At 70.7% G+C, this 56037-nt stretch carries 49 protein-coding genes, 2 tRNA genes and 3 pseudogenes (1 of these 54 cut by a window edge); 29 read left to right on the top strand and 25 right to left on the bottom strand.

What is annotated here, in order from left to right:
* Together ABFX46_RS37655 and ABFX46_RS37650 are read right to left on the bottom strand one after the other, a co-directional pair.
* A protein-coding gene (locus ABFX46_RS37655) for a cation-translocating P-type ATPase (protein ID WP_346048775.1) crosses the window boundary here: on the bottom strand, positions 1-1523 show its 5' portion. 1090 nt of this gene lie to the left of the window's left edge; only the first 1523 of its 2613 coding nucleotides appear in the window; its start codon is at positions 1521-1523; the stop codon falls past the left edge of the window.
* Positions 1523-2209 carry a response regulator transcription factor gene (locus tag ABFX46_RS37650; RefSeq protein ID WP_346048774.1) on the bottom strand — a complete coding sequence of 229 codons (687 nt, stop codon included), beginning with the start codon at positions 2207-2209 and terminating at the stop codon, positions 1523-1525. The genes ABFX46_RS37655 and ABFX46_RS37650 overlap by 1 nt, the downstream gene beginning before the upstream one ends.
* Positions 2210-2472: 263 nt before the next feature.
* On the opposite strand from ABFX46_RS37650, the gene ABFX46_RS37645 reads away from it, so the two are divergent.
* Positions 2473-2940 carry a cyclic nucleotide-binding domain-containing protein gene (locus tag ABFX46_RS37645; protein ID WP_346048783.1) on the top strand — a complete coding sequence of 156 codons (468 nt, stop codon included), beginning with the start codon at positions 2473-2475 and terminating at the stop codon, positions 2938-2940.
* Between the two features lie 5 nt (positions 2941-2945).
* On the opposite strand, the gene ABFX46_RS37640 is transcribed toward ABFX46_RS37645, so the two are convergent.
* Positions 2946-3995 (bottom strand): NAD(P)-dependent alcohol dehydrogenase, encoded by a 1050-nt coding sequence (locus tag ABFX46_RS37640; protein WP_346048773.1) that lies wholly within the window; start codon positions 3993-3995, stop codon positions 2946-2948.
* 131 nt (positions 3996-4126) lie between these two features.
* Between ABFX46_RS37640 and ABFX46_RS37635 the strand changes: the two genes are divergently transcribed.
* The 5 genes and pseudogenes from ABFX46_RS37635 to ABFX46_RS37620 all read left to right on the top strand — a co-directional run bounded on the left by ABFX46_RS37635 (position 4127) and on the right by ABFX46_RS37620 (position 11760).
* Complete coding sequence (locus tag ABFX46_RS37635) at positions 4127-4249, top strand: biliverdin-producing heme oxygenase (protein ID WP_346048772.1); 123 nt, start codon at positions 4127-4129, stop codon at positions 4247-4249.
* Positions 4250-4276: 27 nt separating this feature from the next.
* A pseudogene (locus tag ABFX46_RS43650) lies at positions 4277-4345 on the top strand (putative leader peptide); the annotation flags it as partial.
* Between the two features lie 55 nt (positions 4346-4400).
* Positions 4401-5153: a cysteine dioxygenase gene (locus ABFX46_RS37630; RefSeq protein WP_346048771.1), complete on the top strand. Its 753-nt coding sequence runs from the start codon at positions 4401-4403 to the stop codon at positions 5151-5153.
* Positions 5077-9645 carry an HAD-IC family P-type ATPase gene (locus ABFX46_RS37625; protein ID WP_346048782.1) on the top strand — a complete coding sequence of 1523 codons (4569 nt, stop codon included), beginning with the start codon at positions 5077-5079 and terminating at the stop codon, positions 9643-9645. The genes ABFX46_RS37630 and ABFX46_RS37625 overlap by 77 nt, the downstream gene beginning before the upstream one ends.
* Positions 9646-9693: 48 nt before the next feature.
* Entirely contained in the window at positions 9694-11760 is a 2067-nt protein-coding gene (locus ABFX46_RS37620; protein ID WP_346048770.1) for an N-acetylmuramoyl-L-alanine amidase, read from the top strand.
* 80 nt (positions 11761-11840) lie between these two features.
* Here the strand turns inward: ABFX46_RS37620 and menC are convergent, their stop codons facing one another.
* Positions 11841-12953, bottom strand: coding sequence for an o-succinylbenzoate synthase (gene menC, locus ABFX46_RS37615; RefSeq protein WP_346048769.1), 1113 nt, complete (start codon positions 12951-12953; stop codon positions 11841-11843).
* A gap of 704 nt (positions 12954-13657) precedes the next feature.
* Between menC and ABFX46_RS37610 the strand changes: the two genes are divergently transcribed.
* Positions 13658-14848 carry an NAD(P)/FAD-dependent oxidoreductase gene (locus tag ABFX46_RS37610; RefSeq protein ID WP_346048768.1) on the top strand — a complete coding sequence of 397 codons (1191 nt, stop codon included), beginning with the start codon at positions 13658-13660 and terminating at the stop codon, positions 14846-14848.
* Position 14849: 1 nt separating this feature from the next.
* On the opposite strand, the gene ABFX46_RS37605 is transcribed toward ABFX46_RS37610, so the two are convergent.
* From ABFX46_RS37605 to ABFX46_RS37585, 5 genes are read right to left on the bottom strand one after another with little or no spacing between them, the layout of a single operon-like run.
* Complete coding sequence (locus tag ABFX46_RS37605) at positions 14850-15827, bottom strand: SCO2521 family protein (RefSeq protein ID WP_346048767.1); 978 nt, start codon at positions 15825-15827, stop codon at positions 14850-14852.
* Positions 15805-16755: an SCO2522 family protein gene (locus tag ABFX46_RS37600; protein ID WP_346048766.1), complete on the bottom strand. Its 951-nt coding sequence runs from the start codon at positions 16753-16755 to the stop codon at positions 15805-15807. Before ABFX46_RS37600 ends, ABFX46_RS37605 begins: the two co-directional genes overlap by 23 nt.
* On the bottom strand, positions 16752-17672 hold the full coding sequence (locus tag ABFX46_RS37595) for an SCO2523 family variant P-loop protein (RefSeq protein ID WP_346048765.1): 921 nt from the start codon (positions 17670-17672) through the stop codon (positions 16752-16754). Before ABFX46_RS37595 ends, ABFX46_RS37600 begins: the two co-directional genes overlap by 4 nt.
* 1 nt (position 17673) lies before the next feature.
* Positions 17674-19521, bottom strand: coding sequence for an SCO2524 family protein (locus tag ABFX46_RS37590; protein ID WP_346048764.1), 1848 nt, complete (start codon positions 19519-19521; stop codon positions 17674-17676).
* A gap of 5 nt (positions 19522-19526) precedes the next feature.
* A complete protein-coding gene (locus tag ABFX46_RS37585; protein ID WP_346048763.1) occupies positions 19527-20321 on the bottom strand; it encodes an SCO2525 family SAM-dependent methyltransferase in 795 nt (264 codons plus the stop codon).
* A gap of 92 nt (positions 20322-20413) precedes the next feature.
* Here ABFX46_RS37585 and ABFX46_RS37580 point away from each other — a divergent pair, with 92 nt between their 5' ends.
* The 8 genes from ABFX46_RS37580 (at position 20414) to ABFX46_RS37545 (ending at position 30497) form a co-directional block, all read left to right on the top strand.
* Positions 20414-21193 (top strand): GNAT family N-acetyltransferase, encoded by a 780-nt coding sequence (locus tag ABFX46_RS37580; protein ID WP_346048762.1) that lies wholly within the window; start codon positions 20414-20416, stop codon positions 21191-21193.
* 40 nt (positions 21194-21233) lie between these two features.
* Positions 21234-22172, top strand: a complete 939-nt coding sequence (locus tag ABFX46_RS37575) for a DUF6879 family protein (protein WP_346048761.1) — start codon at positions 21234-21236, stop codon at positions 22170-22172.
* A 186-nt stretch (positions 22173-22358) separates the two neighbouring features.
* Entirely contained in the window at positions 22359-23867 is a 1509-nt protein-coding gene (locus tag ABFX46_RS37570) for an ABC transporter substrate-binding protein (RefSeq protein ID WP_346048760.1), read from the top strand.
* Positions 23864-24787, top strand: coding sequence for an ABC transporter permease (locus ABFX46_RS37565; RefSeq protein ID WP_346048759.1), 924 nt, complete (start codon positions 23864-23866; stop codon positions 24785-24787). Before ABFX46_RS37570 ends, ABFX46_RS37565 begins: the two co-directional genes overlap by 4 nt.
* On the top strand, positions 24784-25590 hold the full coding sequence (locus ABFX46_RS37560) for an ABC transporter permease subunit (RefSeq protein ID WP_346048758.1): 807 nt from the start codon (positions 24784-24786) through the stop codon (positions 25588-25590). Before ABFX46_RS37565 ends, ABFX46_RS37560 begins: the two co-directional genes overlap by 4 nt.
* Positions 25590-27083 (top strand): ABC transporter ATP-binding protein, encoded by a 1494-nt coding sequence (locus ABFX46_RS37555; RefSeq protein WP_346048757.1) that lies wholly within the window; start codon positions 25590-25592, stop codon positions 27081-27083. The genes ABFX46_RS37560 and ABFX46_RS37555 overlap by 1 nt, the downstream gene beginning before the upstream one ends.
* A gap of 96 nt (positions 27084-27179) precedes the next feature.
* Positions 27180-28991 carry an alkyl/aryl-sulfatase gene (locus tag ABFX46_RS37550; RefSeq protein ID WP_346048756.1) on the top strand — a complete coding sequence of 604 codons (1812 nt, stop codon included), beginning with the start codon at positions 27180-27182 and terminating at the stop codon, positions 28989-28991.
* 312 nt (positions 28992-29303) lie between these two features.
* Positions 29304-30497, top strand: coding sequence for an SGNH/GDSL hydrolase family protein (locus tag ABFX46_RS37545; RefSeq protein ID WP_346048755.1), 1194 nt, complete (start codon positions 29304-29306; stop codon positions 30495-30497).
* 728 nt (positions 30498-31225) lie between these two features.
* Here ABFX46_RS37545 and ABFX46_RS37540 read toward each other — a convergent pair.
* Positions 31226-32560, bottom strand: coding sequence for a glycoside hydrolase family 6 protein (locus ABFX46_RS37540; RefSeq protein ID WP_346048754.1), 1335 nt, complete (start codon positions 32558-32560; stop codon positions 31226-31228).
* 316 nt (positions 32561-32876) lie between these two features.
* Here ABFX46_RS37540 and ABFX46_RS37535 point away from each other — a divergent pair.
* Positions 32877-33356 (top strand): annotated as a pseudogene (locus ABFX46_RS37535) (transposase); the annotation flags it as partial.
* A gap of 358 nt (positions 33357-33714) precedes the next feature.
* On the opposite strand, the gene ABFX46_RS37530 reads toward ABFX46_RS37535, so the two are convergent.
* Both ABFX46_RS37530 and ABFX46_RS37525 read right to left on the bottom strand, forming a co-directional pair.
* The gene (locus ABFX46_RS37530; RefSeq protein ID WP_346048753.1) at positions 33715-34368 is read right to left on the bottom strand and encodes a response regulator; all 654 of its coding nucleotides are present in this window, start codon (positions 34366-34368) and stop codon (positions 33715-33717) included.
* Between the two features lie 4 nt (positions 34369-34372).
* Positions 34373-35737, bottom strand: a complete 1365-nt coding sequence (locus tag ABFX46_RS37525; RefSeq protein WP_346048752.1) for a sensor histidine kinase — start codon at positions 35735-35737, stop codon at positions 34373-34375.
* Positions 35738-35911: 174 nt separating this feature from the next.
* Between ABFX46_RS37525 and ABFX46_RS37520 the strand changes: the two genes are divergently transcribed.
* Entirely contained in the window at positions 35912-36997 is a 1086-nt protein-coding gene (locus tag ABFX46_RS37520) for a Clp protease N-terminal domain-containing protein (protein ID WP_346048751.1), read from the top strand.
* Positions 36998-37015: 18 nt separating this feature from the next.
* Here the strand turns inward: ABFX46_RS37520 and ABFX46_RS37515 are convergent, their stop codons facing one another.
* The 3 genes and pseudogenes from ABFX46_RS37515 to ABFX46_RS37505 all read right to left on the bottom strand — a co-directional run.
* Positions 37016-37255, bottom strand: a complete 240-nt coding sequence (locus ABFX46_RS37515) for an EF-hand domain-containing protein (protein ID WP_346048750.1) — start codon at positions 37253-37255, stop codon at positions 37016-37018.
* Positions 37256-37349: 94 nt separating this feature from the next.
* The gene (locus ABFX46_RS37510) at positions 37350-37526 is read right to left on the bottom strand and encodes a hypothetical protein (RefSeq protein WP_346048749.1); all 177 of its coding nucleotides are present in this window, start codon (positions 37524-37526) and stop codon (positions 37350-37352) included.
* A gap of 203 nt (positions 37527-37729) precedes the next feature.
* A pseudogene (locus tag ABFX46_RS37505) lies at positions 37730-37933 on the bottom strand (IS5/IS1182 family transposase); the annotation flags it as partial.
* Between the two features lie 275 nt (positions 37934-38208).
* On the opposite strand from ABFX46_RS37505, the gene ABFX46_RS37500 reads away from it, so the two are divergent.
* Together ABFX46_RS37500 and ABFX46_RS37495 are read left to right on the top strand one after the other, a co-directional pair.
* Positions 38209-39657, top strand: a complete 1449-nt coding sequence (locus tag ABFX46_RS37500) for a tyrosine-type recombinase/integrase (RefSeq protein WP_346048748.1) — start codon at positions 38209-38211, stop codon at positions 39655-39657.
* Between the two features lie 169 nt (positions 39658-39826).
* Complete coding sequence (locus tag ABFX46_RS37495; RefSeq protein ID WP_346048747.1) at positions 39827-40699, top strand: hypothetical protein; 873 nt, start codon at positions 39827-39829, stop codon at positions 40697-40699.
* Positions 40700-40876: 177 nt separating this feature from the next.
* Here the strand turns inward: ABFX46_RS37495 and ABFX46_RS37490 are convergent, their stop codons facing one another.
* From ABFX46_RS37490 to ABFX46_RS37470, 5 genes are all read right to left on the bottom strand, one after another.
* Entirely contained in the window at positions 40877-41695 is an 819-nt protein-coding gene (locus ABFX46_RS37490) for a phosphotransferase family protein (protein WP_346048746.1), read from the bottom strand.
* A gap of 21 nt (positions 41696-41716) precedes the next feature.
* Positions 41717-42016 carry a glycine-rich domain-containing protein gene (locus tag ABFX46_RS37485; RefSeq protein WP_346048745.1) on the bottom strand — a complete coding sequence of 100 codons (300 nt, stop codon included), beginning with the start codon at positions 42014-42016 and terminating at the stop codon, positions 41717-41719.
* Positions 42017-42025: 9 nt separating this feature from the next.
* Positions 42026-42190, bottom strand: a complete 165-nt coding sequence (locus ABFX46_RS37480) for a hypothetical protein (protein ID WP_346048744.1) — start codon at positions 42188-42190, stop codon at positions 42026-42028.
* Between the two features lie 506 nt (positions 42191-42696).
* Positions 42697-42948 (bottom strand): hypothetical protein, encoded by a 252-nt coding sequence (locus tag ABFX46_RS37475; protein ID WP_346048743.1) that lies wholly within the window; start codon positions 42946-42948, stop codon positions 42697-42699.
* A complete protein-coding gene (locus ABFX46_RS37470) occupies positions 42945-43271 on the bottom strand; it encodes a hypothetical protein (protein WP_346048742.1) in 327 nt (108 codons plus the stop codon). Before ABFX46_RS37470 ends, ABFX46_RS37475 begins: the two co-directional genes overlap by 4 nt.
* A 350-nt stretch (positions 43272-43621) precedes the next feature.
* Here ABFX46_RS37470 and ABFX46_RS37465 point away from each other — a divergent pair, with 350 nt between their 5' ends.
* From ABFX46_RS37465 to ABFX46_RS37440, 6 genes are all read left to right on the top strand, one after another.
* Positions 43622-44830 (top strand): helix-turn-helix domain-containing protein, encoded by a 1209-nt coding sequence (locus tag ABFX46_RS37465; protein ID WP_346048741.1) that lies wholly within the window; start codon positions 43622-43624, stop codon positions 44828-44830.
* A 13-nt stretch (positions 44831-44843) separates the two neighbouring features.
* The gene (locus ABFX46_RS37460) at positions 44844-45428 is read left to right on the top strand and encodes an HD domain-containing protein (protein ID WP_346048740.1); all 585 of its coding nucleotides are present in this window, start codon (positions 44844-44846) and stop codon (positions 45426-45428) included.
* A gap of 603 nt (positions 45429-46031) precedes the next feature.
* On the top strand, positions 46032-46280 hold the full coding sequence (locus ABFX46_RS37455) for a plasmid mobilization relaxosome protein MobC (protein ID WP_346048739.1): 249 nt from the start codon (positions 46032-46034) through the stop codon (positions 46278-46280).
* Positions 46277-47824 (top strand): relaxase/mobilization nuclease domain-containing protein, encoded by a 1548-nt coding sequence (locus ABFX46_RS37450; protein WP_346048738.1) that lies wholly within the window; start codon positions 46277-46279, stop codon positions 47822-47824. The genes ABFX46_RS37455 and ABFX46_RS37450 overlap by 4 nt, the downstream gene beginning before the upstream one ends.
* A gap of 194 nt (positions 47825-48018) precedes the next feature.
* Complete coding sequence (locus tag ABFX46_RS37445) at positions 48019-48558, top strand: hypothetical protein (protein ID WP_163055819.1); 540 nt, start codon at positions 48019-48021, stop codon at positions 48556-48558.
* A 12-nt stretch (positions 48559-48570) separates the two neighbouring features.
* Entirely contained in the window at positions 48571-48768 is a 198-nt protein-coding gene (locus ABFX46_RS37440) for a helix-turn-helix domain-containing protein (protein ID WP_346048737.1), read from the top strand.
* Between the two features lie 242 nt (positions 48769-49010).
* On the opposite strand, the gene ABFX46_RS37435 is transcribed toward ABFX46_RS37440, so the two are convergent.
* Positions 49011-49081: transfer RNA gene (locus ABFX46_RS37435), tRNA-Gly, on the bottom strand.
* Positions 49082-49225: 144 nt separating this feature from the next.
* On the opposite strand from ABFX46_RS37435, the gene ABFX46_RS37430 reads away from it, so the two are divergent.
* A tRNA-Pro gene (locus ABFX46_RS37430) sits at positions 49226-49299 on the top strand.
* Between the two features lie 38 nt (positions 49300-49337).
* Here ABFX46_RS37430 and alaS read toward each other — a convergent pair.
* Positions 49338-51926, bottom strand: coding sequence for an alanine--tRNA ligase (gene alaS / locus ABFX46_RS37425; protein WP_346048736.1), 2589 nt, complete (start codon positions 51924-51926; stop codon positions 49338-49340).
* 204 nt (positions 51927-52130) lie between these two features.
* Between alaS and ABFX46_RS37420 the strand changes: the two genes are divergently transcribed.
* Positions 52131-52574 carry a hypothetical protein gene (locus ABFX46_RS37420; protein WP_346048735.1) on the top strand — a complete coding sequence of 148 codons (444 nt, stop codon included), beginning with the start codon at positions 52131-52133 and terminating at the stop codon, positions 52572-52574.
* Here ABFX46_RS37420 and ABFX46_RS37415 read toward each other — a convergent pair.
* On the bottom strand, positions 52561-52938 hold the full coding sequence (locus ABFX46_RS37415) for a winged helix-turn-helix transcriptional regulator (RefSeq protein ID WP_346048734.1): 378 nt from the start codon (positions 52936-52938) through the stop codon (positions 52561-52563). The two genes, ABFX46_RS37420 and ABFX46_RS37415, sit on opposite strands and share 14 nt — an antisense overlap.
* Positions 52939-53060: 122 nt before the next feature.
* Between ABFX46_RS37415 and ABFX46_RS37410 the strand changes: the two genes are divergently transcribed.
* Complete coding sequence (locus ABFX46_RS37410; RefSeq protein WP_346048733.1) at positions 53061-53642, top strand: YceI family protein; 582 nt, start codon at positions 53061-53063, stop codon at positions 53640-53642.
* A 52-nt stretch (positions 53643-53694) separates the two neighbouring features.
* Here the strand turns inward: ABFX46_RS37410 and ABFX46_RS37405 are convergent, their stop codons facing one another.
* Together ABFX46_RS37405 and ABFX46_RS37400 are read right to left on the bottom strand one after the other, a co-directional pair.
* Positions 53695-54381 carry an HAD family hydrolase gene (locus ABFX46_RS37405; RefSeq protein ID WP_346048732.1) on the bottom strand — a complete coding sequence of 229 codons (687 nt, stop codon included), beginning with the start codon at positions 54379-54381 and terminating at the stop codon, positions 53695-53697.
* Entirely contained in the window at positions 54378-54992 is a 615-nt protein-coding gene (locus ABFX46_RS37400) for a TetR/AcrR family transcriptional regulator (RefSeq protein WP_346048731.1), read from the bottom strand. The genes ABFX46_RS37405 and ABFX46_RS37400 overlap by 4 nt, the downstream gene beginning before the upstream one ends.
* Positions 54993-55074: 82 nt before the next feature.
* On the opposite strand from ABFX46_RS37400, the gene ABFX46_RS37395 reads away from it, so the two are divergent.
* Positions 55075-55974 carry an SDR family NAD(P)-dependent oxidoreductase gene (locus ABFX46_RS37395; RefSeq protein WP_346048730.1) on the top strand — a complete coding sequence of 300 codons (900 nt, stop codon included), beginning with the start codon at positions 55075-55077 and terminating at the stop codon, positions 55972-55974.
* Positions 55975-56037: the final 63 nt, after the last annotated feature.

Genomic DNA, 56037 nt, shown 5'->3' with positions numbered 1-56037 from the left:
GGCAGCTCGTCCAGCGCCGTGGCGCGCCCGCGGGCGAAGGCCAGCACGCGCAGCGCCTCGCCGCCGTAGGACTCGGCGCGGGCGACGACGGCGGCGCGGTCCAGCGGGACCGGCTCCCCGCCGGGTCCGGCGGCGCCGCCGCACAGCTCCAGGATCCGCTCGACCGGCCCCTTGACGTAGACGGTGCCGTCCTCGTGCAGCGTCGCCATGTAGCGGCGCTCGGAGCTGAACGGCTGCGTTGCGGTGCGGGCCGGGACGCGGTCGAGCCCCGCCTTGGCGGCGCTGGTGACCAGGGCGCCCTCGGTCGGGTCGCCGGTGATCCGCCAGCCGCCGTCCTTCTCGACGAGCTGCGCGTCGTTGCAGCCCAGCCCGGTCAGCAGCGTCTCCTTCAGGACGGGGTGCTCGGCGAGGTCGACCGCGCGTCCGCCGCACTCGATGCCGCCGTCGGGGGCGTAGCCGGTGCCGGTGACGGTGTAGTCGCGTCCGCCCGCGGTGATCGCGGTGACGGTCATCTGGTTCTGGGTGAGCGTGCCGGTCTTGTCGGTGCAGATGACGGTGGTGCCGCCGAGCGTCTCCACGGCGGGCAGGTGCCGGACGATCGCGCCGCGCCGCACCATCCGCGCGACGCCCAGCGCGAGGGTGATCGTCACGACGGCGGGCAGGCCCTCCGGGATCGCGCCGACCGCGAGCGCCACCGCCGCGGTCAGCATCTCGGTGGCGTCCCGGCCGCGCAGGATCCCGATCAGGAAGGTGACGGCGGCGAGCACCAGGATCGCCACCGTCACGACCTTGCTGAACTGGGCGATCTTGCGGGTGAGCGGGGTCTGCACGGTCGCCGTGGTGTGCACCAGCCGGTCGATGCCGCCGAGCTCGGTGTCCGCGCCGGTCGCCACCACCAGCCCGGCGGCCCGGCCGGCGGTGACCAGCGTCCCGGAGAACGCCATCGCGGTGCGGTCGGCGAGCGCGACCTCGGGCAGTTCCGCCGGGTCCTTCGCGACGGGCACCGACTCGCCGGTCAGCGCCGACTCGTCGACGGCCAGCTCGTCGGTGCGCAGCAGCCGCAGGTCGGCCGGGACCTTGTCGCCGGCCTCCAGCTCCACCAGGTCGCCGCGGACCAGGTCGGCCGCCGGGATCCGCCGCCGCACGCCGTCCCGGACGGCCACCGCCGTCGTCCGCGCCATCGCGGCGAGCGCGGTGAGGGCCTTCTCCGCGCGCGACTCCTGGACGAACCCGACGATCGCGTTCACGACCACCACGCCGAGGATCACGACCGCGTCGACGTGCTCGCCGAGCAGCGCCGTCACCGCGGCCGCCGCGAGCAGCACGTAGATCAGCGGGCTGTTGAACTGCAGCAGGAACCGCACGACCGGCCCGCGGCCGCGCGCCGCCGGCAGCGTGTTCGGCCCCTCGCGCTCCAGCCGGGCCGCGGCCTCGGCCGGCGTCAGCCCCCGGGACGCGTCCCCGCCGAGATCGCGCACGACGTCCTCGGCGGGCCTGCGGTAGGGGGCCGGTGCCGTCGCCATCAGTGGCGGGGCGCCTGGCGATCGGCCTTGAGCCGGGCGGCGAGGGCGGCGGCCTGGGTGCGGCGGCTCATGCCGAGCTTGGCGAAGATGTTGGAGATGTAGTTCTTGACCGTCTTCTCGGCCAGGAAGAGCCGCTCGCCGATCTGCCGGTTGGTCAGGCCCTCGCCGATGAGGTCGAAGATGTGGCGCTCCTGCTCGGTCAGGCTCTTGAGCGGGTCCTGCCTGTCCTGCCGGTCGCGCAGCCGCTGCAGCATGCGGGCGGTGGAGCGGGGGTCGAGCAGGGACTGGCCGGTGGCGACGGTGCGGACGGCGCCGACCAGGTCCGAGCCGTGGATCTGCTTGAGGACGTACCCGGCCGCCCCGGCCATCACGGCCTCGAACAGGGCGTCCTCGTCGTCGAAGGAGGTCAGCATCAGGCAGGCCAGGTCGGGCATCTGGGAGCGGAGCTCGCGGCAGACGCTCACCCCGTCGCCGTCGGGCAGCCGGACGTCCAGCACCGCCACGTCGGGGCGGGCGGCGGGGATGCGGGCCAGCGCGTGCTCGGCGGTGCCGGCCTCCCCGACGATCTCGATGTCGTCCTCGGCCGACAGCAGTGCGGCCACTCCGCGCCGGACGACCTCGTGGTCGTCCAGCAGGAACACCCGGATGGTCTCGGCGGCATCGGTCCTCGCGGCATCGCCGGTCATGGCATCGTCCTTCGCCCCTCGTCGCTGACGGAATGGACGTTACCCGCCGGTCGTGCGGCGTCACATCATCGGACGTCCCGCCATCGGCAGGACCAAGGTCCCGAACCGGGCACCGCCCGGCCCGGCAGGGCGCCGCGGGCCCGGAGGACGGCAGAGGTCCCGCCGCCAAAGGGTCCTTCGGCCCTGTGTCGGCGATCACTCCGGCGGTGAGATGGAGGGGCGCGAACACTCGAGACACGATCGGGGGCGAACCGGTGAGCACGATGACCGCGGCCGACCTGGCACGCGAGACCTTCCTGCGCGGGATGCGGACCGCGGACCTGGCGCGGCTGGCGGGCGCCGCCCGTCCCGCCGCCTTCCCGGCGGGCCGCCGGATCATCGCCGAGGCGGAGCCGGCCGAGAGGTTCTGGCTGATCCGGGAGGGCACGGTGGCCCTCGACCTCCGCTCGCCCGGCAGCGGCACGGCCGCCGTCGACACGCTCGGGCCCGGCGCCGCCCTCGGCTGGTCCTGGCTGTTCCGCCCGTACCGGTGGCGCTTCGGCGCGACGGCCCTGTCGGACGTGCGGGCCGTCGAGTTCGACGGGCGGCTGGTCCGCACGCTCTGCGCGGTCGACCCGGCGCTCGGCTACGAGCTGACCCGCCGCTTCACCGAACTCGTCGTCGACCGGCTCCAGATCGCCCAGACGCGGCTCCTGGAGGCGTCCCGCCCGGTGCCGGCGCCGCGGCCCTGACGGGGTCAGCCGGGCACGATCACCGCGCGTCCGGTGAGCCGGCCGGCCTCCATGTCCCGGTAGGCGTCCATCGCCCGGTCCAGCGGGTACTCGGTGACGTCGGGCCGCAGCAGGCCCCGCGACGCCAGGTCGAGCACCTCCGCCAGCTCCGGCCGCGTCCCCCAGTAGGTGGTCTGCAGCGACACCTCGTACGGGACGGAGAAGAACGACACCGGCAGCGTGCCGCCGCCGATCCCCACGATGGTGACGTCGCCGAGCATCCGCGCCGACGCCGCGGCCATGGCGAGGGTCGGGTCCGCGCCGACGAAGTCGAGGACGACGTCGGCGCCGCGCCCGCCGGTCGCGTCCCGGATCGCCTGGACCGTGCCGTCGTCGGACGGGAGCGCGAGGTCGGCGCCGTGCTCGACCGCGTTCCGGCGGGCCTCCTCGCGCATGTCGACGGCGATGACCCGCGCCGCCGTGGTGGCCTTGAGGATCTGCACCCCCACATGGCCGAGCCCGCCCGCCCCGATCACCACGGCGGTCGCGCCCGGCGGCAGCTTCGCCCACGACCGGCGGACGGCGTGGTACGGGGTGAGCCCGGCGTCCGTCAGCGGCGCCGCCGCCACCGGGTCGAGCCCGTCCGGCAGCGGCACGAGGAACCGGGCGCTCGGGACCAGCAGGAACCCGGCCATCCCGCCGTCCAGCCCGAGCCCGCCGCCGCCCCCGGGCACCGGCGCCTCCGCCGGGTTCTCGCAGTAGTTCTCCGTCCCGACCCGGCACCGCGCGCAGACCCCGCAGCCCCACGGCCCGTACACCGCGACCGGCTGCCCCGCCTCCAGGCCGCGCACGCCGTCGCCGAGGGCGTGTACCCAGCCCGCGTTCTCGTGCCCGAGCGTGAACGGCGGCCCCCAGGGCACCGCTCCGCTCTCGAAGTCCCGCATCAGATGCAGGTCCGAGTGGCAGGCCCCCGCGCCGCCCACCTTGACGACGACCTGCCCCGGCCCCGGCTCGGGCTCGGCGACCTCGACCAGTTCCGGGTCGGACTTCCACTCCAGCAAGCGCAGTGCCCGCATGACCCCTCCCTACAGAAGCGCCCGTCGCCCCCCGCCTACCCACTAACAGGTGGCTCCACCAGGGAATCCGCGCCGCCGTCCGCGGGACCGGCTTGGGAACAGCAGGGCGGGGAGGGGGATGTCGCGGCCGCATGCGCGAGGTCTGCTTCGACTGGCCCGCCCACCACTACACCCGCTACCTCGGCGACCTGTCCGGCGGACAGGTCATCGGCGCGCGGATCGTCCGAGGCTACCGGATAATTCCGATTGACTAAGTAGGGAATCCTCGCCATGCTGGTCGCATGCACTCCGACCCCTCTCTGTGGACGCGGCCGCACGTCGATCTGGGCCGGCTGGCGAGCGGCCTGTGTCGCCCCGGCGCGCACGGCGGCCGCATCCGACGAGTCACGAGAGGGAACCCGAGAAATGACGACCATCACCACCGGGCGGTCCGCCGCCGCGCTGGCCGCCGCGGCGGCGGAGCTGGCGGACAACTGCGACGAATGGCTGCCGCGCGTGCGGCTCAGCCCGGAGGGCCGCTGGTACGAGCGCCTGCACCGCGACGGTGACCGGGAGATCTGGCTGATCAGCTGGCTGCCCGGCCAGAGCACCGGGCTGCACGACCACGGCGGCTCGCACGGCGCGTTCGCGGTGGCGCTGGGCGCCCTGGAGGAGTACGACCTGGGCGGCGTGCGGACGGTCACGGCGGGCCCGCCCCGCGCGTTCGGCCCCGACTACCTGCACGAGGTCCGCAACGTCTCGGCGGCCCCGGCCGTCAGCGTGCACGTGTACTCCCCGCCGCTCGCCACCATGAACCGCTACGACCGTCGTGGACGGCCGTCCGGTGCGCCGCGCCACCGAGACCGCCGGCCAGTGGTGAGCGGGCCGGTGGTGAGCGGGCCGGCGGTGAGCGGGCCCGAGCGCGACCGCACCGTTTGCCGGGCCTCCGGCCGGGTACTCGGGATGCCTGGTCGGTCTCGGTTTCGGCAGGTCGGAGGAGCGGGCGGTGGGGATCCCGGGGGTGTCGCTCGCCAGGACGGCGCTCTCCGTCCCGGTCGCGGCGGCGGAGACGGCGTCGAGACTGGCCCTGCGGGGCGCGGCGATGGGCGCGCGCACGACCGCCGCAGGGGCGCGCACCGGCGCGCGAGCCGCCGCGGGCGTCGCCCATGGGATCGGTGACCTGGGCACGGGCGTCCGCCGGACGGCCGGTTCCGTCGCCGTCCTCGCCGCCGGGGGTCCCGCGCGGCGGGTGTGGGCGCACGGCGGACGGGCGCACATCGAGGCGAGCGGGCTGGCGGGCGGCGGGCTGCGGCAGAGGCGGTACGCGCGGGCGCTGACCGAGGCGCTGCGGCGCCTGGACGGTGTCCGCTGGGCGGAGGTCAACGCCGTCGCGGGCCACGTCCTCGTCTCCTACGCGCAGGGCTCCGTGGACCTGGACACCCTCGTCCAGGCCGTCCAGGACGTGGAGGAGGCCCACAAGGCCGGCGGCTTCGACGAGTCCGCGCACGCCCGGCGGCCGGACGACGACATGGCGCGGACCAGTGCGGTGACGGCGCTCGCCACCGACTGCGCGGGCGCCGCGGCGGCCCTCGCCGGCCGGCTGCTGCTCCTCCCGCCGGTGCCGAGCCCGGTGCGCGCGGCGGTGGCGCTGGCCGACTCGGTCCCGCAGTTCCGGTCGGCACTGGAGCGGCGGCTCGGCGCGCTCCGCGCGGACGCCCTGCTCGGCGCCGCCAACGCGATCGTCCAGGGGGCCGGGCAGGGCGTCGCGCCGGTGGCCACCGACGCCGTGCACCGCGTCTTCCAGCTCTACGAGATCCGGGCGCGCCGCGACGCGTGGCGGCGCCGCGAACCGCGACTGGCCGTGGCGGGCCGCCTGCCGCAGGACTGCGGAAGGCCGGCGGAGCGGCCGTGCCCGCTGCCGGACGGGCCGGTGGAGCGGGCCGCGAACCGCACCGCGCTGGCCGACCTGCTGGGCTCCGCCGGCGTCATGGCCGGCACCCACGACCCGTCCGCCGTCGCCGAGATGCTGCTCGCGACCGTGCCGAAGGCGGCGCGGTCGGGCCGCGAGGCGTTCGCCGCCGTGCTGGGCCACGACCTCGCGCGCCGCGGCGTCGTCGCCCTGGACCCGGGGGCGCTGCGCCGGCTCGACCGGGTCGACGCGGTCGTCATCGACTCGGCGGTGCTGTGCGACGGGGAGCTGCGGCTGCTGTCGGCGGTCTCCACCAGCGGCGCGCTCGATGACGCGGACGTGTGGCGGCTGGCCGGCGCGGTGCTCGCCGGGTACGGCCGCGACGACCTCGCCCGGCCGGGGCCGTGGCCGCAGAAGCCCGAGCCCGGCGGGCCGGAGCCGGGATGGCGGCTTGAGCGCGCCGCCGACGCGCCGTCCGCCGGCCCCGCCGACCCCGACGGCGTCACCCTCGACCTGCTCGACGACCGGGGCGAGCGGTGCGGCCGGGTCCGGGTCGGCTGCTCCCTGGACCGCCTCGCCGAGGCGCTGCTGTCGGCGGCGCACGAGGCGGCCGACGTGGTCGTCCTCACCGAGCACGCCAGCACCCGGGAACTGCTCGCCTGGGGCGACGACACCCCCACCGCCGTCGAGCACCTGGCGCAGTCGGTGCGGGAGTTGCAGGAGGAAGGACACGGGGTCCTCGCCATCGCCTGCGGCCGGGACGAGGCGCTCGACGCGGCCGACGTCGGCGTCAGCGTCCTGCGCGGGCACGGGCTCGCCGACTGGCGCGCCGACCTCGTCTGCGGGCCGGGGCTGGCCGAGGCGTGGCGGCTGCTGACGGCGGTCCCGTTCGCCCGCCGTGCCGCCCACCGGTCCGCGCAGCTCGCGCTGAGCGCGTCCGCACTCGGCGCGCTGCTCATCGTCGGACGGCGCCGCCGCCGCATCGGACGGGGCAGGCTGCGCCGCCTCACCGGCTCCTGGCAGGACGTCCCGCCCGTGCACGCCGCCTCGCTGTCGGCGATGCTCGCGAACGCGCTGAGCGCCCGGCGGCTCAACCACCGCCCGCTGCCGCCGCCCATCGTCCGGGACGCCTGGCACGTCTTCACCGCCGAAGAGGCGTACCGGCGGCTGGTCCCCGGCGCGGGCGGGCGGCCGGACCCGCCGCCGCGGCACCGGCCCGCGCCCGGACCCGCCGGGACGCTGCTGCGCCTCGCCGCGGCCGTCCGGCAGGAGCTCGACGACCCGCTGACGCCCATCCTCGCGCTCGGCGCGGCGGCCTCGGCGGTGGTCGGCTCCAGCGTGGACGCGGCGCTGGTCGCCGGGGTCATGACCGGCAACGCCCTCATCGGCGGCGCCCAGCGGATGCGGGCCGAGCGCGCCCTCGGCGAGCTGATGCTCGGCCAGCGGATCCAGGCCCGCCGGGTGACCGCGGTCCCGCCGCCGGGCGGCGGGCCGGACTTCGCGCGGCTCCGGAACGCCGCGAGCGACCGGGTGACCGCCGACCGCCTGCGCACCGGCGACGTGATCCTGCTCCACTCGGAGGACGTCGTCCCGGCGGACGCCCGGCTGCTGTGGGCCGAGTCCCTCGAAGTGGACGAGGCCACGCTGACCGGCGAGTCCGTCCCCGTCGACAAGAGCGTCGAGCCGTCCCCCGGCGCCGACCCCGCCGACCGGCACTGCATGGTCTACGAGGGGACGACGGTCGTTGCGGGCGGCGCCGTCGCCCTCGTCGTCGCCACCGCCGACGCCACCGAGACCGGACGTGCCGCCGCGCTAGCCGGAGCCGCCGACACCTCCGCCAGCATGCAGACGCGGCTCGCCGAACTCACCCACCAGGCCCTGCCGGCGACCGCGCTCGGCGGGGCGGCCGTCACCGTCCTCGGCATGCTGCGCGGCCTGCCGCTGCGCCGGGCCCTGGAATCGGGCGTCGCGGTCGCCGTCGCCGCCGTCCCCGAGGGACTGCCCCTCGTCGCCACCGCCTCGCAGCTCGCCGCCGCCCGGCGGCTGTCCGGCCTCGGCGTGCTCGTCCGCTCCACCCGCGCCCTGGAGGGCCTCGGCCGGGTCGACACCCTGTGCTTCGACAAGACCGGCACCCTCACCGAGGGCCGGCTCCGGCTCGTCCGCGCGGCAGGGCCCGCCCGCCCGCTGCCGCTCACCGGCGACGAGGGCCGCCGCATCCTGCGGACCGCCGCCCGCGCCTGCCCGCCGCCCGGCGGCCGGAAGGCCCCGCACGCCACCGACCGGGCCGTGCTGGACCGCGCCGCGAACCTGCCGCCCGACGGCCGGTGGCGGCTGGAGGAGGAACTGCCCTTCGAGACCACCCGCGGCTTCTCCGCGTCCCTCGGACACGACGGCGACCGGGCGGTCATCGCGGTGAAGGGCGCGCCCGAGGTCCTGCTGGCCAAGTGCTCCCGGATCCCCGGACGGGGCGGAGCGGACGCGCCGCTCACCGCCGCCGGGCGCCGGGCGGCCGCCGCGGCGGTCCGGCGGCTGGCCGGGCAGGGCCTGCGCGTCCTCGCCATCGCCGAGCGCGCCGTCCCCGACGCCGCCGCGGCGCGGGGCGAGCTCGCCGGCCACGTCGCCGACCTCACCCTGCTCGGCTTCGTCGGCATCGCCGATCCGCCGCGCCCCACCGCCGAGGAGGCGGTGCAGCGGCTGCACGGCGCGGGCGTGCGCGTCACCATGATCACCGGCGACCATCCCGACACCGCCGCGGCCGTCGCCGCCGAACTCGGCATCCCGGACGCCGACCGGGTCGTCACCGGCGCCGAGCTGGACGCGATGCCCGCCGCCGAGCGGGTCCGGGCCGTCGAGCGCGCCGCCGTCTTCGCCCGGGTCTCGCCCGCCCACAAGGTCCGCATCGTGCGGGACCTGCGCAAGGCCGGACGGGTCGTGGCGATGACCGGCGACGGCGCGAACGACGCCGCCGCCATCCGCCGCGCCGACGTCGGCATCGCGGTCGCCGGCCGCAGCTCCGGCGCGGCCCGGTCCGCCGCGGACCTCGTCCTCACCGCGCCCGACACCGCGCTCATCCTGGACGCGCTGCGCGAGGGCCGCGCCCTGTGGCACAGCGTGCGGGACGCCGCCGCGATCCTCGTCGGCGGCAACGCGGGGGAGGTGGCCTTCACCGTCCTCGGCACGGCCCTCGGCGGGCGGGCGCCGCTCAGCACCCGCCAGCTCCTGGTCGTGAACATGCTGACCGACATGCTGCCGTCCCTCGCCGTGGCGATCACCCCCGCCGACCCCGGCCCCGACGCGGACACCCCGCTCGGCGCGGCCCCCGTCCGCGGGTTCACCGGGCAGGACATGGGGCGGGTGCTGGCCGTCCGCGGCACCGCCACCGCGGCCGCCGCGCTGGCGTCCTGGCACGTCGGCCGGCTCACCACGATCGTCGCCGGCGGCCGCGCCTCCACGATGGGCCTGGCCGCCCTGGTCGGCGCCCAGCTCGGCCAGACCCTCATCGCCCGCTGGCACAGCCCCCTGCTGCTGGCCACCTGCGCGGTCTCGGCCGCCGCCCTGTTCGCCATCGTCGAGACGCCGGGCATCAGCCAGTTCTTCGGCTGCACTCCTCTCGGGCCGGGCGCCTGGACGGTGGTGACCCTCTCGGCCACGGCCGCGACGGTCGCCGCGGCCGTGGCACCGCGCCTCCTCCCGTCCGCCACCGACGGAGATCACGATCGGCGAGTCGGCATTACCGACCATCCGGACATGTGTGACACTTAGCGCGGTCGCAGCGCTCCCTGATCATGGCTCGACCGTGGACGGAGAGGCATGCTGAAGCGCACAGTGATCGGGACGACGGCCGCCGCCGTGGCGGTGGCGGGCGCGGTGACCTGGACGGTCTCCACAGAATCGACGGCACGGACCTCGGCCGCCGTCGGACCCGGCCACGGCCGGGTGCACGCCCGCGCACTCCAGGACATGCCGAGCGCCGCCTCCTCCAAGGGCCGGACCGCCGGGCTGCCCGCCGCCGCCACGGAGCCGTTCAGCCTCGTGGGCGTCACCTGGAACCGGCCCCGTGAGGAACTGCGCGGCACCGTCCGCCTCCGCACCCGCGACGCCCGCACCGGCCGCTGGTCGGGCTGGCACGCCCTGGAGCCGCAGCTCGCCGACGCCCCCGACGAGGGCGGGCGCGGCGGCACGAACGGCCTGTGGGTCGGCCCGTCCAACGGCGTCGAGGTGCGCGTGGCCGGGCAGGGCCGCCGCCTTCCCGACGGCCTGCGCGTCGACCTGATCGACCCCGACCGCGCGACCCCGGCGAAGCCCCGCGCCGCCGGCCCGGACGCGGGCACCGGCATGAAGCTGGTCGCCGCGACGACGCCCCTCACCGCGCCGAAACCGGCCATCGTCGCCCGCTCCGGATGGGGCGCCGACGAGTCCCTGGTCAGGAACCCGCCCACCTACGACTCCTCGGTGAAAGCGGCGTTCGTCCACCACACCGACACCGGCAACTCCTACACGTGCGCGGAGTCGGCGGCCGTGATCCGGTCGGTGTTCCTGTACCACGTGAAGAGCCAGGGCTGGGACGACATCGGCTACAACTTCCTGGTCGACAAGTGCGGCACCATCTTCGAGGGACGCGCCGGGGGCGCGGAACGGCCCGTCCACGGCGCCCACACCTACGGCTTCAACACCGACACCACCGGCATCGCCGTCCTCGGCACCTACACCGCCGCGAACGACGCCACCACGCCCGGCGTGGCCCCGACCAAGGCATCCCTCGACGGCGTCGCGAAGATCGCCGCCTGGAAGCTCGGCCTGACCGGCATCGACCCCACCGCGAAGACGACCCTGACCTCCGCCGCCCCCGACGGCACGGGCGGCAAGTACCCGTTCGGGCAGGAGGTCGTCTTCAACACGATCTCCGGCCACCGCGACGGCTTCGCGACCGCATGCCCCGGCGTGCAGCTCTACAACGCGCTGCCCTCCGTCCGGACGGCCGCGAAGCAGATCACCGTCCCGGCCCTCGCCGCCACCGTGACCGGCGCGACGGCGAGCGGCGGCCGGTACTACACCAAGAGCACGGCGACCCTGAACTGGACGCCGTCCGAAGGCGCGACCTACACCGTCGCCGTGGACGGCAAGATGGCCGCGACCGGCGCGTCGTCGGCGACGGTGACCCTCGCCCCCGGCACGCACACCGTCCAGGTGCACGCCACCTTCGCCGACGGCACCACGTCCTCCTCGCCCGCGTTCACGATCGTGGCGGACACGACGCGTCCCGCCGTCTCGTCCATGAACCTCGTCCTGCGCAAGGGCACGGTGAACAGCACCGCGGTGCCCCTGTCGCTGGTCTGGAAGGCCACCGACAACGCCGCCCTGACGTCGGTGAAGGCGACCTCGCCGTCCGCGAAGACCTTCGCGCCGACCACGACGAGCTGGGCCACGTCCGCGAAGCTGTCGGCGACGACCCCCTGGTCGCTGACCGCCACCGACGCCGCCGGCAACACCGGCACCGGCGCCATCAGCCGCTACGTCGGCGGCATCAGCGAGGGCGCCGCCCGCCGCACCGGCACCTGGAAGCTCACCACCACGAAGTCCTACTACGGCGGACGCGGCCTCTACAGCGGCTCGAAGGGCGCGAGCGCCAGCTGGACCTTCACCGGCCGCGCCGCGGGCCTCATCTTCAAGCGCGCCTCCTACCTCGGCGCCGTCCACGTCTACGTCGACGGCACCAAGATCGGCACCCTCGACACCCGCTCCTCGACCACCGCCTACCGCCAGCTCACCTGGGGCCGCACCTGGTCGACCAGCGGCAAGCACACCATCAAAATCGTCGTGGCCGGCACCCCCGGCCGCCCCAAGGTGGGCATAGACGGCCTCATCTACCTCCGCTGACCTTCCGGCGGCCCTCGGGCGACGCCCGAGGGCCAGATCAGCCGCCGCGTTCGCGTGTCGCGGGGTGAACGCGGCTTCGGTCACTCCCGTGGGTGGAGCCGCCTTACGGCGGTGGTGTGCCGGGCCAGTGCGTCCGGCCGGGGACCGATCCCGATACCCGGCCCGCCGGGCACGCGCATGAGGCCGTTGCGCAGGACGAACGGCTCGGTGATGTCCTCGGCGAAGTAGCGGTTCGAGGCCGACAGGTCGCCGGGGAGGGTGAAGCCGGGCAGAGCGGCCAGCGCCAGGTTGGCGGCGCGGCCTATGCCGGTCTCGAGGTTGCCGCCGCACCAGACGGGGACGCCGTGCGCGGCGGCGAGGTCGTGGATCCGCCGAGCCTCGAGGTAGCCGCCGACACGGGCCGGCTTCACGTTGATGACCCGGCAGGCGCCGAGCGCGATGGCGGCCGCGGCGCCGCGCGCGGTGTGGATGGATTCGTCCAGGCATATGGGGGTGGCCAACCTCCGCTGCAGCAGTGCGTGGGCGTGCAGGTCGTCCTCCTGCAGTGGCTCCTCGATGAGCAGCAGGCCGTATTCGTCCAAGCGGCGCAGGTGCTCGGCATCGCCGAGGGTATAGGCGGTGTTGGCGTCCACTTGCAGGGCCAGGCCGTCCCCGAACCGCGCCCGGACCGCGCGCACGGGTTCGAGGTCCCAGCCGGGCGCGATCTTCAGCTTGATACGGGTGTAGCCCTCGGCGAGGTACCGCTCCACCATGTCGAGCAGGCCGCCGATCGAGTCCTGGATGCCGACGGACACGCCCACGGGGACGGCCTCCCGCGACGCGCCGAGGAAGGTGCCGAGCGACATCCCGTGGGCGCGCAGCTCGGCGTCCAGCAGCGCCGTCTCCAGTGCCGCCTTGGCCAGCAGGTTCCCTTTGACCGCCGCGAAGATCGGGCCGAGTGCGGCGACCCGCGGAGCGGGCAGCGCGAGGACGCCGGGCAGCAGGAAGTCGCGGAGGACGAGCTCGGCGGCGGCGGCGAACTCGGGGTAGTAGCCGGGGTCGGGGTCGCCGGCGAATTCGGCCCAGCCCTCGGCGGCGTCGGTGACCACGTGCAGCAGGAACGTCTCCCTGGTGGTCATGGTTCCGGTCGAGATCCGGAAGGGGCTCACGAGCGGCAGTGCGACCTCGATCAGGTCGACGTACTCGATCCTCATCGCCCGGCCGTCGCCCGGCCGTCCATCGGCACCTCTTCTCCGCCGCGCTGGACAGGAACTCGATCCGCTTTTTCGACCTGCGCCTGAAATGGCCACCCGAAGTTGATAACTTAGCTCCTTGTGTCAGCGTGGACCAAGGGTTGCAGAGATCGATTTTGTCGGCCGGAGAACGCGCCTGGTCGGCGCGTTGGGCGGGGACGCCGGATCGGCTGCCGACCGACCGTGCCCGGACCGTGCTCCCGTGCGCGGATGGCGTGAGCAATAAACAGGCCGTCGGTGATCTTGGTGCGTCCGCCGCGAGAGCTTCCGGGTAAGCCGACCAGCCGCCCCGCTGCGGCGCCGATGTGCCACGGCGGCGCCCGGCGCCCACCTCAACGACATCGGCCGGTCGACGCCGAAAAGAAACACTTGGACGAGACTTAGGCTCGCCATTTAGTGCAGGATACTCTCCTGAGGAGGTAATTGGGTACGCAAGGCTGTAAGTGGCAACATACCTCTTATCACTTCGGTGCGGCCGGGGTAAGACTTCTTTTTAGGATGCATGCTTCTAGTGATGCCCGCTATCGGTTGATCTCATGCTCGGCGTCGCTCTCCCTGCCGTGTGTGAAGCCAGGAGGGCGGCGCCCCGGAACTTGGCATCGACGGTGGGCACCGAGCCGGGGCACCCGCCGTCTCAAGAAGACCCCGGTGTCGAAGGAGTTGTGATGGTCCCCACCCACCCCGATGTGGTCATCGTCGGCGGAGGCGTCATCGGAGGCGGGATCGCCGAATGGTTGCGGTGCGATTCGCGACTGCGGGTCGGTGTGGTCGAGCAGGAGTACGGTGCCCGCGTCACGACGAGTGCGTCGCGGGCGGCGGCCGGTGGGATCAACCCGCACCTCTACGACGAGGGGCACGGCGCCCTCGGCCCCATGGCCCAGCGCAGCCGCGACCTTTACCCGGGCTGGATCGAGCGGCTCTCCGCCGTCTGGGGGCGGCCGATCGAACTCCGCCCGTCCGGCCTGCTGTGCCTGGCGGTCGAGGAGAAGGAGCACGGCCGGCTGGTCGACGAGGTGCTCCCCCTCCTCCGCGAGCGCGGCGTGGCCGCCGAGGCGCTCGGCGCGGACGAGGCGCGTGGCCGCGAACCGCTGCTCGGGCCCGCCGTGCGGGGCGGGCTGTGGCTGCCGGACGACCTGGCGGTGGAGCCCATGCGCATCATGGCCGCGCTGGAGTCGGTCCTCGGGGCCGATGACGGCATCACCTGGGTGCGGGACCGCGCTGAAGAGATCCGCGCGGACGGAGACGGGGTCCAGATCGTCCTGCGATCCGGACGTGTTCTGCGGTCCGACCGGGTGGTCGTCGCCGCGGGGCATCTGAGCCATGAGCTGGTCAAGGACTTCATCGACTGGCGGGACGACAGCTTCGGCCCCGTCAAGGGCCAGATCCTGGAGGTCGCGGTCCCCGCGGGCGGTGGACTGCGCACCCAGTGCGACGCGCTGCTGCCCGACGACGAGGAGACCCACATCGTCCGTGCGACCCCCTACGCGGAGGGCCGGGTGGCCGTTGGCGTGACCCATGATGAGGGCGATGCATCGCCCGGGACGTCCTCGCGGGCCGACGAGACCATCCTGCAGAACCTGCGGCGCATCCTGCCGGCCGTGGCGGATTGGGAGGTCATCGGGGCCCGTGCCGGAATCCGGCCGGGAACATCGGACGGGCTGCCGATCCTCGGCTATGTCGATCCGCACCGCCGTGTCCTGGCGGCCACGGGGCACAACGGCCTCGGCATCACGCTGGCGCCGCGCACGGCGCAACTCGCCGCCAAACTGCTGCTCGACCTCCCGCTGACCGACGACGACCGTGCCGACCTGCGGTTGAGCCGACCGGAGCGGCTGGCGGCGAGCCGCGCGCGATAGCTCACCCCAGGCCCGGCCATTCGCTTTCCGCGCGCCGTACCAGGCGCAGGCTGTTGAGCGCCACATGGTCGCGGATCCGGTCGGTGGTGAGGTTCCACTGGCGGGTCAGGCCCTGGAAGCGGTCGAAGGCGTCCCACAGCCCGTACAGCCCCGGCTGGACCCTGGCCTTGGGCATCCAGTGGTGGAGCAGGTGGTCGATGACGGGTCCGATGTGCTGGAGCGTCCGGTCCAGATCCCCGGAGCCGAGGCGGGCCCGCTCGATCTGCCGGTGGACGAAGTCGAGCAGCCAGTCGTGCAACGCCAGGTCCTCGACCAGGTCGAGCAGGTCGGACACGTTCGGCCAGGCGACCGCGAGCCGGAGCAGGCGGGTGCCCTCGGGCAGGACGGTGAAGCGGTAGAGGCCCGGGTCGCCGTCCTCCCGCACGGGCTGCAGCGCCCACCGCCACCGTCCGAGGGGTGCGTGCAGCGGCTGCCTGCCGTCGAGCAGGCCCGACCGCTGGAGATCGAAGATCGTGGACTCGGCGGTCCGCCCCATCTCGATGTTCAGGTGGCCGTGCTCGTCCTCGGCGAATCCCGCGGCCGCGTCCTCCGGGCGCAGCCGGCCGAGGCACTCGACCACGCCGGGCTCGGCCAGGTAGTGCGACCACGCCTGCCGGTACCCCAGGGACGACGGGACGAGCGTGGTGTGCGAGCAGGACTGCACGATCAGGCCGCCGGTCAGCGCGGCCCGCGTCGCGAACGTGCCGACGCCCCGGACGCGGCGTCCCGAGCGCGAGGGCATGAAGCAGTCGATGCCGGCCAGCCGCTGCGGCGAGACCGCGTAGGCGCGCGGGTACGCGGTGTGCCGCACCTGCTCCCCGGGCACCAGGTCGAGCAGCTTGACCGTCTCCGCCGTGGACAGCTGCGCGGAGTGCCCGAGGAGGCCCGTGCGGACCTCCCCGATGGAAAGGATGCTCTCAGAAGCCGTCGCTGAAGACATGGGAGATCCTGCCGACGACGTCACCGGGAAGCTCGATCCCCTGGGCGGCGGCCTGCGCGGCGGTCTGCTCGCCGACGGCCGGATCGACGGAGACCTGGTCGAGGATCGTCCGGACGGCGGCCTCCACGCCCGCGAACCGCGTCTCGAGCAGCGACAGCGTCTGGAAGGCCGCGAACGGCTGCGCGCCGTCGGTGAGCTGGACCAGCGGCGGAAGGTCCTCCCAGCGGTCCGGGTACTCGGCCGTCCACCGGACCGGCGCGGCCACGGGCTTGCCCTGATGGCGGAGGAGCCCCAGCCGGAGCAGCTGCCAGACGGCCGAGAGCATCGCGCAGGACCACCGGCGCCGGCCGTCCAGGTCGTCCCAGAGCTGGACCTCCATGCAGATGGAGTGGCTCCGGGCGCCGTTCTGCTCGGGAGGGCGCCAGGGCCGGGTGGCGAGCGCCTCGTCCGGCCCGTCCGGTCGGAGCCTGTCCCTGCTGTTGGAGACCCAGCCGGTCGTGTGGACGGGCGGGCGGAGGCCGTTGCCGCCGCGCGGGGGGTCGGAGACGATGCGCCCGAGGACCAGCTCCGCCGGCGACACCTCCCCGGCGGAGGCGCACGCGGACTCCCGCACCAGGTAGTCGATGCCGAGCCCGGCGCCGCGGGCCGCTTCGAGGAGTTCGGGCACGAGCTTCTTGGGCGAGGTGAGCCGGCTGAAGTAGTCGTCGACCAGGAAGCAGGTGCTGATCCGCATCGGCGCGGGATGGCGGGCGCGGACGAAGCCGGCCCATGGACCGATGCGCGCGAAGTGGCGGCGCAGGGTCTCCGGGCCGTCCAGCAGGTCCTCCATGTACAGGTGGCCGAGTTCGAGCGACAGGTGCGAGCGCGGCACCAGCTCCACGCGGGGCCGGCTCGTGAGGACGGCGACCTCCAGTTCGGGTTCCGTCATATCCGGCTCCATGCCCCCGGGTCGTCCAGACTCCCGGCGAGCCCGGCGAACGCCTCGACGGTGCCCTCGTTGGCGATCCCGGCGTAGACGTCCTGGTCGGTGATGAGCTGTTCCCGCCACTGAAGCACCGGGTCGACGGGCACCGTCGCGATCACGGAGGTGCGGCCCAGGCCCGCGATGTTGGCCTGCTCGTTGAGGTTCCTGTCGACCTGGCGCAGCCACGCCTCCTGCTCGGCGCGCAGGCCCAGCACGCCCTGGTCGCTCTTCGGGTCGATCACCGCCGTCCGTACGAACCGGACGCGCCGGCTCAGCTCGTCGCGGTCGTGGCCGAACAGGCTGCCGAACTCCAGCAGCCCCCGGTCCTCGAAGACCAGGTCGGCCGCGGCCGAGATGTGCTGCCTGGTCCAGCGGTGGAAGACGAGCCAGCGGGTGTCGGAGATCCGCCGCTCCCGCGCGGTGACGGTGAGGATCATCTCCGCCGCGTGGGACCGCCCGGCGCTCAGATCGATGAAGATCATCGAGAACTGGCTCTGCAACAGCAGCAGCAGGTCGGCGCAGCGCTCGACGACCTCGGGCTTGGCGGTGAACTCGCCGCCACCCAGGTCACCGGGGTACAGGACGAGGTTCCCGGCACCCGCCGGCCGCGGACCGGTGCCCGGCGGCCGGCGGCTCTCCGACCATATGTCGACCTGGCCCGGCGTCACCGTCTTGCCCTGCAGATACCGGTGCAGCCCGTCCTCGGCCGGGGTCCCATGGGCCATCCGCTCGACCCCGAAGATCGCCCCCGCGGTCGGCGAGCCGAAGTCGAAGTCCAGATAGCAGACGTCATCGCCCTGGATCGCGCGCCGGTAGGCGACGTTGCAGGTGGTGACCGAGCGTCCGGTGCCGCCTTTGTCGGAGGTGGCGATGACGAGCACCTCAACCTCTCCCTTCCGCGGCGTTCCGCCGGGCCACACCGACCTTCTCCAGCATGCGCAGGATCTCCATCGCGATCCCGATGGCCGTGGCCGGCCGCAGCGGCGCGATCTCGTGGGCGTGGCGGAGGTTGAGGCGCGCCTCCTCCAGTTGCGCGCGCAGCGCTCCCCGGTCGACCACGTTGGCCTCGAGAAGCTCCAGGTCGAAGAGGTTGTCGGTCTCGCTGAGGATGCCGCGTGCGTAGGCGTGGATGTCACCGCTGTGCGGGAGCCGGTCGAGGATGAGGCCGATCGCCATGACGATGCATTCGACGATCCGCTCGGTGTAGTACCAGGACGGGCGGTCGTTGTGCTCCTGGATGCCCTCGAAGACGTTCGCCGCGTCGTCCCAGAGCCCCGCGTTGGCCGAGCGTTCGATGCGGCGCCGGAAGACGTGGTCCCAGATCTCGTCCGCGGTCTGCACGAGGTCTTCGCGCAGGTCGGCGTCCCTGGACAGCCGGGCCAGCCGCAGGACGTTCTTGAGCAGCAGCGGCGCGAAGTCGTTCAGGCGCCACACCAGGTCCGGACCTCCGGCGCCGCTGCCGCCGAGCTGGATCTGCGTCCCGGGCGTGTGGTAGCGGAGCGCGGGATCGTCCCGGGTGGCCCGGTCGGTCACGCGGCCGCGTTCCCCGAGCTTCTTGAGGATCCTCGCCAGCCGCGGCAGTTCTATCGCGCTCCTGCCGCGGACCTCCTGGTCCTGCAGGACGAGGGAGATGATCAGCAGGCTGAAGTGGTCGGACTCCCGGTCGTCGGTGGTGCGCCACGGCAGGTCCTCCAGCGGCCACCTGGGGGCGTCGCCGAAGGTCGCGATCGTGCCCCAGTACCGCTGGGTCAGCTCCCAGCGCAGCTTGAGCGCGCCGGCGAGGCGCTGCTGCTCCTCGTTGAGGAGGCCGAGGACGGTCGTGCGTCCGGAGAACAAGTCGGCGATGCCGTCCAGGGCGTTCACCGTGAAGTAGAGGAACGGCGCGCTCTCGGCGATGCCGCTGCGCTGGTTCGTCACCGAGGGGGCGATCTCCACCTCGGGGGCGTCCTCGGCGATGCCCCAGGTCCAGCCGATCTCGAACAGCCGGTTGCGGTTCTCGATCAGTTCGGTGGCGCGCTGCTGGCGGAAACCGAAGGTCACGTCCCCGAGGGAGGCCCGGATCTCCCGGAGCGACGAGCGCAGCTCATCGGCGACCTGGCGGTTGGAGCGGCCGGTCCGGTTCACCATGCCGAGCAGGGCCCGGCCCTCGTCGGAGTCGGGCGTGAAGACGTTGATGACGAAGCTGCGCAGCAGGCCCACCAGCGCGGCGGTCAGCCGCACGTTCGCGATCCGCTCCAGATGGCGCAGCCGGCGCTCGGCCTCGGGGTTCATGACCGTGTTGCCGAAGGTGCGGACGAGCGTCAGCGTGCCGAGCATCAGCGAGACCGCCATCGAGAACGAGTCGACGACGTCGACCCGCATCTGCTCCGGGGTGGGCTCCGTGCCCCCCTCGGCGCTCTTGAAGTAGCTGCCTCCGGTGAAGGACGGGCCGTCGCTGTCGGTGTAGTACTCGATGTGCTCGATGAGCAGCTCGATCAGGCGCTGGGGGATGTCCAGCTCGTCGCCGAGGGGGCGGAGCACCTCGAGGATGTCGTCGGCGGTGTCGTCGGGCCGGTCGAGGCGGAAGTAGGGCAGGACCGTCGCCGGATAGATGATGCACAGGAGCTGCTCGGCATCGCTGATCGAATTGCGGTCGTACCGGCCGCCCCATTGCCACTTGTCCCCATCGAGCGAGACCTTCACGACGGAGCGCCAGAGGTTGAGGAGTTCTTCCCGTGGCTGAATCCTCATCGTGCTCAGCTTTCAGTTGATCTTTTGATTCCGCAAGCCAAGATCATTCCAGTGTACCCCGGACGGATCGGCTTTTCCGCGGCACTCAGCCGTTTCACTTGGTGCAGTTGTGTGCAGAAAGGCATGGACGCGACGACATCCGAGATTGATACCGCCACGGCGGGAAAGTCCTGATCACCGACCCGCCAGCCCTCGGAGTTCTCCATGAACGCGACGGCGAACGGAGCGCCCGGCCGGAGTGCCCTGATGAACCTCGCCAGCGCCGCTCTGAACTCGGCCCTGTCTCCGGATATGGACTCGGCGACGAAGAACATCGTGCCGACGTCCCACTGCTCGCCGGGCAGGTCGAAGACCGATGCCCGCTCGATCTCGATCCGGGCGCGGGCCCGTACGGCCTCGTGCAGCGGTCCAGCGGCCGCGTATGCGGGGATCTTGGCGAACTCGTCCCAGAAGGGGAGCCAGGCCGCCAGCGAACCGCCGAGTTCGCGCGTGAGCCAGTCGATGCTGGAGGGAGACAGGTCGATCAGGGTCAGCGCGGAGCAGAAGGGGAGCATGGAGAAGGCGGGGTAGAGATTGGCCCCGGTGCCGACGTCGACGCCGCGGAGGTCGGTTCTGCCCTGCAGGTGATCGACCATGAAGGCGCCGATCATCGCGATGAAACTCAGGTCGTCTCCGTGTGGTTCCCGGTAGTTGGACTGCCAGTAGGTCGACAAGTCCATCTGGTTCCACGCGACGTCTCGGTTGAAACTTGACTTAACTGACCGGTCCTGGTCAAGATCAATCTCGCGGCGCGTGGACAATAGTCCTCCCGAAACAACGTGCGTTCATTGTAGAAATGTATACGTGTTCGCGCATCTTGGATCAAGAGTGCACCGACGCCAGGCAGGTGGGCATGTCAGCTTTTGTCATCCGGGAACTACGGGAGCTCGACGAGCTGGCCGCGGCCTGCGAGTTGTTCGACCGGATCTGGGGGTTCGAGGACGGTGCGCTCTCGATCCTCCGGGAGATCATGCGCGGCTACGCGTACGAGGGGAACTATGTTGCCGGGGCGTTCCTCGGTGACGCACTGGTGGGCGCCTCGGTCGGTCATTTCGGCCCACCGCACGGCCGGGCGCTCCTGTCGTACGTGACCGGTGCGGTCAAGCCGCACGCCGGTCTGGAGCTCAAGCTGCACCAGCGGCGCTGGGCGATGGACCACGGGATCGAGCGGATCATCTGGACCTTTGACCCGCTCGTCCGCCGCAACGCGCACTTCAACCTCGCGAAGCTCGGCGCGCGCGCCGAGGCCTACCTCGAGAACCACTACGGCCACATGCCCGACGCCATCAACGGGCGCGACCAGTCCGACCGGATCAGGGTCGTCTGGCACATCACGGAGCCCGACGTGCGGGCGGCGGTCGAATGCGGCCGTCCGGCGCCGGTCGAGGTTCCGGCCGATGCGCAGCGGCTGCTCGTCGTCCGGCCCGACGGGGGCCCGGAGGTCCGCGTGACGGACTCCGAGACGGTCCTGCTGGAGGCGCCCCCGGACATCGAGGGAACCCGCATGGCCGGCTCCGGCCTGGCCGCCCGCTGGCGCGGCGCTATGCGGGACACGCTGGGCCGGCTCGTCGCCGACGGCGGAGTCGTCCTCGGGTTCCACGACAAGGCCAGCTACGTGGTCCAACAGAAATGATCAGGGCTGTGCCGAGCCTCATGCAAGGAAGTAGTCGAGCGTGCCCAGAGAACCCATACCGTCGATCACCACCGGCGCCGTGGTCAGGAGGATCGCCGTCGCCGCGGCCGCCGGGACCTTCGCCTTCCTCATCACGAACTATGTCGCCGACCAGGACATCGGCCAGTCGCTGACCCTGTCGGTGCTGATCGGCGGCGTGATCATGCTGGCGCAGCTGCTGATCGACTTCGATGGCCGGGTCGAGGGGATCGAGCGGTGGATGCGCGCCACCGATCTGGCCATCGAGTCCGCCAAGTGGCAGCGGGCACTGGGCGACTCGGCCCTGGACCGCGAGGACCTCACCCGGTTCCGCGAGGCCGTGGAGAACTTCGGCCGGGACTGCCCGCCGCTGATCCGGCGGTTCACCGAGATCGTGGTGAAGGGCGACACCGAGCTGATCGACCGGCTCAGCCGGGGGGAGGGCGAGGTGACCTGCGACGGCGAGGACCACGACTGGATCCTCCAGCTCACCCAGGCCACCATGAAGACCATCGACGCGACGAGCACCACCACGGTCGACGGCGAGGGGGAGAGCTTCAGCGGCGGCTTCTGGACCAGCGAGCACGGCCGGCGCTACCTCAAGGCGCAGGTCGAGGCGAAGGCCCGGGGAGTGACCATCCGCCGCCTGTTCATCATGCAGGGTGATCCCGACGTCAACGACGAGGACTTCCGGTCGATCACCCAGGAGCAGCGCGGTGCCGGGATCGAGGTCAGGGTGCTCCGCTACGACCAGATTCCCGCCATCCACGAGAGCACGACGGATTTCATCCTCTTCGACGAGGAGGTCGCCTACGAGGCCGTACCGGCCTCCAACCGCCAGCTCGGCTTCTTCATGACCCGCCTGCGGACCAGGACCGACTACACCCGCGAGTGCAAGGAGCGTTTCGAACTCCTCTGGCAGCTCGCCGAGGCGAGCGCGCCAGGGCGCGGGGAGCCCTGATCGGTCCGCGGCGGCATCACCCTTCGGTCCGCACGCCGGTGTCGTGGCGTGCTCGCGTCACGGCCTTCCAGTGGGACCGGCGTCCTTGAATTGATAACCGTTTTCATTTTCGTTAGCATCTCTCTGGCCTTGACGGCATGTCGGGCGGTATGTCCGCGCCATCACATCGCAGGGGGATCGTCACCCATGTACGACCAGCTCACCCGGCGCGCGTTTCTGGGCGCCGGCGTCGGAGCCGTTCTGCTCGCCGGCTGCGGGACGGGGTCCTCCTCGGGCGGCGGCGGGAGGCTGCGCGCGGCGTTCGCGGGCGGCGGCGCCACCGAGGTCCTCGATCCGCACCTGGCGAACCTGTTCGTCGAGGCCGCGCGGGCGAAGGCGATGTTCGACAAGCTCGCCGACCTCGGGGACGACGTCGCGCCCCGGCCGCGGCTGGCCGAGCGGTGGGAGCCGAGCGCCGACCTGCGGACGTGGCGCGTCACGCTCCGGCGGGCGGCGTTCCACGATGGGAAGCCCGTCCGGGCGGGGGACGTCCTCGCCAGCTACGCGCGCATCCTCGACCCGAAGGCCGCCTACCGGGCGAGGTCCAGCCTGGCGCTCATCGACCTGCGCGCGAGCCGGGCGGTGGACGACCGCACCGTGGAGTTCGCGCTCGAGCGGCCGTTCGCCGAGTTCCCCAACGTCCTCGCCGCCTTCGGGGCCTACATCGTCCCCGAGGGCCTGCGGGACTTCGCTGAGCCGGTCGGCTCCGGCCCGTTCACGTTCCGATCGTGGACGCCCGGACGCTCGGTCCTGCTCACCCGCAACCCCGACTACTGGGACGGCGCGCCGCACATCGACGAGCTGGAGTTCCTGATCGCCAACGAGGAGTCGGCCCGGATGAACGCGCTGCTCGGCGGGCAGGTCGAGTACGCCCACGACATCTCGCCCGCCACGGCGCGCCGGCACGGGTCCCGCGCCCGGTTCGTGCACGCCCCGAACAGCAACATGCAGGCGTTCGCGATGAAGGTCGACCGGCCGCCGTTCGACGACCGCGACCTGCGCGAGGCGATGTTCCTGCTCGCCGACCGCCGGCAGCTGGTGAACACCACGATGCCCGGGGCCGGGCAGATCGGCAACGACCTGTTCGGCAAGGGCTACCTGCACTACGCGTCCGGCATCCCGCAGCGCGAACCCGACCTGGACCGTGCCAAGGCGCTGATCAGGAAGGCCGGCGCCGAGGGGGCGACCATCGAGCTGACGACGTCCCGGGCCGCGTCCGGATTCGTGGAGGCCGCGACCGTGTTCGCCGACCAGATCCGAGCCGTCGGGCTGAAGGCCAGGATCGTCACCGGGGACAAGGACACCTACTGGTCCGACATCCTGAAGAAGGGCACGCTCGTCAGCTTCCGGTCCGGGGCCATGCCGATCGAGACGCACATCGCCCAGCGGCTGCTGTCGGACTCGACCACGAACGCCACCAAGTGGGCCCGCCGCGACTTCGACGCCCTCTACGACCGGGCGGTGTCCGCGCCGCGCGAGGACGACCGCAAGGCCGCCTTCGAGGACATGCAGCGCATGCTCCACGCCGAGGGCGGGCTCCTGGTCTGGGGGTTCGCCGACGGCATCGTCGCGACGGGCGGGAACGTGACCGGGGTGCGCGGCGCCCCGTCCAACACGCTCGACTGGGCGCGCTTCGACAAAGTCCGCCTCGGATGAGCCTGACCCGCTATGCCGCGCGCCGCCTGCCACTGGCGGCGGCGCAGGTCGCGGCCGTCACCACGCTGATCTTCCTGCTGGCCGAGGCGCTGCCCGGCGACGCCGCGGTGGTGCTGGCCGGCGACGCCCCCGACCCGGCGCGCGTCGCCCGGATCCGCGCCGAGTTGGGCCTGGACCGTCCGCTGCCCGACCGGTTCGCCGAATGGGCGGCGGGGCTCGCGCACCTGGACCTCGGCCGCTCGATCGTGTCCGGGCGGCCGGTGGCGGACATCGTCCTGGACGCCCTGGCGCCGACCGCGCTGCTGACGGTGCTGACGCTGGCGCTGCTGGTGCCGCTGGCGGTGCTGGCCGGGGTGGGCGCGGCGGTCCGGGAGGGCGGACTGCTCGACCGCGCACTCACCTCGACCGGCGTCGCCCTGTACTCGGTGCCAGAGTTCGCCCTGGCCATGCTGCTGATCGCGGTGTTCAGCGGCTGGCTCGGCCTGCTGCCCGCCACCGCCATCGGCGGCCTCGGCGGCACCGTGCTGGTGCTGCCGCTGCTGGTCCTGCTGGCCCGGCCGCTGTCGTCCACCGGACGGCTCGTCCGCGCCGGGATGATCGACGCGCTGAACGCCGGCCACACCCGGCACGCCCTCCGGCTGGGCGTCCCGCCGCGACGCGCCCGCTACGCGCACGCCCTGCCCAACGCGCTCGCGCCCGCGGTGCAGCAACTCGCCCGGACCGTCGACTGGCTGCTCGGCGGGGTCATCGTCGTCGAGGCGGTGTTCGTCGTCCCCGGCCTCGGCACCGTGCTGGTGGACGCGGTCGCCGACCGCGACGTGCCCGTCGTCCAGGGGCTGGCGGTGCTGTTCGCGTCCACCACGGTGCTGGTCAACCTGGCCGCCGACGTGGCGGCGTTCCGCCTGGTGCCGCGGGCATGAGCCGGCCGCCGATCGTTCCGCCGCTGCTGATGGCGGTGCCCGTCCTGCTGGCCGTGGCGGGGCCGTGGCTTGCGCCCGAGGCCTCCGCGCCCGGGCCGGCGTTCGCCCCGGACGGCCTCCTCGGCACCGACTTCGCCGGCCGGGACGTCTGGCGGCAGGTGCTGCTGGGCGGCCGGAACCTCGTCCTGGTCGCCGTGGCCGCCACCGCCGCGGCCTACCTGCTCGGCGTCCCGTGGGGGCTGGCCGCCGCGACCGCGCGCCGCCGCGCCGTCGACGAGGCGCTGATGCGCCCGCTGGACCTGCCGCTGGCCGTCCCGTCGCTGCTGCTGCTGATCCTGCTGGCCGCGACCGGCTCCGGCGGCGTCCTGCTGTGGGCGTTGGCCCTCATCCACCTGCCCGACATCGCCCGCGTCACCCGGGCCGCGGCACTGGAGGCGGCGAGCGGGACGGCGATCGAGGCGATGCGGCTGCAGGGCGAGAGCCGGTGGCGCACCGGCGTGCTGTTCGCCGGCCGGGCCGCCCTGCGGACCCTCGTCACCGACGTCGGCACCCGCCTGACCGGCACCCTCTACCTGGTGGCCGCGGCCGCCTTCCTCGGCATCGGCGTCGCGCCCGACACCGCCGACTGGGCCGTGATGATCGACCGCAACCGCTCGGGACTGTTCCTCAACCCCTGGTCGGTGCTGGCCCCCGCCCTGCTGATCGTCATGCTCACCGTCGGCCTGAACCTGGCGTTCGACCGCGCCATGACCACGCGCTCCGGCCGGTCGTCGCGGGCGCGTCCCGTCCTGGAGAAGCAGTGATGATCGAAGTGACCGACCTGCGGGTCCTCTCCTCTGGCCGGACGCTCGTGGACGGAGTGAGCTTCACCGTCCCCGAGGGCCGCGTCCTCGCGCTGGTGGGCGCGTCGGGCAGCGGGAAGACCACCACCGGGCTCGCGCTTCTCGGCGAGCGCCCGCAAGGAACCCAGGTCACGGGCACGATACGCATCGCCGGACGTTGGCCTGCCCCACCCGGCACCGTCGGGTACGTCCCGCAGCATCCGTCGTCCGTCCTCAACCCCGCACGCCGGATCGGACGGGTGCTCAACGGCATCGCGCGCCTGCACGGGACGAGCGTGTCCGCCGCCCTCGCCTCCGCGCGGCTGCCCGCCGACCGGGCGTTCCTGCGCCGTTTCCCGCACCAGTTGTCCGGCGGGCAGCAGCAGAGGCTGGTCCTGGCGCAGGCCCTGCTCACCGCGCCCAGGGTGATCGTGGCCGACGAGGCCACCACCGGCCAGGACGCCATCACCCGCGGCGAACTGGCCGCCACGCTGCGGGAACTGGAGGTGACGCTCGTCCTGCTCAGCCACGACCTGGACATCGTCCGCGCGCTCGCCGACGACATCGTCATCCTGCGCGACGGCAAGGTCGTCGAATCGGGCCCCGCGGTCCTGGAGGCACCGCACAGCACCTACGCGAAGGCCCTGGTGGCCGCCCAACCCGACCCCGCGGCACCCGTGACCGCCCGCCCGCTCGCGGACGTCCCGCGCCTGCGGGTCCGCGACCTGACCGCCGGATACCGGGGCCGTCCCGCCGTCCAGCGGATCACCTTGGACGTGGCCGGCGGCGAACGGCTGGGCGTCGTCGGCCGCTCGGGCAGCGGCAAGACCACTCTGGCCCGCTGCCTTGCCGGCCTCCACCCCTGGACCGCCGGCGGCGTCGCCGTCGACACCGTGCGGCTGCCGCCGCGGCGCCGCACCCGCCCCCACCGGACGCTGGTGCAGTACGTGTTCCAGGACGCCCGCGCCTCGTTCGACCCATGGCGCCCGGTGGACGAGCAGGTGGCACGCACCGCCGTGCGGCTGCGGAACGTACCGTCCGGCCGGGCCCGCACTGAGGCGCTCGAACACCTCGAACGCATGGGACTGGACGCGACGCTTGCGCGGCGCCGCCCGCACCACCTGTCCGGCGGCGAACTGCAACGCGCCGCCCTGGCCCGCGCCCTGCTCGCCCGCCCCCGGGTGCTCATCTGCGACGAGATCACCTCAGGTCTGGACACACTGACCCAGGCCACCATCCTCGACCTGCTAACGGACCTGGACCTGACCCTGCTCTTCATCAGCCACGACCTGGGAGTGGTAGCCCGCATAGCCGACACCATCGCCGTCATCGACCAGGGCCGCATCGTCGAACACGGCCCCGCCGCCCGCGTCCTCCGAACACCCGCCCACAACCTGACCCGAGCCCTGCTCAACGACCCAACGACAAGCGCCAAGAAGCGGAGCCCAGTCGGCACTGACACCATGCCGACATGATCGAAGATCGCTTCACGCTCACCCTGATCAGGGAGATCAGGGGAAGTTTGCCGATTGAGGATTTTGGGTTGGTTTGCACGTGGAAAGTGCTGAGCCATGGGGAGTCGTGCGTACGGGGACCGGACAGATTTCGAGAACGCCGAGCGGGGATTGGTGGCGTCACTGTCGCCGGGTGTGGTGAGAGACGCCGATGACCGGGTCGTATGGGACAACGATGTGTTCGGGTTCCTGGACGGCCCATGCCCCGAATCGGTGAACCCGTCGCTGTGGCGGCAGTCGCAACTGTGCGCCAAGCAGGGCCTTTTCGAGGTGACCGAGGGGATCTACCAGGTTCGGGGCCTGGATCTGTCGAACATGACCCTGGTCGAGGGCGACCGGGGCGTGATCGTGATCGACCCCCTGGTATCGGTCGAGACGGCGGCCGCAGCGCTGGCGCTGTACCGGGAGCATCGCGGGGACCGTCCGGTCACCGGCCTCATCTACACCCATTCGCACGTGGACCATTTCGGCGGCGCCGAGGGAGTGATCGAGCCCGGTAATCCGGACGGGGTGCCGATCGTGGCGCCGACGGGATTCCTGGAACACGCGGTCGCGGAGAACGTGTACGCGGGAATCGCGATGGCCCGCCGAAGCGTCTACCACACGGGGGCCTTGCTGCCCATGAGCCCGGACGGAATGGTGGGCACGGGCCTGGGGCAGACGGCGTCCTCCGGCCGTGTCTCCCTGATACCTCCGAACCTGGACGTCAGCCGCACCGGGCAGGAAGAGGTCGTCGACGGGGTGCGGATCGTCTTCCAGTTGACCCCGGGGACCGAGGCGCCGGCGGAGATGAACTTCCATTTCCCCGAGCGCAGAGCCTTGTGCCTGGCCGAGAACGCCACGCACAACCTGCACAACATCCAGACCTTGCGCGGCGCGCTCGTCCGCGACGCGCGGGTGTGGGCACGGTACCTGGACGAGGCGATTACCCTGTTCACCGCCCGCACCGATGTGGCTTTCGCGTCCCACCACTGGCCGACCTGGGGCCGGGACGACATCGTGACGTTCCTGTCGCAGCAGCGGGACCTGTACGCCTACCTGCACGATCAGACGCTGCGGCTGCTGAACCAGGGCCACACCGGCATTGAGATCGCCGAGAAAATGGAACTCCCGCCCACGCTTGCGGAGGCATGGCACGCTCGCGGCTACTACGGGTCGGTCAACCACAACGTCAAAGCCATCTACCAGCGCTACATGGGCTGGTTCGACGGTAATCCCGCGCATCTGTGGCAGCATCCGCCGGCCGAGGAGGCCAAACGGTACGTGGAATGCATGGGCGGCGCGTCCAAGGTGATGGCAATGGCCCGCGACTACACCGCCCACGGCGACACGCGCTTCGCCGCGACGCTACTGAACCACGTGGTGTTCGCCGACCCTTCGAACACGGACGCCAAGACGGCCTTGGCAGAGGTGTTCCAGCGCCTGGGCGAGGGCGCCGAGAACGGGACGTGGCGCAACTTCTATCTGACCGGCGCCATGGAGCTGCGGGAGGGGGTCAAGCCCGTCCTGTTCGACATCGCCGGCGGCATGGCCGCGAGCCTGAGCGTAGAGCAGCTCTTCGACTCGATGGCGATCCGCGTGAACGGCCCCAAGGCCTGGGACACGCATCTCGCCATCGACTGGAATTTCACCGATACCGGCGACCACTACCGAATGACCCTGTCCAACGGCGCACTAACCCACCGGCGAATCACCGCCGAGGAAACGGACGCCGACCTGACCGTGACCCTAACCCGCCCACACCTGCTCCCCCTGCTAGGCGGCCAGACCCCCGAAGGCATGGACACCGACGGCGACACCGCCACCCTGCGCCGCCTATTGGCCGTCATGGACGCCCCAGACCCCAACTTCCCCATAGTGACCCCCTGACCAGAACCGCCAGGCGAGGCCCCCTATGAGCCACCAGGACTGAGACCAACCGGCCGGGGAAGCCGCCGACGTGGCATGATGCCCGCTTTCGCCCGGCGATGGCGGTGATGTCCTGGCGGGCGACGCACAGTGCGATGTCCCGGGCGGCAGGCAGCACTCCCCGTTCAGCCAATTCCGGCATGGTTACCCTGTGTAATTAAGTGGATGCGAAGCGTTCTTTGAACGCAGTCATCTCCTCCCACCATGGATCCGGACCAGGCAGTGGAGGAACGACGGCCGCCATTCTCATATCGCGCCTGGGAGGTTCCATCCATGACCAAGGGCAGCAAACGTTCTGGTCTCGCCGCAATCGCCGCCGTCATCGCGGGAATGCTGGCCACCTATTCGGCCTGGGTTCCCCAGGCCAGAGCCGCGGACCAAGAGAGCCTCGCGCAACAGGACGAGCCCGTGGCGGTGTCACTTGGAGACAGCTTCATCTCCGGTGAGGCAGGCCGCTGGTGGGGCAACGGCGATCTCGCCGCCGCGGCCTTCTGCACCCGCGGCGGAACCGATCGCGCCGCCTACCGCTTCGCGGGATTCTGCCGCTATGACCCGAAGCGGGTCTACGGCAACACCGCAGTCGACCCCCGGCACCCCACCACCACCGGATGCCACCGCTCGGATGTGGCTGAGATAAACGGCACCCGCCAGGTCGAGCTGACTCCGGTCAATCTGGCCTGCTCGGGAGCCGAGACGCAGCACATCCTCAGTGAGCCCTACAAAGAGAACAAGGAATCGCAGGCGGAGCTCCTGCGAACACTGGCCGGCACTCACCAGGTGAAACTGATCGTGGTGTCGATCGGCGGCAACGACCTGAACGTGTCGGGCGTTCTGCGCCACTGCACCGATCAGTACATGAACAGCCGGCCATCATGCGCCGCCACCGGCGAGGGGGAACGCATACTGGCTCAACTCCCACGGGTGGCCACGAACGTCGGAAAAGTGATCGACAAGATCCGCCAGGTGATGAACGCGGCCGGTTCCCCGTCCGGCAGCTACAAGCTGATCCTGCAGTCCTACCCCTCTCCGGTGCCGACCAGCGCCAAAGTACGGGACATCTTCCCCGAGGCAGGGGGCGGCAAGACCAAGCGGACACTCGTCGGCGGCTGCCCGCTGTGGAACGCCGACTTCGACCTCATGCACGACACCTTGACACCCGCAATCGACGCGACGCTGCGGAAGGTCGCAGCCGACAAGAACGTGACCTTCCTCAGCATGCTCCACGCGCTCGACGGGCACGCCCTCTGCGAGAACGGCACCCGCCAGGCAGGCCCGAGCGAAGACGCCGGCAAACTGGGCAGCCAGATGGAGTGGGTCCGCTACGGCACCGCCGGAATGAGGGTCAGCCAGGGCTACCAGCAGGAGTCAGTGCACCCCAACGCCTTCGCCCAGCAGTTCCAGGGCCGCTGCCTGGCCGCCGCCTATCAAAACCCCTCGCTCACCCAAAGCTGCACCAACGCGAACTGACCCGGCCTCACCGAGAACGCCAACCCTCCCAGCACCCTGACCAGCGAAGCGACATCCACCTGGCCCCTCACCAGCGGAACCGGTAACGCGGCCAACGGGAGCCAGTTGGAACCTCGCCCAGCATGCTGCAAGGGAAGCGCGGCCCCGCCTCTCTGCTCCGGGGGTTAAGCAGAGAGGCGGGGCGGACGGTGACGACCGACAACCCGATTCCCCAGCCAGGGTTATGTGTCACCGCCGGGAACGAGGGCCGAACCCAGAGCCCACCTCATGAGGTCGTCCCTCTTGCAGTAGCCGCGCCACCCACACTCGGCGTCGTGGTGCCCCGTGCACCACCCGGAACCGGCCAGAACAACAACCCCGAGCCCGACATGATCATTGGGCCCGCCGGCGTAGATCCGTGAGCGGCGACCGGTGGACGGGCACTTGTCCTGATCGCGAAGGTCCCGCGCGGCGCCGATGTCGGCAACCTGCTGCGGTACTTCCGGCAGTGCTCGCTCCGCACGGCTTCCACCGATCGTCCCCTGGCCGATGAGGAGTGGGCCGACGTCGCCAAGGAACTGGTGCACCAGACCGGCATCGCCCGGCGACGATCACCGCGTCCTTGTGTCATACGAGGTCATCGTGGGGCATCACGGCGGTCGTCGAGGAGACCGGAGCGCCCCGGTCCGGTAGACGCTTCACCAGACCGGGGCGCCGGGGCCGTCACACGATGAGACTCGGTGTGCCGTTCAGGTGGCGCAGGTGGGGCTGAGCGATGTGGCCGTACCCGTGGCGGTGAAGCCGACCTGGACGGACGCGCCGGGTGCGAGCGCGCCGTTCCACGCCGTGTTGGTGACGGTGGCGGTGGATCCGCTGGTGGTCAGCGTGCCGTTCCAGAGCTGGTTGATCGAAACGCCGCTGGGCAGCGAGAAGGTCAGCTTCCAGCCGTTGATCGCCGAGGTTCCGGCCTTGACGGAGACCTGACCTTGGAAGCCGCCTCCCCAGGAGTTCACCGTCTGGTAGGTCGCGGTACAGGCGTCACCGCCCGGCGGGGGAGTCTGGGGTGGCGAGGGGCTGGACGTGGCAGGCGGATCGGGTGCGTTGCGCGCGAGGTCGTAGGCGAGGTCGGGGACGAAGGATCCGGCCGAGTAGGCGCAGCCGTCCGCCTCACCCGGCGGCTTGACCCACAGGTAGCCGTCGATGTTCTGGTCGCCGGTGTCGAGCGTCGGGTAGGTGCCGATGCGGTGGTCGGTGTTGTCGTCGCCGCACCAGTCGCCCTGGGCGCCGACGGCCCCGCCGTTGCGGCTGGTGTCGATGACCTGGTGTTTGCCGGATATGCCCTGGGACTGCAGGTAGGAGATGATCGACCGGCCGTACGCCGCCTCGTTCGACAACGGCTGGAAGTTCGACACATTGGTGAAGAAGCCGTCGGCGTACTGGACACCGGCGGCCTTCAGCCGGCTGCCCTGCTCGGTGGCGGAGTTCCAGGCCGAGTGGCCGCCGTCGAGGTAGACCTTGGCGTTCGGGTCGGCACTCTTGATCGTCTGTACCGCCTGGGTGAGCGCCTGGTTGCGCGCCGCGAGCGCGGAGCCGTCCAGGCAGGTCTGCAGCGCGAGCGAGTCGGTCTCCAGAATGACGATGGCCGTACGGCCGCTCAGACCCTGCGCGAACTTCGAGATCCACTGCTGGTACTGGCCGAGGTCGGGGGCGCCGCCGGCGCTGGCGCCGCCGCAGTCGCGGTTGGTGATCTCGTACACCGAGAGCACGGGAGTCCGGTTGACCGCGCTCGCCGCGTTGACGAACGAGGAGACCTCCGATGTCACGGTGTCCGGCTTGAACACGGCCATCCAGCGCGCCTGCGGCTGGCTGGCGATCCTGTCGCGGATGACAGGGGTCCGTGCGTCGTTCGGGTTGGCCGCGACCCATCGGACGACCTGCGTGTCCGGATCGCGGTAGAGGGTGCCGGACAGCGTGCCGGCGCTCGCCTGGCCGCCGGCGACCAGGCCGGCGGCGGCGAGACAGGCGACGGCGATGGCGGCGATCAGTGCTCGCCAGCGGCCGTCAACCCGCGGATGATCGGACATGACCCGTCCTTTCCGTATGAGGCGTCGATGAATGCCAGGGCGGCGCCTCCGACCGACCCCTGATGGAAGCCCGCCATACGCGGTGATGATTCACCGGCCATCTCGGTGATCGGCCACTTCTCCCACGCCGGAATGGGCGTTGCGCGGCACTCATCGGCGGAGTGCAGGTATGACGCCTTCGTGCATGTGACTTCTATACCTGCAACACGCACGAATGCCCAGAACAATGTGGAAGCGCCATGAAATGTGCTGGTAGCACGCGTGAAAGAAATGAAACACGGCGATGAACGACCCGGTGACCGCCGAAGTGGTCGGGGCGGTCGGTTCGACGCTGCCGGGCGCGTCCTGGCAGCGGTGCCGCACCCACTACCTGCGGAACCTGCTCACCCGCGTGCCCAAGTCGGCGCAGTCGTGGGTGGCGACGCTGGTGCGCACCATGTTCGACCAGCCCGCCGCCGAAGAGGTCCACGCCCAGCACGCCCGCGTGGTCGCCTCCCTTGCGGCCAAGCACCCGGACGCAGCCGGACACCTGGACGAGGCCAGACCCGACCTGCTGGCCTTCACCTGCTTCCCCCGACAGATCTGGCGGCAGATCTGGTCCAACAACCCGCAAGAACGCCTCAACAAGGAGATCCGCCGCCGCACCGACGTGGTCGGGATCTTCCCCGACCGCGCGGCGATCGTCCGGCTCGTCGGGGCGGTGCTGATGGAACAGACCGACGAATGGGCCGAAGCCCGCCGCTACATGGGCCTGGAATGCCTCGCCAAAGCCCGCCTGCGCGTCATCGAGGACACCACACCCGACCCGCTACCGAGCAGCAGGAACTCGCCGCTTAACCTGCAGAAACAGGATCACGCGAAGATCAACTCATACACCATTCCGCTGGACGCGACCCCTCGTAGGTCGCCGCGGCCGAGTCCGGTGTCTCGTTCATGGCTCTCACTGTGCCGCCCTCTGTTCCGCAACGCTGGTACCGCCAAATCCGGTCCGATCCTCCTCGCCGGCCGAGACCGGTGTCGTCCCCCCCGCTGTGCATCCTGCTGGAACCAGGCGAGTGGTACCTGGGCTCCCACGCTCCCCGGGGGAAGCGGAAAGACGGCTGACCGATCGGGAGTGTTGAGAATCGCGTGACGGGTCGGGCCTGTGCGGCGGATCAGCCGCTCGCGAGGAGACCGGCGTCGTGCGCCAGGATGGCGGCCTGGACGCGGTTGGCGCAGTCGAGCTTGGTGAGGATGCGGCTGATGTGCGCCTTGACGGTGCCGACGGCGATGTAGAGCCGTTCGGCGATCTCGGCGTTCGAGAGCCCGGCCGAGACCAGGCGGAGGACGTCGCGTTCGGTATCGGTGAGCTGGTCGATCCGGCTCCTGCCCGCCGCCTCGGAACTGCCGGAGACGATGTGCCGCTCGATGAGCCGGCGGGTGATCTGCGGCGCCAGGATCGACTCGCCCGCGGCGGCGACGCGTACGGCGCGGATGAGTTCGGTGGGCGCGGTGTCCTTGAGGAGGAACCCGACGGCGCCGCCGCGCAGTGCCTCGGCGATGTTGCGGTCGTCGTCGTAGGCGGTGAGCATGACGATGCTGGTGCGCGGCGACTCGCGGGTGATGCCCGCGATGGCGGCGAGTCCGTCGCCGCCGGGCATGTGGACGTCCAGCAGGGCGACGTCGACCTCGTGCTCGCGGCAGGCGCGGACGGCGGCGGGCCCGTCCGCCGCCTCGGCGACGACCTCGACGTCGTCGGCGTGTTCGAGGATGAGGCGGACTCCGGCGCGCATGAGCGTCGCGTCGTCGGCGATGAGGGTCCGGATCATCGGGTCATTCTAGGAGGCTGAGGACGATCAGCATGGCCAGTCCGGCGACGACCGGCACGGCCGCCAAAACGCCCAGGCAGCCCGCGCCCAGGACGCGGGGCAGCGTGAGCACCTCGGCGTCGAGCGGGGGCGGCACCTCGCGCGGTTCGGGTCCGTCCTCACGGGCCGGAGGGTCGGCGGGGACGGACGGGCGGGCGGGGAGGTCGGCATCGATGTGGAAGCCGCCCTCGGGCGTGGGGCCCGCGGTCAGCGTGCCCTGGAGCAGGGTGACGCGTTCCTCGAGGCCGACGAGTCCCTGCCGGGTGCCGGACGAGCGCGGGCGCGTCCCGGGTACGGAGCCGTTGGTCACGCGGACGCGTACCCGGTCGCGTTCGCCGGTCACCTCGACCCTGGTCCGCGCGGCCGGGGCGTGCTTGTGGACGTTGGTCAGCCCTTCGCGTACGACCCGGTGCACGGCGTGGCGGGTACGCGGATCGGCGTCGGTGAGGTCGGGACCCGGCCACACCAGTTCCACATCGACGCCCGCCCTCCGGGACTCGGCGACGAGTCCGGCGATGTCGTCCCGGGTGCCGCTGCGTTCGGCTCCGGGGGCGTCGTCCGCGGCGTCGCGGAGGACTCCGAGGATCTCGCGCAGCTCGCTCATCGCGGTGGCCGCGGAGGTGCGCAGCAGCTCGGCCTGGCCGCTGAGCCGGGGCGCGTCGCGGGCCGCGGTGAGCTCGAGCGCCCCCGCGTGCATCGAGATCAGGCTGAGTCGGTGGCCGAGCATGTCGTGCATCTCGGCGGCGATGCGCGCGCGTTCCCTCATGCGCGCCTTGTCGGCGGCCAGCCCCTGCGCCCGTTCCAGATAGGCGTTGCGTTCGCGCAGCAGGCGGACGCGCGGCCGCCGCTGCCCCCGCAGCGCGCCGGCGAGTGCCGGACACAGGAGAAGGACGGCGACGCTGATCGCGTTTCCGGCGAGTGCTGCCCCCGATGCGTTCCGTTCGACGGCAAGGGGGAGGAGCAGCCCGGCCGCCGCCGTCGCCGGCACGACCGTCCACAGGCGGCGAGCCGGGCGGACGCGCCGCGCCGCCGCGTACGCGACGACCGGCAGGACCGCCATGGCCCCGATGTTCCCGGCGGCGAGCACCGGCGCCGTCGCCGCGAGCGCCGCGACCGGCCGGCGTCTGCGGGCGGGGAGCAGCAGCGCGGCCCAGCACGCGCTCCCGAGGACGGCCGGCGTCGGCGGCGACCACAGCAGCTGCAGGAGGCCGGCGGCGAGCGCACCGAAGAAGAACGCCAGTTCGGCGGCCACCACGTGCCGCGGCGCCGTTCGCGCCTCGCGGACGGCGGCCGCCGCGAGAGTACGAGCCCATCCGGATCGCGCAGGCAACTGCGGGCACCTCACCTTCGGCCGGTCGGTAGACCGGTTCTGGACGATCTGCTCCGACATGATGGCCGATCGGCCATGAGGTCGGGCCGATCGGCACATGCCCCGGTCCGGTGCGCGTCCATAGGCTGCCGAACGTTGATCGAATTCACTACGCCCGCGACCGAAAGGACCGACATGCGGCCCGAACCGCGCACCGCCCCCGCCGACGCCTCTCGCGAGGTGAAGGAGCTCCTGGTCGAGGCGTTCCGCCGGGCCGTCCGGGACGGGCGGTCGGACGTGGGGACCGAGCACCTGCTGTTCGTGCTGCTCGACGGCGAGTCCCCGGCGAAGGACCTGCTGGCCCCCCGGGTCCGCGACAGCGGATCGCTGATGGGAATGATCACGGCGAAGGGCGCCGAGCACTGGCTCGGCGAGGACCGTTCCGACGAGTCGCCGGGCGGCGACGCGGCCGCCGCCCTCCTGCGCGAGGCGGCGTGGACGGCGATCGGGGACGAGGCGCCGCCGCGGCCGACCGGAGCGCTCACCGCCGCGCTCGCCCAGGCGCTCGCGCGGGCCGGGGAACTCGGTGTGTCCCGGGCGAACCCGTCCCACCTGCTCATGGGGCTGCTGCACGATCGCGGCAACCGGGCGTGCGAGGCGCTCCTCGAACGGCGCATGGACCGGGACGATCTCATCGCCAGGCTCGCGGTGCACCCGAGCGCGCGCCAGGACGGAACGAGACAGCCCGCCGCCCTCGACGCGCTGCGCAACATGGGCATGCTCACCGAACGGGGCAGGTACTGGGGCCGCGTGGCCAGGGCCCTGTCCGGTGGCGGCTTCGGGTCGCCGGTCGTGCCCACGGTGCGCCTGGAGGCCGAGCGCCAGGCCGTACGGCGGGGGCACTCGGAGGTGACCCCCGTGCACCTCCTGCTCGGCATGCTCGTCCTGGACGACCAGCTCACCGAGGCCGGGCTGAGGCTCCGCCCCGAGTGGGCCCGCACGAACCAGGCCGCCGAGCTGCTCCGGGAGCGCGGGATCACGCTCGCCGCCCTGGTGGACGCGCTCCCGGAACCGGACACGGCGGTGCCGTTCCGCCCGACGATGCAGGAGGAGACCCGTCGGCTCCTGACCGGCGCACGCCTGCGCTGCCACGAGCTCAAGGACCCGTCCACCGGGACCGGCCACCTGCTGGCCGTCCTGGTCGCGGAGCCCGGCTGCGGATCGCTGCTGACCTCGCTCGGCGTGGACACCGAGGAACTCCGCCAAGCCCTTGGCCATTGAGGTCCCGCGCGGCGGGCGTCAGTCGTCGGAGCCGAGTTCGGGCAGGTTCTGCATCAGGGGCACGAACTCGGCCACCGACAGCGACCCGTCGCCATCGGTGTCGTAGTCGGCGAACAGCGCCTTGACGACCGGCGACAGGTCGCCGACCTCGGTCGCGGGGAACAGGCTCGCGACCGCCGCGGCCACCTCCTCCTCCGTGAGCCTTCCGTCCCCGTCGGTGTCGTACCGGGCGAACACCGCCTCGAACCGATCAGACATGATCACCTTTCCTCGAAGTAAGCCCGCCCCGATCGTAGCCACGCCGAACCACCGGCGTCCGTGGCCGACCTGTCTGCCGGCCGCTAGGGCGTGTTTAAGAAGTGGTCTTGGTGACGGCGCGGAGCCAGATGTCGATCACGGCCACTTCGATGGTGGCCTGATAGCGGACGGCGAGCTTGTCATAGCGGGTCGCGACCGCCCGCTGCTGTTTCAGCAGGTTGATGTCGCACTCGACCGCGTGGCGGAGCCGGTAGGCGTTCGGATCGGACACCGGCGGGCGCCCTCCGGCCGAGCCCTTGGCTTCGCGGTTGGCCTGCTGATCGGCCTTGACCGCAATGGTGGCCGCGATCCCGCGGCGGCGCAGATGGGCGCGGTCGGCCCATCGGCCAGCGCCCGGTCCGGGCGGGTGCGCGGCCGCCCGCGCCCGGACCGGGCGACCCGGACCAGCCCCAGCGCCGGGACGAACTGCGGGCTGTCCCCGCACTGCCCGGCGGTGATCAGCACGGACATCGGCTTGCAGCCCTGCTCACACGCCAGATGGATCTTGGTGGTCCGGCCACCGCGCGAGCGCCCCAGCCCATGATCGGCCGGCTCGTCTCCCGGCGGTTCGACCCGCCCGCCCACGTCAGGGCGGGCGCCCGCAGCATGCTGATGGGCCCGGTTGACGGTCGAGTCCACCGACACACGATAGAACCAGTGATGGAAAATCTTTGTGTCACTCCAAGATCGCCGCCACATAGGCTCTGACCTGCGGAAACGGTGGAGCGGGCGACGGGAATCGAACCCGCGTAGCCAGTTTGGAAGCGGCGCCGATCACCCCTTCGATGATCATGGAAAGTCCATTAATCTGCAGGTCAGAGGCAGTTTAGTGTGCCATCCTGTGCTCGTCGGTATCGCTCGGATTTCCATGATCCAGTGACAAATGAGTGACAGATGATCTTGGTCGGGGGGCCATGGGTTTCACACGCAAGCGCAAGGGTCCAGAGGGAACCCGATACCAGGCGCTCTACGACGACGCACGGGGCGTCCGCCAGACGGCCGGCACCTTCGGCACCCGCAAGGAGGCCGACCGAGCCTGGCAACGAGCCGAGTCGCGCATCGCCGAAGGCAAAGCGGGCGACCCTCGCCGCGCCCGCCAGACCTTCCGCACCTACGTAGAGGAACGCTGGTTCCCGAACCACCGCATCGAGGCATCGACTCGCCAGGACTACGCCTACGCGCTCGGGGCCCACGTCATACCGTACTTCGGCGACATGAAGCTGCAGGACATCACCTCAGAGACCGTCCGCGAGTGGATCACGCACCTCAAGAAGCAGGGCGCCTCGGCCTACAGCATCAAGTACTGCAAGACCGCAATCCTCAACGCCATCTTCACGACCGCGGTCAACGACGGCGTCCTCGTCTACCACCCGAGCCGCGGCGTGAAGACCGACCCCGTCCCCGAGAAGCCGCGCCAGATCATCACCGCCGAGCAGTTCGCCCGCATCTACGAGGCGCTCCCGGACGCGACCGCCAAGCTCCTGGTCGAGACCGACATAGAAAGCGGCCTCCGCTGGGGCGAGCTGACCGAACTCCGCGTCAAGGACCTCGACTTCGCCACCGGCATCCTCACCGTCAGCCGCTCCGTCGTCGAACTCGTCCCCAAGTTCCACCCCGAAGGCCGCCGCTTCCTGGTCAAGGACTACCCCAAGGGCAAGCGCTGGCGCCGCTTCAAGCTCAGCCCCCAGATTGTCACCAAACTCAAGGCCCATGTAGAAGCCAACAACCTCACCCCGGACGACCTCTTCTTCAGCCGCCGCCGAGACGAGCCGCCCAAGCTCGAACTCCTAGACCCCGACACCCTCACCTTCAAAGCCCCGAACGGCCGCACCTACACCCACGGAACGACCACGGGCTACAACATCGGCAAGTGCAAGTGCCGCCACTGCCGAGCCGCCTACGCCGCCTACCGCGCCAAGCGCCGTGCCCAGGGCAAGGACAACCCCCGCAATCCCCGCGTCATCGATGACGACCCCCACATCTCCGCCAACTGGTTCCGAACCCACTGCGGGCACCCGGCCCGAGCCGCCGCCGACCTCGGATGGTCACCCCGCATCCACGACCTCCGCCACGCCCACGCCTCCTGGCTCCTAGCCGGCGGCGCCGACCTCCAGGTCGTCAAAGAACGCCTCGGCCACCGCAAGATCTCCACCACCGAGCGCTACCTCCACACCCTCCCCACCGCCGACGAAACCGCACTCGAGGCCCTCGCCAAGATCCGCACAACCCCTACCGGCCTACCCACTCCGGACACAGAGACGGAACTGGCGGAGGCCAAAGCCAAGATCGTTAAACTCCGAGCCGTAATAGCCGAACAACTCATTGCTCAGAACCCAACGAGTCCGAGGGTTCGCCCCGCCTGAACCAGACCTCGCCTGAGTCGCCTACCGAATGCGCGACATCGTTAGCACCGAAAGGCCAGGGTTAGCTACTCCAACGTCTCCGCCCACCTTACTTGGACGCTGAAGCGCCATCACCAGCCCGGTTCTCATAGAGTAAAAACTTGTTGACAGCCGTGCCATAATCTTATTCGTGGAACCCTCTAGTGGATATCGATTCTCCCCCGAGATCGCCTACTTCGACCTTACGGCTGAATACAGCAGCCTTGAAGGATGGGGCATCCAGATCGTCAACTCTATGGGTGCTCGCCTGAGGGCAGCCCTCATTGATCCGGCAGACAAGGGCGCATGCAATCGACTATTGAGCGGCCCGATCCCCGAGGGCCCTCACTTCGTGTACGAGAGCTCAACGAATCTGTTTAACGCACGTCGAGGGCGTGGCCCCCTGTTCATTGCCTGGGACACTAATATACTCATTGATTACTTTGAGTATGGACGGGCCTTGTGGGAGGGCAGTGAACTCCCATCCCTGCCTGAAGAATACTATGCGGAACTAGAAGGAATCCAGCTGTTGATCGCACTGTGGGTGATGCGGGACATTAGGTTCATTATATTGCCTGGGACTATCAAGGACGCCAAAAAGCGACTTCCGGCCGAGCGGCGAGCTCAGAGAGTTCGAGCATTCAGAGAGTTCACTTCAGCCCTAATCCTGGTAAGCAGTGGACCCTCCCGGATAGACTCCCCCTCCAGAGAGGGTTTGCTCGTTCTCCCGGACTCCCTCCTAGAAGATGCAGCGACAAATGTTCCTCAAGGGTTCGACCGTATACTGGTGACATCCGCAGCTCGCATGGGCATACATGTGTTCATGACCATGGATAAAGGCATACTCAAGCAGCGTGAAACTTTCAGGTCATTTGGATTGCTCCTGGCATCACCGCTCGATACGTTTGAACACCTTCTCGCGTGTGGGGCTTTTCACTGCATGTTTGCACCTCGTTATGCACACTGGCCTCTACCAGATCAGATGCGGGTTGGCCACCTGATCAGAGCCCTGCCTGAAGTCTGATCAACTTCATCAGGAGCGGCTCCGGAGGGGGAGATTTCCTCAGGTGTAGAGTAGGTCGTGGTGAGGTGGGGCTGCCCGTGGTTTGCATCGAGGGGGCAGGGCTTTAACTCCTCAGCCGAGAGCGCCGTTTTTACGGCCCGGCACACCCTTATTGCGGTTGTGTTCTCGGGATTTGTTCTAGCTGGGCGGAGCGTCGTAGTGGCGGTGAGTCGCCCACTTTCGTGCGGCGGTCGCGTGGTCGAGTGCCCAGGGCTCGTAGTTGGTGGCGAGGTTGGCTTGCCATTTGTCGGCGAAGGCGCGGGCGAACAGGTCGATGGTGGCTGGGGCGGTGGTCGTCCAGGCGGGGAACTGTGAGGCCCAGTGTTCGGCTTCGGTTGGGGTGTGGCCGGCTTTGAGTAGCCAGGGGATGAGGAGTGCTATCTCGAGGAAGGCGGCGCCGCGTCCGGCGAAGGTCCAGTCCACGACGTAGGCGGTGTCGTTGTCGCCGAGGAGGACGTTGGCGGGGTTGAGGTCGGCGTGCAGCAGTGTGTTGCCGGCCAGTGGGGTCATGTCGCCCATCGATTCCCAGCGGCGCTCGACCCGTTTGCGTTCCAGCACGTCGGGGAGCGGGCGTGCCTGCAGCCTGCCGATGATCTTGGTGAGGGTGTTCAGGTCGGGTGAGCCGGGGGTGTAGTCGGCGTGCCGGGCCTGGACGTACTCGAAGGCGAGAACGAGCCACCCGCCCGCCTCCACGGTCCAGTGGAGGCGGGGGGCGTACTCGGTGACGTGGGGGTTGATCGCGGCTTCCCAGCGCAGCGACCTGACTTCCGGGCCGTCGGTGTCCGGCGCGGTCTTGCGTGCGGCCTTGACGAAAAGCCGGCCGTCCGCGGTGTGGATGGTCGCGGCGATGTCGGCGTGGTTGCCGGCGGGCGCGGGCTCGACCCGTCGGATGGGGCCGGTGCGCGCCGTGACCGCGCTGATCACCTCGGGCGGCAGGTCGGACCAGTGGCTGCGCATGGATCAATCCCCGTGGTGGTGTCAGGCGTGCATCGGTGGCTGCGCGCAGTTCTCCGGGCAGCAGGACTCGCCGTCCATCCACCATTCCAGATCGACGCGGTACCCGGTGGCGCGCATCGCCGCCAGGCCGCGCTCGGACGCCTGCCCGGACCGGATGTCCTCGTCCATGATCGGCAGGTGATGCATGAACCGGCCCGCGACCATCTCGCACACGGCCGCGAAGGTGCGAGTACGCATCATGGAGCGGTGCCAGATCTTGTCGACGGCGGGCGAGGGCGCGAACTTCACCCAGGCGCGGGAGTCGCCGCCGACTTCGGTCATGGTGTCTCTTCACGCCTTCATGAAGACCAGGAACTGCTCGACGCCGCGCTCGGCGTAGGGGCGGGTGACCTTGTCGAAGGCCACCACGTCGTCCACCATCTGGTCGAACAGTTCGGGTGTGACGAGACCGCGTGGATCTTTGGCCGCGACGGCCAGGTCGAGAGCGAGAGTCATGTGCACCTCCGACGCGCGTTGTGGTTGGTTCTCTCGGCCCAGGCGCGCGTCTGTTGCCTGGGCAGGAGGGCTTTAGGGCGGGGCAAGCTCCAGGGGTGCCGTCCCGCCGCGAGCAGCTCCTGGCTTACGGTGCGGGCGGCAGCGCGTTCGATGACGTTGCCGAGGTACTCGATCCGCTCGGGGGCCTCACGCCTACTGAGCAGGTAGTACTGCGACTCGGGGACGACTTCCTGTTCCATGAGTCGGCGGTAGGAGCCCAGTGCACTGGCTAGGTCTCGCGCATTGTCGGGATCAGGCGACACGACGTCTCCTGTTCGAGGTGTGCGCGGTGGGCGCGTGATAACGGGAGCGGTGTGGCCCGCTGGGGCTGGCTGTGCTGTGTATCGCGTTGTTGGTGTGGGGGCGCGGCGGCTTCCGAGGGGTGAAGGCCGCCGCGCCCTGCCGCACATCGCCCTCTAGCCGGAGCGGCAATCTGAGGTTGATCCGCGACGCCTGGTTCCCGCTGGTCATCGCATGAGTCCCAGCGTGCGGATGATCTGTCCTTCGAGCGCCACCAAGGTGGGGGCGTCCAGGACCTGGCGGGGGCCGGGGACCATGACCCACCATGCGCGGGTGTAGTGCCCCCACCAGACGATCCCTCCGTATTGGCGGGCGAGCCGGCCGAGTTCGGCATCGCGGATCGACTTGGCTGCTATCCGGCTGGTTGCGGTTCGCAGCTCGTCGGCGGGGAGGTGCTGTGGGTAGCCAGTGGGGTTCATGGTGTGGCCACCTCCGAAATGAGGTCGCTGCCGGTGGTGGTCTGCCTGCCGCCTGAGGAGTTCGGGACGCACGCGTGCTGGGCGGTGAGTCCCTCGACCAGGGCGGCCTCGATGTTGGTCCTCATGCAGTCATCGGCGGGACGGACGAGCAGGAACTTGCGTTGAGAGCGCTGCCAGGCCGCTATATCCCCGGTGGCTTCGCGCAGCTCACGAGGGTTGGCCGTCACCAGCAACCCATGTCCGTCCGACATGGGGACGAACGCCCACCAGGCCCTCGCGGCTCGCCGGTGCCAGGTCACCGGGTCGGGCGAGGAGTTACCCATGGGCCCGCCCAGCGAGCTTTCCCTTGACAGCTACGACCACCTCGTGCAGGTGTGCGTCATCGGCCGGTGCGATGGCACCACCATCGGAGAACCAGAACCACAGCTCACCACCGCAGTTCGTGCGCAGGTCGCATCGGACCAACACCGGGGAGGAGAAGGCGGCAGGGATCGCAAGCAAGGGCTCAGACTCGGCCACCTCTACCGCATAGCCGTGGGACTTGAGCGTCTGGGTGAGCGCCCAGACGCGCAACCAGCGCGTCTCTAGCGCTTTCGATGTATCCGTTGACATTACGAGCCCCTCTTACCTAGAGGCGTGAATAGTGATCTTCGGTTAAGCTTTTCTTAACGCTATGGCGTTGATTGATGCCGATGAACTGACGGCGAGTACGAGTACGGACGGCGGTAGTGGACTCATGGCGCCAGGTGGACGAGAAACCCTGACTGGCAGTCGGGGTTTCAACAGCGGCCCCCGCGAAGGTCGTATTTCGGGCTACCTTCTCAAGGTCATCCGCGAGTCGATCGGATTCACTCAGGACGGACTGGCCGAAGACCTTGGAGTCGACCTCACGACTGTGCAGGGCTGGGAGTCTGGGCGGCGGCCTCTCATCGCCGTGCCCACGGGGAGTTTTCTGGCGATTCGTGCACGATTGCTACGACTCGGGGCGCAGCCGAACTTGCTCGCTCAACTCGAACCGGCGCTTGAGGCTGATCACTTCCTCGCGCAGGTCTTGAATACCGCACCAGTGAAGGTTCCGCCGGATGAGCATCCGCTCTCCGCGTGGGTGATCACGCGGCCGTTCACTGACATGACCTCATGGGCGGTGTCCGGTCAGCGGCCGTCCTTCTTGGACGATGTCCCACGTAGATCTTCCCGTCGCGGTCCGGTTTCGAGCGGGCCACGCTTGGCGGTAGACGAGCGGGCTCACTTCTTCGAGCACCTTAGGAGCGCCGCAGAGAGAGCCGATGTCAGCACTGTCGACGGGATGCTGCTTCGTAGGCAAGCACATTACGTCGCGAGCTTCGATGATTCCGTAGAGACGGCGGAATGGTTGGCGGGAATGCAGCGCCAGGAGGAGCGCAGGTCTCAACGTTCTGCCGACTGGTCGCTGTCCTGGGCTGTTGTGCGGTCCGGAGCGCACTCCCTTGCTCGTAAGGGGGACCGCGAGGCGCTTCAAGCGTTCATCGGCCAAGCGATGAAGACCGACAGGTGCGAGACGGCCAACCTCAACTACTGGGCGTACTGGCTGGGGGAGATCGCCGAGCCACAGACAGCCGACACGTTCATGGTCGAGTTGCCCACTCGGTCCTGGAGAGGCACGAAGCTGCTTGCTCATCTGGTGGGCAAGCTGGAGCCGAAGAACGTCTACATCGATGTCGTCGCTCATACGGTCTGGGCGCTTCTTCAGCACCGCCCCGCTATCGTCCATGACGAGCCCGGCACGCTCGGTCGGTTGAAGGAACGGGCAGCGCGGGTCCTGGACGAAGCGGCAGTCTCCGTCCAGTCGCGACGGGAGTTGGAAGAGGTCCTCTACGGTCTACGTATCGCGGACGGGCGTTGAGAGAAGGGTGAGCATGGCGAACGAGACGGAGCGGCTGGCGGGGTTCCTGTACGAGATCGGGCTTCTCAAGCGCTACAAGCGCACCGGGTGGCTTGTAGCGGGCGTGAACGATCCCGAGAGCATCGCTGATCACTCGCTCCGTACGGCGATCATCGCGAGCGTCCTGGCTGCGATGGAGGGGGCCAACCCCGAGCGTGCTGCACTGCTCAGCCTCTTTCATGACAGCCAGGAGACGCGCCTCACCGACATCCCCTACGTGGCCAAGCCGTACGTGAAGAAGGCGTCCAACGAGCAGGTCACCGAGCGTCAGACCCGCGGTTTGCCGGAGGTGGTCACCGCCATGATCACGGGCGTCGTCGCGGAGTACGAAGGCAAGGCCAGCGCCGAGGCGATGTGCGCCCGTGACGCGGACAAGCTCGAGTGCCTCATTCAGGCCATCGAGTACCGAGAGCACGGCAATCAGAACACCCAACCGTGGGTAGAAAGCTCACTCGCCCAGCTCCAGACCGCGTCCGCCAAGCGACTCGCCGAGGAGGCGCAGAAGACCGGCTCTCTCGAGTGGTTCATGCGAGCGTTGAACGGCGACGAGGACGCGTAGAGGCGTCCTCGTCCCTAGGGTCCCTGGCCGACATCTGCGGCTTGGCCGAAGCTGGGAAGGTCGTCAGCGGGAGGACCGGCGTGGCTGCCCCTCCTCCTCGCAGCCTGTGAGGGCTGAAGCCCTCCCTCATCGGATCGACTGGCCGATTCTCACACCGGAGACGTTCTCGGCGATTCCTGTTCTTGCTGCGCGGACCGGATAGCGAGGAATTCGTTAGCAAGCTGAAGGATGCGATACCGCCCGACAGTAAGCGTCAGAATGGCTCGTCAATTGATACGAGTCGACCTTCGCGAACCGATGCATCATCAGCTCAGTGCGGGATGCAAGATAGCTGGTAGAGCGCTACCTGTTGTGGATAACTTCCGCTCGGAAGACGACACTGGCCAGGCAGGGGACCGAGCGCGGTCCCTCAAAGCCAGGAGCGGAGGTGCATGACGACATCCAAACGAGGCAGCTCCGGGTCGGAGCCACTGCAGCGGCGAGCGAAGCTCGGTGGAGGGCGGCGGCGAGATCGGGAACTGAGAATCCGCGTCTGCGACCAGGAGTACGAAGAGTTCCACGACGCGGCGACGCGAGCCGGGCTCGCATGTAGCTGCCTTCGTCGTGAAGACGGTTCGTACTGCGATCCGCGAGCAGCGGCCGGTGGACGGGGCGCTCGTCGCGTTGCATGCCGAGCTGCGGAATGCCAGCCGTCAGGTGAATGCGGTCGGGGTCAACCTCAACCAGCTCGTGCGCCATGCCAATGCCTACAACGAGGTTCCGGAGTCGGTGGCGTGGTTGGCGGCGTACTGCTTTCAGGTGGTGCGGCGGGCCGAAGCCGTCATCGTCGAACTCGGCAGGCGGCTGCCGTGATCGCCAAGGTCACGCGCGGCGCGGATGTCGGGAACCCGCTGCGGTACTTGTACGGGCCGGGCAAGCGCAACGAGCACGCCAACCCCCACCTCGTCGCCAGATACCGGCACCCGGCCGCACTGGAACCAGCGAAACGCGCGGACGGCAAGCGCGACCTTCGGCCGCTGGGCGAGGCGCTGCGGTCTCCGCTGGACACGATGCGGCGAAGCCGGCCCGCGGGACCGGTCTGGCAGTGCTCGTTGCGGACGGCCCCCACAGACCGGGCTCTGACCGATGAGGAGTGGGCCGACGTCGCCGAGGAGTTGGTGCACCAGACCGGCATCGCACCACGCGGAGATCCGGAGGCGTGCCGGTGGATCGCCGTGCGGCACGCCGACGATCACATCCACGTCGTGGCCACGCTCGCTCGAGAGGACGGCCGGCGGCCGAACATCACCCGCGACCACCTGAAGGCGCGGCAGGCGTGCCAGGTCGTCGAGGAACGGTACGGGCTGTGCCGTACCGCGCCCGCGGATCGGACGGCGGCGCCCCGCCCCACACGTGCTGAGATGGAACGGACCGAACGCGCCGGGTTGGAGGAGCCTCCTCGTACCGCGTTGCGTCGGCAGGTGGCCGCGGTCGCTGCCTCGTCCGACAGCGGAGACGCGTTCTTCGCTGGCCTGCGCGAACGCGCGCTGACGGTCCGGCTGAGATTCAGCGTCCGCACGCCCGGCGAGGTGACGGGATACGCCGTTGCCTTGCCCGAATACACCATCTCGGAGGGGGCGCCGGTCTTCTTCTCCGGCGGCAAGCTCGCCGATGACCTCACCTTGCCCAAGCTGCGCCTCCGGTGGAACGACGGCGCAATCCGTCAGCCCGCTGCCCCCTCGCGCCGGTGGGCCCCGGGTCCGTCGGCCGACCACCGGTTGCAGACCGCCGCCTATCGGGAGGCCGCTCAAGCGGCCGGTACGGCGGCTTGGCAAATGCGCGAGTTCCGCGATCCTGGTGTCCGTGCCGATCTGGCAGTGGCGGCCTCTGATGTCCTGCACGTCACTGCAGACATCACCGGCAACCGCAAACTGGCCAAGGCTGCCGACTTCTACGACCGCGCCGCCCGAGAACCGTTCGGCCGCCCGCCACCGGTCACCCCGTACGGAACTGCCCTGCGCGTGGTAGCGCGCACACTCGCAATCACTAACGTTCATTGGGGAGATCGACGCGAGCACAAAAGGAACCTCACCGTCGACCTGCTGTTCCTCATCGCCAACCTCGCCGATCTCATCGAAGCGACGGCCGAGCACCGCCTGGCCCAGCAACGCCTCGCCCAAGCCGATGCCGCACGCCAGGCCGCAGGGCGGCTACACGCCGTCCGACGAACGGTGACTGGGCCGACCGCACCGGTGCCGCCACGCCTCGCGGAAACCCTCGACGAGGGGCGGGCGATGGCGAGGCTCGCAGCCGAAGCCTTCCCCGTACCGCTGGTCGAAGGACTGGGCTCGACCGCCGCATCCTCTGCTCGTCCACCTCAGGCGCCCCAGCGTCGTAGCGGCGCGCCCAGGCGCTGACCTGCCGAGGGCGAGACTCGCCGGTGCCTCTGGAGTGCTGGAGTCAAGATCGAGGCACAGGCACAATCACCGAGCGTAAACAACGTCATGAAGCGGCAGAGCATCTATCTGCCGCTCCTCACAGGAAGGACGGGCCATGTCCACGAACAGCTCTGGCCCTCCCACGGAGGGCCTGCACCCCAGGGAGTGCACTCATGACCTCCAACGCCAGCGCGACCAGCCGTAACGCCCAGGTCGACCACGAGACCGAACAGCTCGCCGAGGATCTGGAAAGCGCCGTCCACTCGCTGAAGCGGGCAGTGGAAGAACCGGGCGGCCTTGCCGGACCCGCGACCGCCTTCACGGTGCTGGACGCCGCCCACACAGCCGCCACCGAGCTCGACCAACTTCTACTCCACCTCGAACGCTTCCTCGCGCACCAGCACGCGGACGGACGCCTCGTCCGTGACCACGGCGGGAGCCTCGACGGGGCACTCGACGACTTCGGCCGCGCCATCCTCCACGCCCGCCACCTGGGCGCCGGATGCGGCGAAGCCATCAACCAGGCCCGAAGCGCGATCAACCACGTTCACGGCACAGGATCGCCGCCCGCAACCAGCGCACTACCACTCGGCGGCACTGCCACCGAACCGGCTCCCACGGCCCCGATCCGAAGAGACGCGCCACGGGTGACGCCTCCGGATTGCCGAGGGCTACGGGCGAGATGGTTCGGCATCTTCCGGAAGGGGGCCTGAGCCGTGAAGCAGATGAGCCAGGATGAGCTCCTCGCCCTCCCCACCACCATCAGCGTCGAGACTGCCGCCCGCGCCATCGGGCTCGGACGCACACGCGCCTACCAGCTCGCCCGCCGAGGCGAGTTCCCCTGCAAGGTCATCCGCATCGGCGCCAGCTACCGCGTCGTGACGGTCGACCTCCGCCGGCTTCTCGGCATCGAGCCGAGCTAGCGGACGTCCAGCGAGCGAAGGTCCGGTTCTCCGTTGGAGGGCCGGGCCTTCGGCGTTGAGGGTGCCGGGTCCGTGCCTGTGGTGATCTTTGCCGGGTGTCGCCAGGCCATGATCGTGAAGGTCTGCAGATGAACCAGGATGGTGCTCAGGCGTGCCCGATCCCAGTGACAAATGGGTGACAAATGATCTTGGGAGGGGCTTTCAAGATCGGCCCGCAGGGCTCTGACCTGGGGAAATGGGAGAGCGGGCGACGGGAATCGAACCCGCGTAGCCAGTTTGGAAGACTGGGGCTCTACCATTGAGCTACGCCCGCGGGCGGATGGAGGCCGGGTGGTCTCGATCGCCATCCCGTAGCGTACAGGGTTCGCGGGGTGGACGGGGTCGGCGGGTGGGTTGCGCGCTGGGCGCAGCGGGCGGGTGTGATCGGCACTAGACTTCTCCCCGTCATCGCGGTCTGCGGGCTGTAGCGCAGTTTGGTAGCGCACTGGCTTTGGGTGCCAGGGGTCGTGGGTTCAAATCCCGCCAGCCCGACAAGACGGAACGGCCGGGCGCGGTGCGCCCGGCCGTGGTCATTTGAGGAGGTCGCGGGCCTTCGACGCGGCCATGGCGAGGGCCTTCGGCAGGTTCTCGGGGCGCCCGCTGCCCGCTTGGGCGATGGGGCCCTTGCCGCCTGCGCCGCCGCCCAGTTCTCGGGCGGCTTCGGTCAGCAGGTCGCGTGCCCGGATGCCGGTGTTCGCGCCCGTTGTTGCTATGAGGGACGCCTTGCCGTTGTGGTCGGTGCCCAGGATCACGATGCCGTCCGGGGTGAGGGCGTCGGTGGCGACGGTGCGTAGGTCTGCGCTTGTTGCGCTGGGGATGAGGTTCGTTGCCAGCCAGCCGTGAGGGAGTTGTTCGGTCAGGGATCGTAGGTGTTGTGTTTGTTCTTTGAGTTCTGCTTGGTGGAGCTTCTCTAGGTGGTTTTGGGCTTCTGTGAGCGTTTGCAGGCGTTGGCGTAGGCGGTCGGGGGCCTGGTCTGGGTGGACGTTCAGGAGCGCCGCCAGTTCGTGGAGGACGGTGCTCTGGTGGTCGTAGTGGCGTAGCGCGTCGGCGCCGGTCAGGGCCTCGATGCGGCGGAGGCCGGCGCCGATGGACGATTCGCCGATGATGTGGACGGGGCCCGCTTGTGAGCCGTGGCCCACGTGGGTGCCGCCGCAGAGTTCGCGGGACGCGTCGCCGATGTCCACTATGCGGACGGTGTCTGAGTACTTCTCGCCGAACAGTGCCAGTGCGCCGGCCCTCTCTGCTTCCGCTCGGGTCGCCTCCCAGACGCGGACGTCGGGGTCGTCGAGCAGGTAGTCGTTGATCAGGGTTTGCAGCGGGGGCGTTTCGACGGGGGAGTGGTGCGTGAAGTCGAAGCGCAGGCGGCCGGGCTCGACGCGGGAGCCGCGTTGGGTCGCGTGGTCGCCTAGGACGCGGCGCAGCATGGCGTGGAGGACGTGGGTGGCGCTGTGCGAGCGGGCGGTCGCGGCGCGGTGGGGCGCGTCGACAACTGCCTCTGCGTCGTCGCCCGGACGTAGTTCGCCGTCCAGTATGCGGACAGTGTGGACGTGCAGGCCGTCCAAGCCCAGGCGGGTGTCGAGGACCTGTGCCGTGGCTGCGGAGGTGTGGAGGCGCCCTTTGTCGCCTACCTGGCCGCCCGACTCCGCGTAGAAGGGGGTGCGGGAGAGGATCACGTCGACCAGCCCCTGTTCGGCGTGGGGGAGGACGGCGATGATGCATGTTTCCGCTGTTTGGGCTGAGTAGCCGACGAAGTCGGTTCGCCCGTGTTCGGCTGTGATGCGGCGGTAGAGCTCCTGGCGGGAGACCGCGTTGCCCTTCTTGTCGCGGTTCGCCTGGTGCGCTTGGCGGCGTTGGGCTTCGAGGAGCTGTGCGAACTCGTCCTCGTCGACGGTGAGGCCCGCCGAGCGTGCCGCGTCGATGGTCAGGTCGATCGGGAAGCCGTAGGTGTCGTGCAGTTCGAACGCGGTGCGGCCGGAGATGACCGAGGTCGCCCGGGTGATCGCCGTGTCGAGGAGGCGGGAGCCCTGGCGCAGCGTCCGGTCGAAGCCCTCTTCCTCCGCCGTGACGACCTGGTGAATGAGGGAGGAGTGCTCGGACAGCTCCGGCCAGGTCTCGCCCAGGGTGTCGATCACGCTGGACGTCAGGTCCGGCAGCGCCCGGTCGATGCCGAGGCGGCGCGCGTGGCGGATCGCGCGGCGCGTCAGGCGGCGCAGGACGTAGCCGCGGCCGTCGCGGGACGGCATCACGCCGTCGGCGATGAGGAACGCGATCGAGCGGGCGTGTTCCGTGACCACGCGGAATGAGGTCGAGTCGTCGCTTCCGTCGCGGCCGGGGTAGGGGCGGCCCGCCATTTCCTGGACGAGGGAGAGCGTCGGGAAGAGCAGATCGGTTTCGCAGACCGTGTCCACGTCCTGCAAAATCGCCGCCAGGCGGTCGAGACCGAGTCCCGTGTCGATGTTGCGCGCCGGGAGTTCGCCCAGGATCGGGTAGTCGTCCTTGCTCTGGCCCTCACCGCGGAGGTTCTGCATGAAGACGAGGTTCCACAGTTCCTGGTAGCGCTCGCCGTCGACCGCCGGGCCGCCCTCGCGTCCGAAGGACGGGCCTCGGTCGTAGTGCAGTTCGGAGGACGGTCCGCACGGGCCCGGTATGCCCATCGACCAGTAGTTGTCCTCCATTCCGAGCCGCTGGATCCGTTCGGACGGGACGCCTGCGCCCCGCCACAGGTCCACTGCCTCGTCGTCGTCCCGGAACACGGTGACCCAGAGGCGCTCCGGGTCGAGGTCGTAGTGGCGCGTGAACAATTCCCACGCCCAGGCGATCGCCTCCGCCTTGAAGTAGTCGCCGAAGGAGAAGTTGCCGAGCATTTCGAAGAACGTCGCGTGCCGTGTGGTGCGGCCCACGTTCTCGATGTCGGACGTGCGCGCGCACTTCTGCACGGAGACCGCCCGGGAGTGCTCCGGTTCGGTCTCGCCGAGGAAGTACGGCTTGAACTGGTTCATGCCCGCGTTCGTCAGCAGGAGCGTCGGATCGGACGGCACCAGCGGGCTGGACGGCACGACGCGGTGGTCGCGCTCGCGGAAGAAGTCGAGAAAGGTCGCGCGGATGTCAGAAGAGCGCATGGAACGGCCTCACGAGGTCGATGGGATGACGGCGCACACCGCCGAGCCGGGCCGGGCACGACTGCTCGTTCCCCAGCTCGGCGCGGCTAGCTCGCCGTCCCACCTCGTGAATGACCATCACCGCCCAAGCTACCTCGGTGCTCGGCGCGGCGGCACACGAATTTCCCGTCGCCCCGCACGGGCACCCCGCCCTACGGTGGCGGCGTGTACGTCTATGTGGGGCCTGCCGAACTGCTCGAACAAGCGGGAAGGCCGGGCGAACCCGTCAGGTCGCCTGCGGACCTGGAAGGCCGTCCGCAGGACGAGCCGTTCACCTATGTCGTCGCCCTTGACGGCACGCTGCGCATAGCGCCGCGCCGCAGCGAACACGTCGCCTGCGCCGGGGGAGAAGCCGTTCTGGCCGCAGGCGAAATCACCTTCCAGGGGGCGGCCGTCACCGAGGTCAGCAACCAGTCCACCGGATACTGCCCGGGAGAAGAATGCTGGCCGGCGGTCGCCGATGCGCTTGATCGCGCCGGGCTGCAAAGGCCGGACGGCTTCACGACCACATTCGTCTTTCGGCATTGCCCCGACTGCGCCGAACTCAACGTCGTGAAAGACGAGTACTACGTCTGCGTCTTCTGCGACGCGGACCTCATGACGTCTTAACGGGCTCCTCCGCGCGGGCCCGGGTGTCGTAGTCGGCGCGCGCGGCGTCGATGTCGCTCAGATGGCTCTCCGCCCAGGCGACGAGGGTGTTGGCCGCGTCCATCAATGTCGCGCCCATGGGTGTGAGCGAGTACTCCACGCGGGGCGGCACGACGGGGTACACGGTCCGCGTGACGATGCCGTCGCGTTCCAGGCCGCGCAGCGTCACGGTGAGCATCCGCTGGCTGATGCCGTCGATCTCGCGCTTCAACTCGGTGAACCGCTTGGTGCGCTCGCCGAGCAGCGCGATCACCAGCAGCGACCACTTGTCGCCGACCCGGTCGAGGATCTCGCGGGCCCGGCATCCCGCCGGCGTGTGCTCCATGGTTATCTCCAGGTGACCAGGGCAGAAAAAAGTGCCTTCTTGTGCCGACCCCGGGGGTCTCCGCACGATGGAGGTGGTTACCGATCGGAACCGCCTTACCATTCATAACCCAAGGAGACACCATGACGGCCGAGCTTGTCGAGGTCCCCGGTTACGTCGCTGGGACCTGGACCATCGACCCCCTCCACTCCGACATCGGCTTCACGATCCGGCACCTGATGGTCAGCAAGGTCCGCGGCCGGTTCGGGACCGTCGAGGGGACGATCGTGACCGGCGACGACCCCCTCGACTCGTCCGTGACGGCGACCATCGACCTCGCCTCGATCGACACCGGCATCGCCAAGCGCGACGAGCACGTCAGGTCCGCCGACTACCTGGACGTCGCGACGTACCCCACGATGAGCTACCGGTCCACCGGCCTGCGTCCCGACGGCGGCGACTTCGTCCTGGACGGCGAGCTGACGCTGCGGGGCCTGACCAGGCCCGTCCCGCTGAAGCTGGAGATCGGCGGGTTCGGCCCCGACCCGTTCCGGGAGGACGACCCGTTCAAGGGCGCCCGCGCCGGGTTCACCGCGACGGGCGAGATCAGCCGGCTGGAGTTCGGGGTCGGCGACACCACCAAGGTCCCGGGCGGCGGCGGGCTCGGGTTGGGGGAGAAGGTCCAGATCGTCCTGGAGATCCAGGCGGCACTCCGCACCGACTGACCGCCCGGCCGCGGCCTGCGCGGGTTCACGGGCCGCCCGCGCGGGCTCGGGGTCAGCGTTCCGCGAGCAGCCGGGGGAGCGCCTCCAGCGTCGTGATGCGCGGGAGGGTCAGTTCCTCTGGGGCGGGAGCATCGGAGCGGTCGAGCCAGATGCCCGCCAGGCCCGCCGCCGCGGCCCCCTGGGCGTCGGTGACGAGCAGGTCGCCGACGTAGGCGGCCCCGTCCGGCGGCACGCCGAGGCCCGCACAGGCCGTCCGGAAGATCCCGGCGTCCGGCTTGGCGGAGCCCGCCTCGCTGGACGCCACGACGTACGGCAGGACGTCCGCCAGGCCGATCGCGTCGATCTTCCTGCGCTGCTGGACGGCGTCCCCGTTCGTGATCACCCCGAGCCGCAGGCCGCGCGCCGCCAGGGCGTCCAGGACGCGCCGCGCCTCGGGGAACGGACGCCACGCCGCCTCGTACAGCGCCACGTACCGGGCGAGCCACGCATCGGCGCGGGCCTCGTCCCACTCGCCGAGCCCGAGCTCGGGGGCGAGCCGGAGGATCCGGTCGCGGCGCTGGGCGGTGAAGTCCAGCTCGCCCGCCAGGTACCGGTCGACGGCCTCCTCGGTCAGCTCGTACCAGCGCCGGACGAGCCACGCCTCGTCCACGTCCGGGAACAGCCGGACGACCGCCTCGCCCGCGGCCGCCTCGTGGTCGAGCAGCGTCCCGTCGAGGTCGAACAGCACCGCGGTGATCATCGTGCGCCCTCCGCCGGGCCGGACCGGTGCGCTTCGGCGAGGACGCGGGCGGCCTCCAGAACGGCCGCGCGGCGGCGCGCCAGGGCGGCGGCCTCGTCGTCCTCGTCCAGGATCAGCCGCCGCAGCTGCGGGACGGCGAAGCTCCAGGCGATGAGGCCGAAGACGGTGAACATCAGGTCCCGGACCTCCGGCGACCCGCCGCCCGGCTCCGCGGGACCTCCGTTGGCGCCGGCGAAGCGGTCGGCCTTGCGCCGGAACGCCTCGCGCCGCTCGTCCTCGCCCTGGACCGGGCCCGGCGTCTCCAGGGCCTCCCAGAGCAGCAGCCTGATCAGCTCCGGATGCTCCCGGTACCAGTCGAAGAGCCGGCCCACGGATTCGGTCAGGCGGGCGGGATCGATCTCGGTCGTCTTCCCGATCTCCTCCATCGCGGCCCGCACCACGGCGCCGAACAGCTTCTCCTTGCCGCCGAAGTACAGGTAGATGGCCTGCTTGTTGGCCCGCGCCTCGGTGGCGATGCGCTCGATCCGGGCGCCCGCGAGCCCGCGCGCGGCGAACTCGGCGGTGGCGGCCTCGAAGATCCGCCGGCGGGTCGCCTCGGCGTCGTAGCTCATGCCGAAATTAAACCATCCGGTTGACTTTTCGCCGGCCGCGGGTCCAATGTAAAACAACCAGATGGTTTATTTAGGAGGACTCATGGCCGCCACCGCCGCACCCGCACCCGTCCCCGTCCGCTCACCGCTCCCGTGGAGCCTCGCCGGACGGACGGCGGTGATCCTCGGCGGCAGCTCGGGCATCGGCCTGGCCGCCGCCGAGCTCCTCGCCTCGGTCGGCGCGCGCGTCCTGCTCGTCGGCCGCGACAAGGACCGGCTGGACTCCGCCCTCGCCCGCGTGTCCGCCGCCGCTCCCCGCCCCGAGACGGCACCCGCCCAGCGCGACGCGGCAGCCGTCCGCCCTGGCGTCGGTGCTCACTCCGACGTGCCAGCCGCGTTCCCCGGCGCGGCCGAGACCCAGGCCGATGTGCGTGCGATGTCCGCCGACGTCACCGACGGCGATGCGATGAAGGAGGTCTTCGAGCGCGCCGGCTCCGTTGACCACGTCCTGATGACGGCCGGCTACCCCTCCGGGATCGGCCCCGTCACCGAGCTCGCCCCGGACGCCGCGCGCACCGCCGTCGCGGCCCCGGTTGAGGCGGTCCTCGGCATTGTGCGAATTGCCGTCCCGCGCATGGAACCCGGCGGCTCGTTCACGCTCACCTCGGGCGTCCTCGTGGCGCGTCCGCGGCCGGGGATGGCGGCGCCGGTCTCGGCGGCCGGGGCCGTCGAGACGCTCGCCCGCGCGCTGGCCGTCGAGCTGGCGCCGGTCCGCGTCCGGGCCAACGCGATCCGGTACGGCGCCATCGACACGCCCCTGCTGCGCAGCCGCGGAGCGGCCGGCGCGGAGGGCGACGCGGCGATCGCCGAGGCGGGCGCCGGCACCCCGCTCGGACGGTTCGGGACGGCCGAGGAGGCCGCCTCCGCCGCCCTGTTCCTGATGGCCAACCCCTACATGAGCGGCGAGGTCCTCACGGTGGACGGCGCCCAGTCCCTCGCCTGAAACCACCCCGGGGGAGAAAAGGGGCGGGCCCCTGACCGGCGTCCGTTGGGTCAGGGGCCCGAT

It is taken from the genome of Actinomadura chokoriensis (genome assembly GCF_039529475.1).
GTDB lineage: Bacteria > Actinomycetota > Actinomycetes > Streptosporangiales > Streptosporangiaceae > Spirillospora > Spirillospora bangladeshensis.
The sequence above is the reverse complement of the archived record's forward strand: the minus strand, read 5'-3'. Positions and strand labels throughout refer to the sequence as shown.

Bases quoted from the DNA above. Each gene is read 5' to 3' on its own strand.
- ABFX46_RS37650 (WP_346048774.1), bottom strand. From the start codon at position 2,209: ATGACCGGCGATGCCGCGAGGACCGATGCCGCCGAGACCATCCGGGTG.
- ABFX46_RS37645 (WP_346048783.1), top strand. From the start codon at position 2,473: ATGACCGCGGCCGACCTGGCACGCGAGACCTTCCTGCGCGGGATGCGG.
- ABFX46_RS37640 (WP_346048773.1), bottom strand. From the start codon at position 3,995: ATGCGGGCACTGCGCTTGCTGGAGTGGAAGTCCGACCCGGAACTGGTC.
- ABFX46_RS37635 (WP_346048772.1), top strand. From the start codon at position 4,127: ATGCGCGAGGTCTGCTTCGACTGGCCCGCCCACCACTACACCCGCTAC.
- ABFX46_RS37630 (WP_346048771.1), top strand. From the start codon at position 4,401: ATGACGACCATCACCACCGGGCGGTCCGCCGCCGCGCTGGCCGCCGCG.
- ABFX46_RS37625 (WP_346048782.1), top strand. From the start codon at position 5,077: ATGGGCGCGCGCACGACCGCCGCAGGGGCGCGCACCGGCGCGCGAGCC.
- ABFX46_RS37620 (WP_346048770.1), top strand. From the start codon at position 9,694: ATGCTGAAGCGCACAGTGATCGGGACGACGGCCGCCGCCGTGGCGGTG.
- menC (WP_346048769.1), bottom strand. From the start codon at position 12,953: ATGAGGATCGAGTACGTCGACCTGATCGAGGTCGCACTGCCGCTCGTG.
- ABFX46_RS37610 (WP_346048768.1), top strand. From the start codon at position 13,658: ATGGTCCCCACCCACCCCGATGTGGTCATCGTCGGCGGAGGCGTCATC.
- ABFX46_RS37605 (WP_346048767.1), bottom strand. From the start codon at position 15,827: ATGTCTTCAGCGACGGCTTCTGAGAGCATCCTTTCCATCGGGGAGGTC.
- ABFX46_RS37600 (WP_346048766.1), bottom strand. From the start codon at position 16,755: ATGACGGAACCCGAACTGGAGGTCGCCGTCCTCACGAGCCGGCCCCGC.
- ABFX46_RS37590 (WP_346048764.1), bottom strand. From the start codon at position 19,521: ATGAGGATTCAGCCACGGGAAGAACTCCTCAACCTCTGGCGCTCCGTC.
- ABFX46_RS37580 (WP_346048762.1), top strand. From the start codon at position 20,414: ATGTCAGCTTTTGTCATCCGGGAACTACGGGAGCTCGACGAGCTGGCC.
- ABFX46_RS37570 (WP_346048760.1), top strand. From the start codon at position 22,359: ATGTACGACCAGCTCACCCGGCGCGCGTTTCTGGGCGCCGGCGTCGGA.
- ABFX46_RS37565 (WP_346048759.1), top strand. From the start codon at position 23,864: ATGAGCCTGACCCGCTATGCCGCGCGCCGCCTGCCACTGGCGGCGGCG.
- ABFX46_RS37560 (WP_346048758.1), top strand. From the start codon at position 24,784: ATGAGCCGGCCGCCGATCGTTCCGCCGCTGCTGATGGCGGTGCCCGTC.
- ABFX46_RS37555 (WP_346048757.1), top strand. From the start codon at position 25,590: ATGATCGAAGTGACCGACCTGCGGGTCCTCTCCTCTGGCCGGACGCTC.
- ABFX46_RS37550 (WP_346048756.1), top strand. From the start codon at position 27,180: ATGGGGAGTCGTGCGTACGGGGACCGGACAGATTTCGAGAACGCCGAG.
- ABFX46_RS37545 (WP_346048755.1), top strand. From the start codon at position 29,304: ATGACCAAGGGCAGCAAACGTTCTGGTCTCGCCGCAATCGCCGCCGTC.
- ABFX46_RS37540 (WP_346048754.1), bottom strand. From the start codon at position 32,560: ATGTCCGATCATCCGCGGGTTGACGGCCGCTGGCGAGCACTGATCGCC.
- ABFX46_RS37530 (WP_346048753.1), bottom strand. From the start codon at position 34,368: ATGATCCGGACCCTCATCGCCGACGACGCGACGCTCATGCGCGCCGGA.
- ABFX46_RS37520 (WP_346048751.1), top strand. From the start codon at position 35,912: ATGCGGCCCGAACCGCGCACCGCCCCCGCCGACGCCTCTCGCGAGGTG.
- ABFX46_RS37515 (WP_346048750.1), bottom strand. From the start codon at position 37,255: ATGTCTGATCGGTTCGAGGCGGTGTTCGCCCGGTACGACACCGACGGG.
- ABFX46_RS37500 (WP_346048748.1), top strand. From the start codon at position 38,209: ATGGGTTTCACACGCAAGCGCAAGGGTCCAGAGGGAACCCGATACCAG.
- ABFX46_RS37490 (WP_346048746.1), bottom strand. From the start codon at position 41,695: ATGCGCAGCCACTGGTCCGACCTGCCGCCCGAGGTGATCAGCGCGGTC.
- ABFX46_RS37485 (WP_346048745.1), bottom strand. From the start codon at position 42,016: ATGACCGAAGTCGGCGGCGACTCCCGCGCCTGGGTGAAGTTCGCGCCC.
- ABFX46_RS37480 (WP_346048744.1), bottom strand. From the start codon at position 42,190: ATGACTCTCGCTCTCGACCTGGCCGTCGCGGCCAAAGATCCACGCGGT.
- ABFX46_RS37475 (WP_346048743.1), bottom strand. From the start codon at position 42,948: ATGAACCCCACTGGCTACCCACAGCACCTCCCCGCCGACGAGCTGCGA.
- ABFX46_RS37470 (WP_346048742.1), bottom strand. From the start codon at position 43,271: ATGGGTAACTCCTCGCCCGACCCGGTGACCTGGCACCGGCGAGCCGCG.
- ABFX46_RS37465 (WP_346048741.1), top strand. From the start codon at position 43,622: ATGGCGTTGATTGATGCCGATGAACTGACGGCGAGTACGAGTACGGAC.
- ABFX46_RS37460 (WP_346048740.1), top strand. From the start codon at position 44,844: ATGGCGAACGAGACGGAGCGGCTGGCGGGGTTCCTGTACGAGATCGGG.
- ABFX46_RS37445 (WP_163055819.1), top strand. From the start codon at position 48,019: ATGACCTCCAACGCCAGCGCGACCAGCCGTAACGCCCAGGTCGACCAC.
- ABFX46_RS37440 (WP_346048737.1), top strand. From the start codon at position 48,571: ATGAGCCAGGATGAGCTCCTCGCCCTCCCCACCACCATCAGCGTCGAG.
- alaS (WP_346048736.1), bottom strand. From the start codon at position 51,926: ATGCGCTCTTCTGACATCCGCGCGACCTTTCTCGACTTCTTCCGCGAG.
- ABFX46_RS37415 (WP_346048734.1), bottom strand. From the start codon at position 52,938: ATGGAGCACACGCCGGCGGGATGCCGGGCCCGCGAGATCCTCGACCGG.
- ABFX46_RS37410 (WP_346048733.1), top strand. From the start codon at position 53,061: ATGACGGCCGAGCTTGTCGAGGTCCCCGGTTACGTCGCTGGGACCTGG.
- ABFX46_RS37405 (WP_346048732.1), bottom strand. From the start codon at position 54,381: ATGATCACCGCGGTGCTGTTCGACCTCGACGGGACGCTGCTCGACCAC.
- ABFX46_RS37400 (WP_346048731.1), bottom strand. From the start codon at position 54,992: ATGAGCTACGACGCCGAGGCGACCCGCCGGCGGATCTTCGAGGCCGCC.
- ABFX46_RS37395 (WP_346048730.1), top strand. From the start codon at position 55,075: ATGGCCGCCACCGCCGCACCCGCACCCGTCCCCGTCCGCTCACCGCTC.